Annotated in this window: 47 protein-coding genes (2 of these 47 running past the window's edge); 28 read left to right on the top strand and 19 right to left on the bottom strand. The window is 36.7% G+C overall.

Annotated elements, in window-relative coordinates; translation table 11 throughout:
* From MKY65_RS20090 to MKY65_RS20075, 4 genes are all read left to right on the top strand, one after another.
* On the top strand, positions 1 to 1,496 hold the 3' portion of the coding sequence (locus MKY65_RS20090; protein WP_339180016.1) for a dihydroxy-acid dehydratase. The gene continues 193 nt to the left of window position 1, outside the view; the window shows 1,496 of its 1,689 coding nt (coding positions 194–1,689); its start codon lies beyond the left edge, outside the window; the stop codon is at positions 1,494 to 1,496.
* Positions 1,497 to 2,200: 704 nt separating this feature from the next.
* Positions 2,201 to 3,526, top strand: a complete 1,326-nt coding sequence (locus MKY65_RS20085) for a gluconate:H+ symporter (RefSeq protein ID WP_339180014.1) — start codon at positions 2,201 to 2,203, stop codon at positions 3,524 to 3,526.
* 173 nt (positions 3,527 to 3,699) lie between these two features.
* Positions 3,700 to 5,028, top strand: coding sequence for a glucarate dehydratase (gene gudD / locus MKY65_RS20080; protein WP_339180012.1), 1,329 nt, complete (start codon positions 3,700 to 3,702; stop codon positions 5,026 to 5,028).
* Between the two features lie 342 nt (positions 5,029 to 5,370).
* Positions 5,371 to 6,057, top strand: coding sequence for a FadR/GntR family transcriptional regulator (locus MKY65_RS20075; RefSeq protein ID WP_339180010.1), 687 nt, complete (start codon positions 5,371 to 5,373; stop codon positions 6,055 to 6,057).
* A gap of 174 nt (positions 6,058 to 6,231) precedes the next feature.
* Here the strand turns inward: MKY65_RS20075 and MKY65_RS20070 are convergent, their stop codons facing one another.
* From MKY65_RS20070 to MKY65_RS20060, 3 genes are all read right to left on the bottom strand, one after another.
* Entirely contained in the window at positions 6,232 to 6,852 is a 621-nt protein-coding gene (locus tag MKY65_RS20070; protein ID WP_339180009.1) for a class D sortase, read from the bottom strand.
* A gap of 61 nt (positions 6,853 to 6,913) precedes the next feature.
* Complete coding sequence (locus MKY65_RS20065; protein WP_339180006.1) at positions 6,914 to 7,423, bottom strand: excalibur calcium-binding domain-containing protein; 510 nt, start codon at positions 7,421 to 7,423, stop codon at positions 6,914 to 6,916.
* 713 nt (positions 7,424 to 8,136) lie between these two features.
* Complete coding sequence (locus tag MKY65_RS20060; protein WP_339180004.1) at positions 8,137 to 10,035, bottom strand: BglG family transcription antiterminator; 1,899 nt, start codon at positions 10,033 to 10,035, stop codon at positions 8,137 to 8,139.
* Positions 10,036 to 10,371: 336 nt separating this feature from the next.
* Between MKY65_RS20060 and MKY65_RS20055 the strand changes: the two genes are divergently transcribed.
* From MKY65_RS20055 to MKY65_RS20010, 10 genes are all read left to right on the top strand, one after another.
* Positions 10,372 to 10,704 (top strand): PTS lactose/cellobiose transporter subunit IIA, encoded by a 333-nt coding sequence (locus tag MKY65_RS20055; protein WP_339180002.1) that lies wholly within the window; start codon positions 10,372 to 10,374, stop codon positions 10,702 to 10,704.
* The gene (locus MKY65_RS20050; protein ID WP_339185324.1) at positions 10,704 to 12,101 is read left to right on the top strand and encodes a glycoside hydrolase family 1 protein; all 1,398 of its coding nucleotides are present in this window, start codon (positions 10,704 to 10,706) and stop codon (positions 12,099 to 12,101) included. The genes MKY65_RS20055 and MKY65_RS20050 overlap by 1 nt, the downstream gene beginning before the upstream one ends.
* A 4-nt stretch (positions 12,102 to 12,105) precedes the next feature.
* Entirely contained in the window at positions 12,106 to 12,402 is a 297-nt protein-coding gene (locus MKY65_RS20045; RefSeq protein ID WP_339180000.1) for a PTS sugar transporter subunit IIB, read from the top strand.
* 2 nt (positions 12,403 to 12,404) lie between these two features.
* Positions 12,405 to 13,736, top strand: a complete 1,332-nt coding sequence (locus MKY65_RS20040) for a PTS transporter subunit EIIC (protein WP_339179998.1) — start codon at positions 12,405 to 12,407, stop codon at positions 13,734 to 13,736.
* Positions 13,737 to 13,837: 101 nt separating this feature from the next.
* On the top strand, positions 13,838 to 15,016 hold the full coding sequence (locus MKY65_RS20035; protein WP_339179996.1) for an MFS transporter: 1,179 nt from the start codon (positions 13,838 to 13,840) through the stop codon (positions 15,014 to 15,016).
* Positions 15,017 to 15,804: 788 nt separating this feature from the next.
* Positions 15,805 to 16,590 (top strand): hypothetical protein, encoded by a 786-nt coding sequence (locus MKY65_RS20030; RefSeq protein ID WP_339179992.1) that lies wholly within the window; start codon positions 15,805 to 15,807, stop codon positions 16,588 to 16,590.
* A gap of 257 nt (positions 16,591 to 16,847) precedes the next feature.
* Complete coding sequence (locus MKY65_RS20025) at positions 16,848 to 18,260, top strand: glycoside hydrolase family 1 protein (protein ID WP_339179989.1); 1,413 nt, start codon at positions 16,848 to 16,850, stop codon at positions 18,258 to 18,260.
* A 538-nt stretch (positions 18,261 to 18,798) separates the two neighbouring features.
* Complete coding sequence (locus MKY65_RS20020) at positions 18,799 to 20,196, top strand: PTS transporter subunit EIIC (RefSeq protein ID WP_339179987.1); 1,398 nt, start codon at positions 18,799 to 18,801, stop codon at positions 20,194 to 20,196.
* 108 nt (positions 20,197 to 20,304) lie between these two features.
* Complete coding sequence (locus MKY65_RS20015; protein WP_339179985.1) at positions 20,305 to 21,753, top strand: M81 family metallopeptidase; 1,449 nt, start codon at positions 20,305 to 20,307, stop codon at positions 21,751 to 21,753.
* Positions 21,754 to 21,879: 126 nt separating this feature from the next.
* Complete coding sequence (locus MKY65_RS20010; RefSeq protein WP_339179982.1) at positions 21,880 to 23,289, top strand: aminopeptidase P family protein; 1,410 nt, start codon at positions 21,880 to 21,882, stop codon at positions 23,287 to 23,289.
* Positions 23,290 to 23,810: 521 nt separating this feature from the next.
* Here MKY65_RS20010 and MKY65_RS20005 read toward each other — a convergent pair.
* Positions 23,811 to 25,595: a DNA ligase D gene (locus tag MKY65_RS20005; RefSeq protein ID WP_339179980.1), complete on the bottom strand. Its 1,785-nt coding sequence runs from the start codon at positions 25,593 to 25,595 to the stop codon at positions 23,811 to 23,813.
* Positions 25,596 to 25,685: 90 nt separating this feature from the next.
* Between MKY65_RS20005 and MKY65_RS20000 the strand changes: the two genes are divergently transcribed.
* Together MKY65_RS20000 and MKY65_RS19995 are read left to right on the top strand one after the other, a co-directional pair.
* Positions 25,686 to 26,561, top strand: coding sequence for a Ku protein (locus MKY65_RS20000; protein ID WP_339179979.1), 876 nt, complete (start codon positions 25,686 to 25,688; stop codon positions 26,559 to 26,561).
* A gap of 246 nt (positions 26,562 to 26,807) precedes the next feature.
* Entirely contained in the window at positions 26,808 to 28,106 is a 1,299-nt protein-coding gene (locus MKY65_RS19995) for a S8 family peptidase (protein WP_339179978.1), read from the top strand.
* Positions 28,107 to 28,366: 260 nt separating this feature from the next.
* Here the strand turns inward: MKY65_RS19995 and MKY65_RS19990 are convergent, their stop codons facing one another.
* Both MKY65_RS19990 and MKY65_RS19985 read right to left on the bottom strand, forming a co-directional pair.
* Positions 28,367 to 29,827, bottom strand: coding sequence for an APC family permease (locus tag MKY65_RS19990; protein ID WP_212928990.1), 1,461 nt, complete (start codon positions 29,825 to 29,827; stop codon positions 28,367 to 28,369).
* A 280-nt stretch (positions 29,828 to 30,107) separates the two neighbouring features.
* The gene (locus MKY65_RS19985; RefSeq protein WP_339179977.1) at positions 30,108 to 30,830 is read right to left on the bottom strand and encodes a GntR family transcriptional regulator; all 723 of its coding nucleotides are present in this window, start codon (positions 30,828 to 30,830) and stop codon (positions 30,108 to 30,110) included.
* A 221-nt stretch (positions 30,831 to 31,051) separates the two neighbouring features.
* On the opposite strand from MKY65_RS19985, the gene MKY65_RS19980 reads away from it, so the two are divergent.
* The 3 genes from MKY65_RS19980 to MKY65_RS19970 all read left to right on the top strand — a co-directional run bounded on the left by MKY65_RS19980 (position 31,052) and on the right by MKY65_RS19970 (position 34,698).
* The gene (locus MKY65_RS19980; RefSeq protein WP_339179975.1) at positions 31,052 to 31,615 is read left to right on the top strand and encodes an HAD hydrolase-like protein; all 564 of its coding nucleotides are present in this window, start codon (positions 31,052 to 31,054) and stop codon (positions 31,613 to 31,615) included.
* A gap of 485 nt (positions 31,616 to 32,100) precedes the next feature.
* Complete coding sequence (locus tag MKY65_RS19975) at positions 32,101 to 33,462, top strand: GntP family permease (protein WP_339179974.1); 1,362 nt, start codon at positions 32,101 to 32,103, stop codon at positions 33,460 to 33,462.
* Positions 33,463 to 33,912: 450 nt separating this feature from the next.
* Positions 33,913 to 34,698 (top strand): excalibur calcium-binding domain-containing protein, encoded by a 786-nt coding sequence (locus MKY65_RS19970; protein WP_339179972.1) that lies wholly within the window; start codon positions 33,913 to 33,915, stop codon positions 34,696 to 34,698.
* 100 nt (positions 34,699 to 34,798) lie between these two features.
* On the opposite strand, the gene MKY65_RS19965 is transcribed toward MKY65_RS19970, so the two are convergent.
* From MKY65_RS19965 to MKY65_RS19935, 7 genes are all read right to left on the bottom strand, one after another.
* Positions 34,799 to 35,470, bottom strand: a complete 672-nt coding sequence (locus MKY65_RS19965; RefSeq protein WP_339179970.1) for an N-acetylmannosamine-6-phosphate 2-epimerase — start codon at positions 35,468 to 35,470, stop codon at positions 34,799 to 34,801.
* Between the two features lie 978 nt (positions 35,471 to 36,448).
* On the bottom strand, positions 36,449 to 39,214 hold the full coding sequence (locus MKY65_RS19960; RefSeq protein WP_339179968.1) for a sigma 54-interacting transcriptional regulator: 2,766 nt from the start codon (positions 39,212 to 39,214) through the stop codon (positions 36,449 to 36,451).
* A gap of 70 nt (positions 39,215 to 39,284) precedes the next feature.
* Positions 39,285 to 40,358, bottom strand: coding sequence for an SIS domain-containing protein (locus MKY65_RS19955; protein ID WP_339179966.1), 1,074 nt, complete (start codon positions 40,356 to 40,358; stop codon positions 39,285 to 39,287).
* A gap of 14 nt (positions 40,359 to 40,372) precedes the next feature.
* Complete coding sequence (locus MKY65_RS19950) at positions 40,373 to 41,194, bottom strand: PTS system mannose/fructose/sorbose family transporter subunit IID (protein WP_339179963.1); 822 nt, start codon at positions 41,192 to 41,194, stop codon at positions 40,373 to 40,375.
* Positions 41,194 to 41,940 (bottom strand): PTS sugar transporter subunit IIC, encoded by a 747-nt coding sequence (locus MKY65_RS19945; protein WP_212928949.1) that lies wholly within the window; start codon positions 41,938 to 41,940, stop codon positions 41,194 to 41,196. Before MKY65_RS19945 ends, MKY65_RS19950 begins: the two co-directional genes overlap by 1 nt.
* 24 nt (positions 41,941 to 41,964) lie before the next feature.
* Positions 41,965 to 42,432 (bottom strand): PTS sugar transporter subunit IIB, encoded by a 468-nt coding sequence (locus MKY65_RS19940; protein ID WP_339179959.1) that lies wholly within the window; start codon positions 42,430 to 42,432, stop codon positions 41,965 to 41,967.
* The gene (locus tag MKY65_RS19935; protein WP_339179957.1) at positions 42,432 to 42,854 is read right to left on the bottom strand and encodes a PTS sugar transporter subunit IIA; all 423 of its coding nucleotides are present in this window, start codon (positions 42,852 to 42,854) and stop codon (positions 42,432 to 42,434) included. Before MKY65_RS19935 ends, MKY65_RS19940 begins: the two co-directional genes overlap by 1 nt.
* A gap of 317 nt (positions 42,855 to 43,171) precedes the next feature.
* On the opposite strand from MKY65_RS19935, the gene MKY65_RS19930 reads away from it, so the two are divergent.
* The 5 genes from MKY65_RS19930 (at position 43,172) to MKY65_RS19910 (ending at position 49,026) form a co-directional block, all read left to right on the top strand.
* On the top strand, positions 43,172 to 43,480 hold the full coding sequence (locus MKY65_RS19930) for a PTS sugar transporter subunit IIB (RefSeq protein ID WP_339179955.1): 309 nt from the start codon (positions 43,172 to 43,174) through the stop codon (positions 43,478 to 43,480).
* Positions 43,481 to 43,501: 21 nt separating this feature from the next.
* Positions 43,502 to 44,785 carry a PTS cellobiose transporter subunit IIC gene (gene celB, locus MKY65_RS19925; RefSeq protein WP_193064632.1) on the top strand — a complete coding sequence of 428 codons (1,284 nt, stop codon included), beginning with the start codon at positions 43,502 to 43,504 and terminating at the stop codon, positions 44,783 to 44,785.
* Positions 44,786 to 45,099: 314 nt separating this feature from the next.
* Positions 45,100 to 45,408, top strand: a complete 309-nt coding sequence (locus MKY65_RS19920; RefSeq protein WP_339179953.1) for a PTS lactose/cellobiose transporter subunit IIA — start codon at positions 45,100 to 45,102, stop codon at positions 45,406 to 45,408.
* A gap of 10 nt (positions 45,409 to 45,418) precedes the next feature.
* Positions 45,419 to 46,807 carry a glycoside hydrolase family 1 protein gene (locus tag MKY65_RS19915; RefSeq protein ID WP_339179952.1) on the top strand — a complete coding sequence of 463 codons (1,389 nt, stop codon included), beginning with the start codon at positions 45,419 to 45,421 and terminating at the stop codon, positions 46,805 to 46,807.
* A gap of 296 nt (positions 46,808 to 47,103) precedes the next feature.
* Positions 47,104 to 49,026, top strand: coding sequence for a BglG family transcription antiterminator (locus MKY65_RS19910; protein ID WP_339179950.1), 1,923 nt, complete (start codon positions 47,104 to 47,106; stop codon positions 49,024 to 49,026).
* 171 nt (positions 49,027 to 49,197) lie between these two features.
* Here MKY65_RS19910 and MKY65_RS19905 read toward each other — a convergent pair whose 3' ends face one another.
* The gene (locus MKY65_RS19905; RefSeq protein ID WP_339179948.1) at positions 49,198 to 49,677 is read right to left on the bottom strand and encodes a GyrI-like domain-containing protein; all 480 of its coding nucleotides are present in this window, start codon (positions 49,675 to 49,677) and stop codon (positions 49,198 to 49,200) included.
* Between the two features lie 111 nt (positions 49,678 to 49,788).
* Between MKY65_RS19905 and MKY65_RS19900 the strand changes: the two genes are divergently transcribed.
* Positions 49,789 to 50,745, top strand: coding sequence for an HTH domain-containing protein (locus MKY65_RS19900; RefSeq protein ID WP_339179946.1), 957 nt, complete (start codon positions 49,789 to 49,791; stop codon positions 50,743 to 50,745).
* Between the two features lie 163 nt (positions 50,746 to 50,908).
* Here the strand turns inward: MKY65_RS19900 and MKY65_RS19895 are convergent, their stop codons facing one another.
* From MKY65_RS19895 to MKY65_RS19875, 5 genes are all read right to left on the bottom strand, one after another.
* Positions 50,909 to 51,136 (bottom strand): hypothetical protein, encoded by a 228-nt coding sequence (locus MKY65_RS19895; RefSeq protein WP_212928942.1) that lies wholly within the window; start codon positions 51,134 to 51,136, stop codon positions 50,909 to 50,911.
* 3 nt (positions 51,137 to 51,139) lie between these two features.
* Positions 51,140 to 52,489: a TRAP transporter large permease subunit gene (locus MKY65_RS19890; RefSeq protein WP_339179942.1), complete on the bottom strand. Its 1,350-nt coding sequence runs from the start codon at positions 52,487 to 52,489 to the stop codon at positions 51,140 to 51,142.
* A gap of 22 nt (positions 52,490 to 52,511) precedes the next feature.
* Positions 52,512 to 53,375 carry a DUF1932 domain-containing protein gene (locus MKY65_RS19885; RefSeq protein WP_193064640.1) on the bottom strand — a complete coding sequence of 288 codons (864 nt, stop codon included), beginning with the start codon at positions 53,373 to 53,375 and terminating at the stop codon, positions 52,512 to 52,514.
* A gap of 16 nt (positions 53,376 to 53,391) precedes the next feature.
* Positions 53,392 to 54,066 (bottom strand): RraA family protein, encoded by a 675-nt coding sequence (locus tag MKY65_RS19880; protein WP_193064641.1) that lies wholly within the window; start codon positions 54,064 to 54,066, stop codon positions 53,392 to 53,394.
* 167 nt (positions 54,067 to 54,233) lie between these two features.
* Positions 54,234 to 55,085 (bottom strand): MurR/RpiR family transcriptional regulator, encoded by an 852-nt coding sequence (locus MKY65_RS19875; protein ID WP_256705074.1) that lies wholly within the window; start codon positions 55,083 to 55,085, stop codon positions 54,234 to 54,236.
* A gap of 552 nt (positions 55,086 to 55,637) precedes the next feature.
* Here MKY65_RS19875 and MKY65_RS19870 point away from each other — a divergent pair.
* The 3 genes from MKY65_RS19870 to MKY65_RS19860 all read left to right on the top strand — a co-directional run.
* Positions 55,638 to 56,123 (top strand): DUF2243 domain-containing protein, encoded by a 486-nt coding sequence (locus MKY65_RS19870; protein WP_339179939.1) that lies wholly within the window; start codon positions 55,638 to 55,640, stop codon positions 56,121 to 56,123.
* Positions 56,120 to 56,929, top strand: coding sequence for a cytochrome c oxidase assembly protein (locus MKY65_RS19865; protein WP_339179936.1), 810 nt, complete (start codon positions 56,120 to 56,122; stop codon positions 56,927 to 56,929). Before MKY65_RS19870 ends, MKY65_RS19865 begins: the two co-directional genes overlap by 4 nt.
* 323 nt (positions 56,930 to 57,252) lie before the next feature.
* Positions 57,253 to 57,671 carry the start of a ribose-phosphate diphosphokinase gene (locus MKY65_RS19860; protein WP_193064644.1) on the top strand. It continues 529 nt past the right edge of the window, so 419 of the gene's 948 nt are visible here — the first part of the coding sequence; the start codon lies at positions 57,253 to 57,255; the stop codon falls past the right edge of the window.

Genomic DNA, 57,671 nt, shown 5'->3' with positions numbered 1-57,671 from the left:
TTATGGAAGGCGGCACTCCTTTGGAATTTCCGATCATGTCAGTAGGGGAGATGTTTACAAGCCCAACAACGATGTTATATCGGAATTTAGTTGCAATGGATACGGAAGAGATGATTACCGCACAACCAATTGATGGAACTGTTTTGATTGGCGGCTGTGACAAAATGGCGCCAGCCCAATTGATGGGGGCAGCAAGCGCTGATAAGCCTGCTATTTTATTTACGGGCGGACCAATGAATAATGGAAAATATAAAGGAAAAACTTTGGGAGCCTGCTCTGACTGCCGTTTTTACTGGCAGGAATATAAAGCAGGGACGGTAGATGAAAAAGAAATCAATGAAATCAATAAACAGCTGGCTCCAACTGCTGGACATTGTATGGTGATGGGATCAGCAAGTACAATTGCTGCCTGCTCCGAAGCTTTAGGTATGATGCTTCCAGGGGGAGCGGCTGCACCTGCAACAGTTAATGAACGTATGCATATGGCAAGAGAAACTGGCCGGGAAATTGTTAGACTAGTGAAAAAAGACATGAAACCCTCAGACATTATGACGAAGGAAGCATTTGAGAATGCAATCAGAGTATTGATGGCTATTGGCGGTTCTACGAATACAGTCATTCATCTAACAGCAATGGCAAAAAGACTGGGCATTACATTGAATTTAGATCAATTTGAAAAAATAAGTAAAGAAACACCTTTTATTGCTAATATGAGACCAGCTGGTAAGTACCAAATGGAGGATTTATACTATGCTGGCGGGATACCTGCCGTTTTAAAAGAATTAGAGCCGCTGTTAAATGTGAATGAAATGACGGTGACTGGAAAAACAATAAAAGAGAACCTATCTTCTGTAACTATTGAAGAGGTGTATCGCGATATAATTAAACCATTGGATGATCCGTTGCATGCAGATGGAGGAATTGCTGTTTTAAGAGGTAATTTATCACCAAATGGATCAATCATTAAACCTAAGGCAGTCATCGATAAAACATTGATGAAGCATAAAGGAGAAGCTGTTGTATTTACTTCGTTAGAAGATATGGAAGCGAGAATAAATGATCCGGATTTAGAAGTTACAAAAGATAGTGTACTTGTTCTCCAAAATGCTGGTCCTGTTGGAGCGCCAGGAATGCCTGAAGCTGGAATGATTCCGATACCTGGAAAACTATTAAAACAAGGTGTTCGTGATATGGTTCGTTTATCAGATTGTCGAATGAGTGGTACAGCTTTTGGAACCGTTATTCTACACGTGGCACCGGAAGCAGCTGTAGGTGGACCAATTGGATTGATAGAAGATGGCGATATAATAGAGCTGGATATTGAAAATCGCATTTTGAATCTGGATGTTTCAGATGAAGTGCTTGAAAAACGTAAACAAGGTTGGCAGAAACCTGAGTTTGATGATGAAAGAGGTTATAAATGGCTCTATCGTAAACATGTCTTGCAAGCAGATGAAGGTTGTGATTTCGATTTTATGTTGCCGGTAAAATCCTGATAAAGTCCTTTTAATACCCTGCTTGAAAGGTTGAATAGGCTGATAGTTAAGATATAGCAGAACCGTTATTATAGCGATGTATGGATAACCGTTACATGTTAATTATGAATGAGTTTTTAAGTTTTACACGTTTCGAGTCAGACTGGGACAAAAGGTAATATTAGATTCAAAAGAACAATCAACAAATAAAGCAAAGTATATTTCTAAAGTGTCTAGCTATACAATATATGGCTTGAAATTACCTGGTATAAACACTTTTGTCCCCAGTCCGTATTTGTTTGAAAAGATATATGAATTCCTCCCAAAACAATACTATTGTATGTATAATAGATAAAATTTAATATCTCTTTTATGTATGCGGTTTCGAGTATTTTTAGGAGTACTGATTTTTTAAATGCCGAAGAGATTACATTTTTAATGAAAGGTTTAACTTAATACCTTTTCTGCATTTTAAGAAAGAATGAATAAAGATGTACGAATTATTACATATTTTGTTGGAGTATAAAATTTGTTTTTTAGATGTCATATTACAATCTACTAATTTGTAAATATACTAGGTGTTCAATTAATAGAATGATAACTAGAGCTTTAAAACAAACCAATTACATAGGCGATTCGTTTGAGCATCATGAGCATGAAATTAGCAAATAAATGTACTGCAACATGATATAGAATCAATTTATCTTTGTAAGGAGTGTCAAAAATTGCCTTTGTTGATTGTTGCGTTAGGTGTTGTGTTTCTTTTAATTTTAATGATTCCATTAAAGTTTAATGGGTTTATAGCATTAATCTTAGTAGCCATACTAGTTGGACTATTAGAAGGAATGCCATTAAATACTGTAATGGAATCTATTTCAGATGGAATTGGGGGACAGCTGAATGACCTTATTCTAATACTTGGGTTTGGAGCAATGCTGGGTAAAGTTATGGCAGATAGTGGTGCTGCTCAGCGGATATCCAATACTTTAATTGGTAAGCTAGGAATCAAGCGCGTGCAGGTAGCGATGCTGATTGTATCGTTTATCCTTGGTGTTACCATGTTTTACGAAGTAGCTTTTGTTTTATTAATTCCTTTAGTTTTCACTATTGTTCGTCAAACAAATTTGAACTTACTTTATGTTGGATTAACGATGTCAATCGGTTTATCAACAACACATAGTTTTTTACCGCCGCATCCTGGTCCGGCAGCAGTCGTTGGGGTATTTGATGCAAGTATGGGGTTAACCCTCCTGTATGGCCTTATTATAGCTATTCCAGTAGGAGCATTGATTGCTTTATTATGGCCAAGATTAAGTATCGTAAAAAAGATGAATCCATCGATTCCTGAAGGACTAATAAGTACAAAAGAATTTAAAGAAGAAGAAATGCCGAGTTTTAGTGCAAGTGTTATATCAGCGCTTATCCCTGTTTTTTTAATGGCAGTATTAGGGGCTGCTGAAATTGCTTTACCAGAAGGCCATCCTTTTTTGAATGTTATGATGTTCTTTGGATCAGCACCAATTGCATTATTAATTGCATTATTGCTTTCTTTTTATGTCCTGGGGATAAGAATTGGCCGTTCATTAGAAGATGTCATGCAATCATGTGTTGATAGTGTTAAACCAATGGCAATCATTATATTGGTCATTGGAGCTGGAGGAGCCTTTAAACAGATACTTGTAGATAGCGGTGTTGCTGATTATATTCAATCACTAACAGATGGTTGGGCAATTTCCCCCATATTACTTGCATGGTTGATTGCTGTTATTATGCGTACTGCTCTAGGATCAGCTACTGTAGCTGTAATGACAGCTGCTGGTATCGTACTTCCACTTGTTGAATCTTCGGGCACAAGTTTAGAAATGATGGTTCTTGCTGTTACCACTGGCAGTATTGCGTTTTCGCATGTAAATGATCCAGGTTTCTGGTTATTTAAAGAATATTTTAATCTCACAGTAGCTCAAGCAATTAAGGTTAGAACGACGTATACCACTGCATTATCCATATTGGGACTGATTGGCGTATATATTTTGAATATGGTTATAGGTTAGTCTTTTCTGAAAACAGGATTGTAAATAAATGAAACCCAAATTTTTAGGAATATGAAGGACAATCAGCTTTCTAGAAAGAAAGTCTTGCAGATTGCTTATGTATAAATGTATTTCGACATATAGCTGGCAAAGTATTTTTTTAAAATAAATAATATAAAGGGAGATTGATAATCATGAATACACCAACTGTTACACAAATGGAAGTATACCCAGTAGCTGGAAAAGATAGTATGCTATTGAATTTAAGCGGTGCACATGCGCCATACTTTACTAGAAATATAATCATTATTGAAGATTCAAGTGGTCAAAAAGGAATTGGAGAAGTGCCGGGCGGGGAAAAAATACGTCAAACATTGGAAGACTCAAAACAATTAATTATAGGAGAAACTATTGGTAATTATAAAGCTGTACTGAATAAAGTTCGAAGCACATATGCCGATCGGGATAATAGCGGCAGGGGTGCACAAACTTTTGATTTAAGAACAACAATTCATGCTGTGACAGCAGTAGAAGCTGCATTTTTAGATTTATTAGGCAAGCATTTAAATGTACCTGTTGCAGCACTTCTTGGTGACGGTCAACAGCGTGATGAAGTGGAGACACTTGGATATTTATTTTATATTGGCGATCGAAATAAAACAGATTTACCTTACGAATCTGGAGACAATGCTCAGAATGATTGGTACCGGCTGCGCCATGAAGAAGCATTGACACCTGAAGCAATTGTGCGATTAGCGGAAGCTTCTTATGAATTATATGGATTTAAAGACTTTAAATTAAAAGGTGGAGTATTATCAGGAAGCGAGGAAATAGAAGCTATTAAAGCTTTAAAAAATCGTTTCCCTGATGCTCGTATTACACTGGATCCTAATGGAGCATGGTCACTTGATGAAGCTATTTCATTGTGTAAGGATATGCATGGAATTTTAACATACGCAGAAGACCCGTGCGGCGCTGAAAATGGATATTCCGGAAGAGAAGTGATGGCAGAATTTCGAAAAGCTACAGAGCTGCCAACAGCTACAAATATGGTTGCAACAGATTGGAGACAGTTAGGACATGCATTGCAATTAGACAGTGTTTCAATCCCGTTAGCTGATCCGCATTTTTGGACAATGGAAGGATCAGTAAGAGTTGCACAGTTATGTAATGAATTTGGTTTAACATGGGGTTCACATTCAAATAACCATTTAGATATTTCTCTTGCGATGTTTACTCATGTAGCTGCTGCTGCGCCAGGGAATATTACTGCGATTGATACGCATTGGATTTGGCAGGAAGGGATTGAACGTTTAACGAAAGATCCTTTCAAAATAGAGGGAGGTAAAATTGCTGTTCCGAATAAACCAGGACTTGGAGTAGAAATTGATATGGAGCAAGTGTGGAAAGCTAATGAAATTTATCATAAAGAAGCGTTGGGTGCAAGAGATGACGCAAAAGCGATGAAGTACTTAGTTTCTGGGTGGGAATTTGATAACAAGCGTCCATGCCTTGTGCGATAAGTGTATCCTGAAAATTTAAAAAAATTTTTTATAGGTGCATTGGAATAAAAATTTAACAAAATGCAGGTTTCATTAAATACCAAAATCAGCTGTTGAATATTGCTGATTTTGGTATTTTTGTATGCTTACAAATGTTTAAGCCATAGCCGGTAGAAAACTTATTTCAATATAGTGTATAATGGCATTCAATAGTTCTATATAAAAGATATGCATTTTTATAGTAATAAATTTCAACAGAATATGGATGTTCCTTAAGAGAAGGATTATATCAGCATTCAATTTTTTGAACAATATAATGATTAGTACTGATAAATTATCTATATTAAAGAAAGGAAGATTGACTTGGTTGAATTTAATAAGAATCCGATACAAAGAAATACATTATCCAAGCAAGTTTTAGAACATATTATTTCTATGCTGATGGATGGACAACTTCACCCTGGAGATAAGCTTCCATCTGAATTAACATTAATGAATGACCTTGATGTGAGCAGACCGGTATTAAGAGAGGCGCTTAGCTCTTTGGAAACATTAGAAATTGTTAAGCGGAGGCCGCGAGGGGGGACATACATAAATGAAAAGGTTGGAAGCAGTCCCTTCAAAGCAATGTTAGCATTGTCAATCAATAATATTCCAGCTATTATCGAAGCTAGAATGACGTTAGAATTAGGGCTAGTAACAATTGCAGCAGAGAAAATTACAGAGGAGCAGCTAGAGGAGTTGAGGGGGACGATTGATAGCATTAAAGCAAATGTAGATAACAACTATGGACAATATGATAAAAAATTTCATAGTATAATTGCTGAAAGTGCAAATAATCCTGTAGTAGAGGGTATGATTGATTCTTTATTGATGGCTCATGAAAAAACGGATAGCCTTATACCATTTCGTGAACCAGAGATAACAATTGGTTATCATACAGCGATTTATGAAGCATTAAAGAACAGAGATCCAGTTCAATCATTTAAAGAGATGTATAAACATCTTAGTTATGTCCGCGAAAAAATCTTGTCTAGGAATGATGTATAGATTTTCTTTGTATATAGAATAGAAAAAGTTATAATGACAGTTAAATGAATTACTTATACCTTACCATAGTAACTTTTCTTTTTGACTAAGCAGATTAATTAGAATGTGTCTATTTCATTCTATTAAATTATCTCTGCCAAACACCATACTGGGGCGGATCAGTTTTCCGCCCGTTCACTCAACAAGCGTAGCTTCTATAATATAACGATCAGGCGCATACCCGATAAAATCAAACGGATAGCATGTTGTCAGCGTCAATGTCGGCTCCTCTTTCTCGACAATAACAGTACGATCCTCTGCATCGGTAATCCATGTCTTATTAATTTCATATTCAAAGGTTTCGCCGTCGTAATGGACTTCCAATATGTCCCCTTGTCCAAGCTCATCTAGACCAGTAAAGACAGTGTCACGATGTCCGGATAGTACCGTATGCCCGCCTTCGCGATTTGGAACGGTTGTCCACTCACTCACATACATCCCCACGCCTTGATCGAGGGTGCTTTCATCTGCTCCCCAATATGTTATAAAACGTTTATTCATAGCTGGAATATCCAGCATGGCTATCTCTGAACCGGCGTCTATCTCATAATTGAGTGTGGATGGATTAACTGTCTCTTCCTCATCAATTTTTTCTGGTATATTTTTTTCCGGTATATTAATAGCTGCTGCCTCAACCGCTTCTGACTTCTCTGGTATTTCCTGAATCGATTGCGTTGCTTGAAAGTAATTCCAGCCGCTGTAAACAACAACAAGAAAGCCAACCGCAATCAAGAGCAGCGATAATTTACGAATCATTTGTTTATCCCCCTTACATGAGAGAAAGGCAGACGATTGAATCGCCTGCCTATCTAACATTTTATTGACGCTTGCGCAAACCAAGTCCGCCAAGAATCATAGCACCTAATCCACCTAGGATACCAAGTGGTAAAGCTGTTGCGGTATTCGGCAGCTCGCCGCCTTCTTCATCAGAGGAAGCAGATTCATCTTTTGTAGTTTCATCATCGGATGATGCAGCTTCTTCTGTAGACGTAGTATCTTCAGATGATGTTTCTTCTTCAGATGCAGCAGCATCTTCAGAGGAAGTAGATTCATCAGCAGATGTGTCCTCAGAAACTTCTTCTGATTCGTTTGCATCGTCATTGCTGGCAGTAGAGTCGCCTTGAGGCAAGTTCTCACAAGCAATTCCATCTTTATCTCGGTCCAATCCATCCGGATCACTCGGATCGGCATCTAAATGTGCCTGAGCTTCTGGCTGCGTATCAAAATCAGAACAATTCAGATTGTCTGCAGCAAAAACCGATGGTGTTGTACCGAACATAAAAAGAACCGCAAGAAAAGCAACTAGCGTTAAACGTTTCCCTTTCATTTTGTTACCCCCTATATGTATTTTTTTAACAGTAGTTATAAAATGATTCTATTTTTATAATAGTTTCTATCAAAAAATAACTACTATAACTAATGTAACATAATAGTAACACTTTTGTAAAATATTCTTAATTTAATGAAATAATAAACTATCAGTTTATTAATAAAGTAATAACTTGGAGCTTGCAAAAATATGTCGTTAATTTTTTTGAGCAATCGGTGACTATTTTTACAAATAAAAAACAACATCTCACTTTGTGTGGTACAGAAAGGTATATAGATCAAATTAGGGGCATCACCAGCTAGTCTACGCTGGAATATTGAAAAAGTATATCGTTTTTTTTCGAGTGTTATAAAGGCATTTATAAACAGGAATACAATTTATCAGATATGCTCTAATTGAGATAGAGAAAGAGGGAACAAGCGGAGAGGGGCAGTTTTTCTTAGTTTACTTCAGATATTCCACAATGCATCAATTAATCCAGTTTATCTTCTTAAAAGTAAGTAAAGAGTTTTTATCATAAATATAAAGATAGCAAGCATGACAGCAATGATAATGAATCTGAATCGACATTTAGACATCCGTATTTTATTGATAAAACTGTAAATAAGATTCCAGGTTAGAAAAATACGAAGGCAACGAACTTAAGAAGTTCGTTGCCATTAAATAAAAATCTGTATCATGTTTTAAATCATTTTTTTATGCAACTCATATCATCCAAGCAATTCTATGAAAGATTTATAATCCTTAGCCTGAAGGATTTGTTTGACTTTTTTAGGGCTGTCTAACATATCAATAATTTCTCTGAATAAGCTATCCATCAGTTCACTTTTATCATTTGCAAGAGCAAATAATAAGACCAACTGCACTTTTTGATTATTCCATTGAATTGGTTGATTTAATGTGCAAACTGCAATCATTGTTTTGCTAGCTACTTTTTCAATAGGGTGTGGTAAAGCGATTAAATTTCCAAAAGCAGTAGATGAGATTGCTTCACGTGCCCAAATTAATTTATTATAATTTGGCGGGACAATATCTAACTTTTCTAATTCATTTGAGAGAAAATCAATCACTTCATTCGGTGTCTGAGCTTTCATGTCAGGGAAAAACAAATGCTTATTAAAATAGGAGGCAATCTCCTGATTAATCTTTGTTTTTTCTTTTGGCTGAATATAGGTATCTAACTTTTCAATTTCATTTTCAGATAGAAAAGGTGTTACTTCGATGGTGAGAAAAGGAAAGTCCTTAGGTACCCGTGAAGTCGTAAGGACCAGGTCGGGATGAAATTGGTGAATTGCTTCCCAGCTATCAGAAAGTGAAAATAGCTCTAATTGGTCAATTTTATCCTCATAGATATTTTCTAATTTTGCTTTCAATAAGCGGCTGGTTGTAAAGCCTGTCGGGCAAAGAATGGCGATCCGTTTCTTTGCTTGTCTTTCTTTTGCAAGACGTTCAAAAGCAATACATAGGTGGAGTGTCAGCAGACCAATTTCATCTTCATTTAATTTTTGCTTCGTTTTTAACTCATATTGCAGTCCCATAAATATGCCCATATCATAAATTAATGGAAATTTCCTTTGTGTTTCCATTAAAACAGGGTTATGAATTTCGACCCCGCGTTGATTGCGATTATAAAGTGATTTCAAATGGATAGAAAGATCAATGTGCAATTTTTCGTCTTCACTTAAATCGATTAAAAATTTATTGCTGATAGATTGAATTAACTCTTCCGCAAGTTTTGAAAAGCGGTTGTCTCCTATTTTTTGGGGTTGTTTTAAAGTATCGTTATAATAGCTTTTCTTCCCCCCAATTAATATAGCAATATATTTAATTTCCGGCAGAGGGATGGTTATATCGTACAAATCCCCCAATTTATTACAGATTTTTTCAGAGGCAGCCAGTTCGTCTGAAGAACTGGTATAATCAACTTCAGTAGTAGGAATCGTCCTTTCCTTTCTTATTATGGTATCAAGTATGATTGCAACATGAATGACCATATTAATCATAGATAGGTCATTTAAACGAATTTTATGTTCAGAAAGCACTTCAAAGAGAATATGCTTAATATCTTTTAGGTTTATTTCGTTAAAATGATTTTCCAGCTCATAAATATCAAACAGATCTTCTTTTATTTCATTGAAGATTAGTTTCGACCACAATGTTCTTTTAGCCCGCATACTTCCTTCAAGTAAAATGGCATTTTCTACTCTTTCCAGTTTTACCTTACTCTCTGTATTAGTGATAAAATCCTTCATTCGGTATAAGTCTTTTTCAATGGTTGATTCACTTACAAATAATTCATCCGCTAAATCAAATATATTTTGCTGCTGGGAAACATGAAGAAGCCTTTTTAGAATATATACCATGCGATCATATGCACTTTCAGGAAATTCACTCTTTTTTTCTAAATATCGTGCTGTTTCAGATAATTCCTCTATACGGTACCCATAAGTTTTAGAAGAGCTTATTTTAAACCCTGACAACTGCAGATTTTGAATATCATTACGTATCGTACGAGCGCTTACGTTTAAATAGACTGCTAATTGATTCCCTTTTACCCAATCATTTTGACTGACAAGATACTGTACGAGCTTCGTTTGCCGCTTGTTCATAATATCCTCCCTTATCATTAAAAATTGATTTATTAACCAATTATTTTGTAGAGAATATTGATTATAGAGAGAGGAGTCATTTACAGATAATGATTACTTATATTTAATCATAATCACTCTTATTTTGAAAAGCAATAGAATTAATCATTCAAATTAATCACCATTCCGATAAATGCCCGAGCATGAGAAACTCATCTTTAGTACTCTGATAAGCAGTTATTTAATACTGGTGTTTCTTGATTTTCCTAATTAGATAGGCAAATAATTATTTCACTTCGCAATTCTATTAAAGTTATGATTAATTACGTAGAGAACAGATAGAGAGGTGTCAATACAATGAGTTTAAATGAAGAAACAGAAGCAGTTTCATTTGGACTGATTCTGCATAGTGGAAATGCTCGCAGTCATGGAATGGAAGCGATTTCTTTTGCGAAGTCTGGAGATTGGGAAAAGGCAAGGGAAAGCATTGAACTGGGAAAAGAAGAATTACTTCTTGCTCAAAAAACACATACAGACATGATTCAAAAGGAAGCAGGAGGAGACAAAACAGAGATGTCCCTATTATTAATGCATAGCGAAGATCATTTTATCATGGGACAGCTTACCATTGATTTGGCTAATGAAGTGATGGATATTTATAAAAAATTTGAAAGCGGGGTAAAAAAATGATAGATAAAAACTTTTTATGGGGAACAGCGACAGCATCCTACCAATGTGAAGGAGGATGGAATGAAGGAGGAAGAGTGCCTTCCTTATGGGACGTCTACCTGCATGAAAATAATTTGGAAAACGGCAATGATGCCTCCGATCATTATCATAAATACAAAGAAGATATTCGCTTAATGAAGGAAGGCGGACATAAAGCTTACCGTTTTTCCATCGCCTGGCCCAGAATAATCAAAAATGATAAGGGTGAAGTGAATCCAGAGGGAGTCCAGTTTTATCATAATCTCATCGATGAATGCTTAAAAAATGGGATCGAGCCATTTGTTACCCTATTCCACTGGGACCTGCCTCAATATCTCGAAGACAAAGGCGGCTGGGCTGAACGTGAAATTTGTGATGCCTATGTAGACTATGCAAAGGTCTGCTTCAAGGAATATGGAGATAAAGTAACCTACTGGTCTACCTTTAACGAGCCGAGATACTATGTCTTCAGCGGCTATAAAATAGGAAATTATCCACCTGGATTAGATGACACACAAAAAACGATTCAAGCTTCTTTTTATATGATGCTTGCCAATGCTTTAACCGTAGAATTATTTCGGGAAATGAAAATGAAGGGCCAAATAGGAATTGTTCATAGTTATGCTCCTATTTTTGGCGTGGATGACAGCCTGGAAACAAAAATTGCGATGCGAAAAGCAGATAACTATTTTAATAACTGGATTTTAGACACTGCCATTAAAGGCGAGATTCCGATTGATATGCTGTCTATGCTGCATGAAAAATATGATTTAAGCTTTATGAAGGAAGCTGATTTTGAAGCAATCAAGCACAATACGGTCGATTTTGTCGGGTTGAACTATTATGCAAGAGCACTGATTAAGCCGTATACCGGCGGAGAAACCATTTTACGCATCAATAATAAAGGATCCGAAGCAAAAGGCTCCAGTAAAGTGGTCGTAAAAGGCTGGTTTGAACAGGTATTTGACAATCCGGATTCCACTTATACCGAATGGGATACGGAGATTTACCCGCAGGGGTTATACCATGGAATTATGCGCGCCTATGAAAAATACAAGCTGCCAATCTATATAACAGAAAACGGCGTAGCTTTTTATGAAGCTGTGCCAAATGAGCAATCCGTTGATGATCAAGGCCGCATCCATTTCTTAAATGAACATATTAATGCGATTCTAAACGCAATTGACGACGGAGCAGAGGTATTAGGCTATTTTATCTGGTCAACCATGGATCTTTATTCTTGGAAGAATGGTCATGAAAAACGTTATGGATTAGTCGGCGTAGATTTTGAAAATAACTTTGAAAGAAAACCAAAATCATCTTACTACTGGTATAAAAAAGTTTGTGAGTCCAATGGGGCTACGATCGAGAGGAGTTAATACAATGTTAAACATATTAATTGTTTGTAATGCGGGGATGTCATCAGGAATATTGGCACGTAAAATGGAAGATGCATCAAATGGAGAAGCAAAAGTACGGGCAGTGGGAGTAAGTGAATATCAGGATAAATTAGAAAATGTGGATGTTATTTTGGTCGGACCGCAAATTCGATTTCAATTAAACGAAATACAAGCGAATGCTGGAATCCCGGCAATAACAATTGATTTATCAAAATATGGCATCATGGATGCGGAAGGAATACTGAACGACACATTCCAGTTTTACGAAGGAGCGAAATAGCCATGAGTAAATTCAACTCGGTAACGGCGCTGATGGAAAATAAAGTGATGCCGATTGCTAATAAATTCGGACAGCAGCGTCACCTTGCCGCAATTCGTGATGCCTTTATCAGTCTGTTACCTATTACATTAGCAGGAGGGCTTGTAGCAATTATAAGCTCTCCTCCTGTAACAGAGGAGACAACAAATGGTTTTTTACTTGCATGGGAAAGCTTTGCATTAAATAATGCAGATATATTGAACTGGGTATTTGCATTTACACTGGGTGCCATGGGTTTGTATGTTTGTATTGGAATTACGCACTTTTTATGCCGCTTCTATAAAGTAAATTCTTTTATTCCAATTTTATTTTCACTGATGGGTTTTTTCTTACTTGTGACACAGCCGCAAGAATTGGGATTTGATTCTAAAACATTAGAATTCAGTTTTATTGATGGGAAAGGGCTGTTGCCTGCCATTCTAATAGCCATTGGGACTACAGAGTTATATCGAATTATGCAGCAAAAGGAATTTGGTAAAATCAAAATGCCTCCAAGTGTTCCGGCCAGTTTAAGCGATGTATTTGCTTCTTTGATTCCTGGTATCATTATCATCGCAGGATATACCATTGTTTATGCTGTTTTTCACTCTTTTGGTACAAACCTGGCACAGGGAATGTTTGATTTATTATCTCCAACCTTCCAATCGGCAGATAGTTTAGCTTTTGTTATTTTTATTACTGTCTTAACGCATGTATTTTGGTTCTTCGGTATTCATGATGCTGCGCTTGGGGGAGTAATGGGACCAATCCGTGATGGGAATTTATCAATCAACGCAGCCGCTCAAATGGCAGGAGAACAATTGCCGCATGTATTTACTACTTCATTTTGGACGTATTTCACAGCCATTGGCGGTGCTGGGTCTGTTATTGGATTAGCGATTTTATTAATATTTGTAGCTAACTCAAAACAATTAAAGAATGTCGGGAAAGTTGGTTTCGTACCTGCATTATTCAACATCTCGGAGCCATTAATATTTGGTATTCCTTTAATGTTGAATCCGATGTTCCTGATTCCATTTTTATTGACATCAACACTGAATGCTACGATTAGTTATATTTTAATGTCCATCGGGCTGGTAGGTAAAACTTTTTCGATGTTATCCTGGCAAATGCCGCCTTTTATAGGGGCTTTCTTTTCAACATTGGATTGGAAAGCATTTGTCCTGGTCCTTTTATTAATGGTTTTAGATGCAATTATATACTATCCATTTGTGAAGGCGTATGATCGCCAACTTTCCAAAAGAGAGGCTGAGAGTATGGCCAAAATGGAGACAGGGGAAGAGCGTACAGATTAATTAAACATCGATAATGAAAAGTCAGCTATTAATCGCCAGCATGTTTAATGGCTGACTATCAATTAATAATGGTACGGGATATATGAAGAAAGGTGCGGTTTATGGATAAGCGCATATATATTTTAATGATTGTCTCGTTTGTAGTGGGGTTAGTTGAGCTTATTATCGGAGGAATAATAGATTTAATAGCAGTAGATTTACAAGTCAGTCTTGGAAAAGTTGGTTTCCTGATAACGATTTATTCGTTAATCTTGGGAATTTTAGGTCCAGTTCTATTGGTTTTAACTGCAAAAATGGAACGGAAAAAATTGACGTTATTATTTTTATTCATGTTTTTGATTGGAAATATTGTCACTGCTATTTCTTCCTCTTATATGGTTCTTCTTTTAGGAAGAATTATATCTGCTGTCAGTGCATCTCTTCTTATTAACTTGTGTCTGATTCTTGCCCCAAGCATTGTAGAGGTTAAATACCGCAGTAGAGCATTGGGGATTGTCTCTATGGGAATCAGTGGATCGATTGTATTAGGTCTGCCTATAGGATTACTGCTGGGAAATACTTTTAGTTGGAGAGCGCCGTTTCTCCTGATTATTTTTCTGACAGTGCTGTCCATAGCAGGGGTATACTTTTTTATGAAAAAAGTAGAACCGAAACCGTTCCTCCCGCTCCGTAAGCAATTGGAAACGTTAAAGAATAGAAAGATTTTCTTTGCCCAAGCAACAACATTTCTCTTCTTGGGCGGGCATACCGTTTTATATGCTTATTTTACTCCATTTTTAAAAGAGGCAGCAGGATTCGGAGAAACAATGGTCAGTATTGCTTACTTAATATTTGGAATTGCTGCTGTTGCAGGCGGTGGGCTAGGCGGTATAATGGGAGATTGGATTGGAACAAGGAAAAGCATTTTTATTGTAGCGGTCGTATTTAGCTTGACTATTTTTAGCATTCCCCACACGACATTCTCTTATATTTTATTTATAGCAGTGATGGTGATTTGGGGAGCAATGAGCTGGGCAATGTCTCCGTCTATGCAAAGTTATCTGATTGAGACATCTCCAGAAACATCAGATATTCAGCAGAGCATAAATAATTCGTCTCTTCATTTTGGGATTGCATTTGGATCGTTTATTGGAGGTATTGTAATAGAACAATCTACTGTTAATTACAATGCAATTGTTGCGGGTATTATTGTCCTGTTCTCGATTGGAACAGCTTATATTTCCATGCGCGGAGGAGTTTCCAGTGAAGATGAAGAAGAAAAAGTGCAGAGAGAAGGATGATTTGCTGATAATAAGCATTAATCAAGGTCTTTATAAAAAAGATGGGATTGCTATGAAAAGAAAAAGTTTGAAATGAAGCATTTCAGGTTCTTTCATGAAAGTAATTAAAAAGGTACATCTGGCTTTTTTATTTCGTTAACAGCTGTATAAGCAGAAATTGTATGCTTATACAGCTGTTAACTTTAGGACAACCAAATAGATTCTTTTATTTATCATATACTCCCCATTTAGCAGTCTTATTTTGGCAGTTTGTCTATGCTTGAACAGACTGCGCTTTTTTGCGTTCCACTGTTTGAACAGTTTTTCATTTCTCAACCTCTTAATTAAGTGCTGTTTCTGATACGTTATTTTCCATCGTTTTTGGCAATTAAAAACTACTACGATAAGAGGTTAGGCTGAGCGCAAGCCCATGGAAAGCGTAGTGTTTTTCCGCAGCGGTTGCATTAACCTGACAACATTGTAGGCTGAATTCCCTCCACTACACTACGAAAATCGAAACAGAAATCCAATATAATCATTCATGTGGTTTTAAATTTAATCACAAAATCTCTTTTTATTTTCAAATTTCGGATTCCACACCGTATAATAGAATTTATAGAAATAAAAACATATCCTAAACAGAGTTTTTTACCAATAATTAATGGGCCCAAATCTTCTTTTTATGAACAAGAGAAGTTTTCACTCAAGCTCCTTCTTTGGGTACGTTAATAACTATATTAAACTCCAGTATGTTATTTTCAATAACAAAATCAGCAACATTATTATATGGTAAGTGACGGTGAGTAAAAATGAAAATAAATAATTTAGGTTTATTAAATTCCTTGTCTTTCATCATTAACTCAGAAAATCCAGAAAACACCGATTATACATTGGCTCATTTTATTTTGAATAACTTATATCGTATTTCTTCCGTCAGCATATGGGAAATGACGGAGGAATGTTTTACATCCAGATCTGCCGTGAGAAGGTTTTGTTTAAGGTTAGGATATGATAATTTCAGTGCATTGAAAAACTCCATTTCCAAGCTGGTTTTTCCCAGTGATTTAAGACATCGGGATATAAAAGCAGAGCCTGACTATCGCATCCATATAAAAAATCTAGTTGATGAAATGATTACTGACATTGACGAACAAATAACAGACGAGGATATCAATTATCTTTGTGAGTTAATCAATCAGGATGTAAATGTAGTGATTCTGTGCGCAAACAATACGAGTGGAAATGCATTAAGATTTCAACAAGAATTGATGTTTGCCTCGAAAGTGATTCATGTTATTTCTGGCTCATTCACCACGAATGAAATTCTGAAATTACTTCATGAAGAAGATGTCATTATTACCATCTCTGCATCTGGTAAATTTGCGGAGCTGTCATTAGAATTTGTTCAGAGTTTAAAAGGACATAAATTTCTAATAACGGGAAATAAAGCGGAGAAATTGAAGAATAGCTATGATAAAACTTTTTATATTAGCAAGGATGGTTTCTCAGCTGATTATTTAGGGATTTATGGAAAGTACGGAATTACTTATCTTCTTGATTTATTATCGATGCAGTATTTGTCATTGTATACATGACTATGCTGTTTGTTTTCATAAGCCTTCATAAAAATAACTTTGTAAATCCGTTTAGCACATTTACAGCTTGTTTAAATTGCTGGATAAAAAGGATATCATGTCAAAGCCTTGCTCTATGGAGCGGGCTTTTTGTTTTCCATATCGGTAACCATGGCAATTTTACAATGGTTCAAATTCTGAACTACTCCGTTTTTTTGAAAGTGCTAACATTGGATTTAGATGAAGGTTATTCATCATTATTGCAGGGAGGTATTTAAATGAATCAAGTACATGACAAGTTTCTATGGGGTTCTGCTACAGCAGCATATCAATGTGAAGGAGCCTGGGATGAAGATGGAAAAGGTCTGGGTGAATGGGATGTCTTTAACCACAACAGTTCTTTAAATATTAATCAGGTAGATGGGGATATCGCTTCTGATTTTTACCACAAATATAAAGAAGATATCGACCTGATGGCAGCGGGTAACCAAAACACCTATCGATTTTCTATCTCATGGGCGAGAATTATTCCACAAGGTGTTGGCGAAGTAAATCAAAAAGGAATTGATTTTTATAATCATGTCATTGATTATTGTCTGGAAAAAGGGATTACTCCGAATGCGACGTTGTTTCACTATGATTTGCCATATGAATTGTCTCAAATTGGCGGTTGGGAAAATAGAGAAATTATCGATGCTTTTGATGCGTACGCGAAAGTTTGTTTTGAAAATTTCGGAGATCGGGTGAAGATTTGGTCTACGGTAAATGAACCAAGGTATTATGCTTATTGCAGTTATGTGGTCGGTAACTACCCGCCAAACTACAAGCTGGATTTTAATCGTTTCTGGAATGTTCTCTACAATCTGATGTTAGGCAGTGCTAAGGCCGTTGATACTTACCGGAAATTAGGCATGGATGGCCGAATCGGTATTGTTCATGATAACGGGAATGTTGAATTGGATCCTGCAACAAAAGAAAAAGATGCAGTAAGGTTAAGAGCGGACGTCTTTTATAATCGCATGGTTCTGGATACAAGTGTATTTGGGAAGCTTCCAGAAGAGTTAGGTGAAGTGCTTCAGGATTGGGGAGTTGACCCAAGCTTCGTCTATCAAGAGGACGTTCCTGATTTTGCGAAAGGTAAAGTAGATTATATTGGCTTGAACGTCTATAACCGTCAATATGTAACCGATTATTCTGAAGGTGAAACAGAAGTGTTCCATAATAACAGAGGGAAAGGATCTAATTCAAAAGAAGGGATACGCATTAAACATGTCTTTGAAAGCTCCTTTGATCCTCATGTTAAAAGAAACCTCTGGGGAAGAGAAGTTTATCCTAAATGTATGTATAATGCTTTGATGGAAATCAAAGAAAAGTACGGGGATATTTTAGTATATATTGCGGAAAATGGACACGGACAATATGAAACACCTGATGAGAATGGATATGTAAATGATGATAACCGAATCGAGCTATGTGGAGATTTTATTCATTACATGTTAAAAGCACGCGAGGAAGGCGTGAATGTACAGGGTTACTATATGTGGTCCACGATGGATTTATACAGCTGGATCAATGGCTATGAAAAAAGATATGGGCTTGTCCGGATCGATTTTGAGAATGATACGAAGCGGATACCGAAAGCAAGCTACTATTGGTATAAAAATCTAATTGCGGAAAACAGAGATATCTAAAAACAGTTATTTGTTTGCTGATGGATGATGGAAAGAAATAGAGTTTGGCGGGCATGAAAGTGAAGGGGTAAAACCTGTCCATTTGTTTCTAGTGTGATGATTCGTGTCCGCTTAAGCTCTTTTCCAAACGGAATGGTATAGTCTATATAGTGAAATAAATGAAAATAACAGAAATAAAATTGTTGTCCTTGATAAATCGCATGGTGATTATAAAGCCGACTTAGATGTGCTTAACTATGTAAGCGGTATTTTATAGACAGGTAAAAGTAAACAAGGGAATCGATGTTATGGGTTTGGCTGCTCCGCTGTCGAATTCCCATCTTAACCTAAAATAGCTGCACACCCAGAAGAATCGATTTTATTTATAAAAGGTTTGATTGTGAAAATGTTAACATATTAATTTGTTCAGACGTCAATAGAACTCAAATTTTGTTTTAGTACCACATTGTTGGATTTATCTCGGAGAATCGTCCGTAAAACTCCCGCTGAGTGAAATTTTGTTTTATTAATAAGCAGGCAGAAATGGAGGGAATAAAAAATGAAATATGTTGAGATGTCAAAACAAGTATTGGAGCACGTTGGCGGCGTGGATAACTTAAATTATGTTGAACACTGCGCCACTAGACTTCGTTTACATTATAATAACGAGAAACTGATAAACGAGGAAGCATTAAAAGGGATTGAAAATACGTTAGGTGTCATTAAGAAAGCCGGCCAAGTGCAGATTATCATCGGACCTAATGTTAATGAAGCATACAACGATTTTTTAGAGGTGTCGGGGTGGAAAGAGGGGCAAAATAACGAAGCAGGCTCTGCAAAAGAAGCGGAAGAACTGCAAAAAATGAGTTTTATGAACTATTTAAATAAATTTGGTAATTTTATGGCTGCTGTATTTATGCCTATTGTTCCAGCACTGATTGCTGGCGGAATCATTCTTGCCGTTAAAAATCTATTAATCAACTATTTTGGTTTAGACATGGAATCTGGCACTGCAGTCATTATCGATGCTATTTTCAATGCAGCATTTACCTTCTTACCAGTTTATCTAGGATTTACAATGGCGAGACGTTTAAAAATGGAACCTATTTTGGGAGCAGTATTGGGAGCGTTGCTTGTCAGCTCGAATATTAGCGGTCAAGAAGGGCTAAGTTTTTTAGGAATCGGAATTCCAGCGGTGGACTATAGCACCAGCGTATTACCAGTTATGCTTGGTGTTGGGCTTATGTATTTCGTGGACAAATTCTTTAAGAAGGTTATTCCTGAAATCGTCATCTATTTTTTGAAACCGCTATTAACGATGATTATTGTTGTACCAATAACATTAATCGTGTTAGGACCTATCGGAACCCTTTTAAGTGACTATGTGGGTTCAGGGATTACAACGTTAATGAGCACAATCGGCGGACTGGCGATGCCGGTATTCGCTGTGGCTTATCCTTATATGGTTATATTTGGATTAGATAAAGCGATTATGCCAATCGGGTTTAACAGTGTTGCAACGATTGGATATGACCCTGCCATTATGGTTATGGGGTTCATCTCCAACCTGTGCATTGGCGGAAGTGCTTTAGCAGCAGCTACTTCCATAAAAAATGATAAAGCGAAGAAGGGTATGATTGTTTCTTCTGGTGTAACCGCACTTTGCGGGGTTACAGAACCCGCTTTCTATGGTGCTTTGATTACGCGGCCTAAAATATTAATAGGCACTGCAATTGGAGCTGCAAGTGCTGGTTTGGTTGCTGGTATATTTGGATTGAAAAGCTATATTATGGGTGGAACCCCAGGGTTATTTACTGCGATGTTCTTCATTGATAATCAAGGAGGATTAGGGAATTTATTTTTAGCGGCAATCGTAGGAATTGTTGGGGTGGTTGTCTCCTATATTTCCTGCAGGATTATTATTTCAAGAACGAAATCAACAGAGAAGGCTGAATAAAATAAAGATTTTTCATTGGAGATAAAAAGATTTACTGAATATATCCGGGCCTTGAAAGGCTGGAAGGAACGGATATATTTCTTAAAAAAAGTTGATGAGGTGAAATCGATGAAAGTTTTGATCGCACGATTTATTCTTGAATCGAATGCCAATATTCCGTATAAAAGTAATTTAGAGGATTTTGATCTCTTATTTGGAGAGGATTGCATTCGGGAAATGAAATGTAAAGATGTGTTTGCTAAAAAAGGTGTGGAGATAATTCCTTCCATTTATGCCGATGCATCAGCTGGCGGCGTTTTAGAAAAAACGGCATTTGATTATATTGAAAAGAGAATCTTGGAAGATATTAAAAAGCATATTCATGAAATTGATGGGATTTTTCTTCATTTACACGGGGCGAGTGAAGTAGAAGATTTGGAAGGCGGATCTGGGGATCATCATATTATGAAGATGATTCGCAAGCTGACAGGCCCTTATTTGCCAATTGCGGTAGTAAGTGATCCGCATGGTAACCTGTCTAAAGCGTATGTAGAAAGTACCACACTGATTCGCAGTTATCGCGAATCTCCACATACAGATATTAAAGAAACAATTGAATTTATTTGTGAAAAGCTCGTTGATTTGTTGGAGCAACGTCAAAATATTACCCCAGTATATCGTAAATTATCAATGATTTTAGGCGGAGAACAAAGCGTCTCCGCAGATGAACCAGTAAAATCGATTAATCAATATATGGATGAATTAGAAGCGGATTCAAGAATATTAAGCTGTTCCTGGCATGTTGGGTATATTCGTCATGACTGTGATGTTGCAGGGTGTGGAATTGTTGTTATTCCTTCAACAGAGGCTGATCAGGAATATGCAGATCAAATTGCGGATCAGTTGGCGGAATATGTATGGAATAAACGTTATGAATTCCATTATACTGGCTTAACTGCACAGCCGGAGGAAGCAATGAAAATGGCATTAGCGTGCGAAGGAAAGCCAGTGTTCATTACGGATTCAGGAGATAATGTAACATCGGGATCGGTAGGGAGCAATACCTTTATTTTACGTCAGGTATTACATCTTGATGAAGGTCATAACAAACGGTTTTTATTTGCAAGTATTCATGACGCAGAAACCTTAGATAAGCTGAAAAGCTATGAAGCGGGAGAGGAAACAAGCATTTCTTTGGGAATGGATATAGACGAATTATCCGCAAATGTAAATTTAGATGTTGTTATTAAAGCGAAGGGATATTTAGCCGGCTATGCTTATGTGAGAGAGGGGAACTTTGGTGATTGTATAACCATCAGCGTCAAGGATAAACCGATAGATATCGTTGTTTCAGGAAATAACCATCCGTTTGTTGAAATTGAGCAGTTTCATGCGGCTGGTCTCGATTATAGAGACTATGATATTATCATTGTTAAACAGGGATATATTTTCCCAGAATTAAAAAAAGAGGGGAAATTAAATATCATGTCATTAACGCAAGGGGCGACGCTGCAGGACACAGCAAAACTTCCATTCAAGCGCATTATGCGTCCCATGTTTCCTATTGATGACATTTAGAAAGCGCAAGAATGATAGTACACATTGCTCAGAAACAAGGTAATGCACAGGATTAGAATAAATGCATGTTCCTCTGATTAATAAACCCAATCAAATAAAAACATGCATACATTGGAGGCAAGTTAAATGGAAAAACAATATAATTCTAAAAATGCACAATTAATAGAAATGGATGCTCCCGCTCCAGATTGCACAGGGACTCCAATATTGCTGGATGATACAACGATGGAGCAACGAAGAGAAAAGGTATTAGAAGAGATGCGTCACGATGGATTGGATGCGCTGCTGGTTTACGCGGATGTGGAACATGGCGGGAACTTTGAATATTTAGTTGGTTTTATTCCCAGATTTGAAGAGGCTTTATTCGTTCTGCATGCTAATGGAGATGCTTTTCTGGTCTTGGGAAATGAAAACTATAATAAAGTGCAATATTCGAGAATTCCAGCAAAAGGAATTCATTGTCCGCATTTTTCCTTGCCTAATCAGCCGATGGAGCCTCACAGTACGATTTTAAGTATTCTTCAGGAAGCCGGAATCAAGGATGCAATGAAAATTGGCATGGCTGGATGGAAGCATTTTACCAGCCAGGTAGAGGATAACCGGACTTTATTTGATGCTCCTTCTTTTATTGTAGATACGGTTCGGGAAATGGTCGGGGAGGAAGGTTCTATCACCAACCACACAGATATCTTCATTGGCGGGGATCGCGGCGTGCGCAGGGTGAATAATGCGAATGAAATGGCTCATTATGAATTTGGGGCGTCCCTGGCAGCAGATTGTGTCTTGCGTGCGATAGACAAGCTGGAGGTTGGCATTTCTGAAATGGAATTAGGTAATGAACTCCATGCTTATGGTCAAAAAAATAATGTCGTAACGATTGCTTCAACTGGTAAACGGTTTGAAAACGGTAATTTGTATCCAACTTCTAAAAAGGTGACGTTAGGGGATGCCATCTCTTTAACCGTAGGATATAAAGGCGGGCTCTCGAGCAGAGCAGGATATGCTGTCAAGAACAGCGAGGATTTACCGGAGAGTAAAAAGCATTATATAGAGGAACTGGCAGCTCCGTACTATACTGCAATTACAGCTTGGCTGGAGAATATCCAAGTTGGAATGCCTGGCGGGGAGATGTATAAGCTGATGAATCAAGTCTTGCCGCAGGAAGAATATCACTGGGGACTATGTCCAGGGCATCTGACGGCGGATGAAGAGTGGTTAGCTTCGCCAATCTATGAGCATTCAGAGGAAGTTATCAAAAGCGGAATGATTTTTCAAACAGATATTATCCCGCGTGTTGCTGGATACGACGGTGTTTCAGCGGAAAGTACGGTAGCCATCGCGGACGACGCGTTAAAGAAGGAGATTAGAGATCATTATCCGGCACTTTGGGAGCGGATGATGAAAAGAAAAGCATATATAAAAGAGACGCTTGGCATCCAATTAAGCGAGGATGTATTACCTTTATGCAGTATGGTTGCTTATTTGCGGCCGTATCTGTTGGATAAGAAGCTTGCGTTCTATTATGATCATGACTGATGAAGTTGAATCATTGCGTCGGAATTTTTTTGTGAAATATTTACAGCAGCAACGTGGAGCGAGTTTTAAGTATTAGAAAGAAAGGTAAAAAGAAAACAAACGATGTGGAGCCTTATGCTCTGAGTATTAAGAGATATGAAAATTTATTCTTTCTCAAAAAAGAAATGAAATAAAATACTATAAAAATGAGATGTAACTATCCAGTAATAATGCAAAAGGGATTTTTGGGGAAAATATAAATTTAGGCAATAGCCTGTCACCAGTTCTTTGACAGTGTCAGGCTATTTTATTTCTCCTAGTAATGCTCTTCATTCTTCTACTAAGGATTCAAATGTATAAATATGATAAGAAAACAAAAAAGACGCCCGTTATGCAAATCGGGCATCTAATTTTATGTTACTATCTATCAAAGGAGTTGCCAAATATCCCATGGACCATTTTATGTCCGTAACGCTGCAATGGTGATTGTTACTTATAACAGATAATGTAAATAGCGTTAGAATGGAATCAGAAATAGGCTTTTAATTTTTAACCATTTTCAACACTTTATCTAACTTTTGTTTGCTACCCGTTTCGAAATATCCAGCGAAGGGACATCCGATCTCTTGTAGACGTTCTACTGCATTTCCAATTGTAAAGGCTGTTGGTTCTAATCCTTTATAGACTTCATTCCAATATAAAGGCATAGAAACTGTACCCTCTTTTGTCATCCTTGGCGAATAAGGAGCAATCAATGTTTTATCTTGACCGTGTTGAATATAGTCGATGTACAAACGTCCTTTTCTTTTTTTCTTTAATCGCTCTGTCGTAAAATCGTTTGGAAATGCTCTTTCTAATGTTTTTGCTACAGCCTCAGTAAAAAAACTTGTCTCGTCGTATGTCATGCTCCCCTCTCGAATAGGAATATATATTTGTAGCCCTTTGTTTCCAGATGTTTTCACGAAAGATACAAGATTTAAATCATCTAATATCTGCTTTAATAGCTTGGCTGCTTTTACTGCTAAAACAAAGTTCTCTCTGTCAGGCGGGTCAAGATCAAATACAATTTCCAAGGGTGTCACTTGTCCAATTCGTTGAAAAGGAACATGGTATTCGAGGGAACCATGATTTGCTAACCAAACTAAACTTTCTAACTGATTGCATACAATTAAATCATCAGTAGCATCAAATGATAAAAAGTCCGGTGCATAATTCGGTATACTTTTTTGAAAGAACGATTTTTCTTTTATCCCATCGGGACAGCGAATAATTGTTAAAGCGCGTTGTTTTAAAAATGGAAGCATCCAAGGTGATATTTCTCTGATATAAACTAAGAGGTCTTTCTTTTTAAAAACATCTGGCCATAAGTATTTATCCGTGTTAGAAGTCTCGATTGGAATTTGAGCCATGTCTAACTGTAATTTATCCAATGTGCATTCAGTATATGAAGTGTTGGGGTTAATACTCTTAAAATTAGGTTCTCTCAACTCTCCCTTATATAAATCCAGTGTATTGATCATGCTGGCTATTGCAGGAGGTAGATGATAACTACCCTCGACTAATTTCCCTTGCTCTTTAAAAAGTTTTTGTACTGTTTCAGACGATTCTTTAGATAAGCCATGTTTACATGTACCGATACGTATTAAATTATCGTTATCTAATACGTTTACAGCAAAATAACCATTACTTGGGTTATACTCTGTTAAAATGCCTTGAATCACTCTCCAACTTTTAATCTTAAACCAATCATGATGGTATTTACCTTTTTGATAAGTGCTGTCTTTTCGTTTTGCAACAATACCTTCGCACTTTGATGCTGAAATGACTTTCTGGATTTCTTTAACAGAAGAAAATATTTCTACACATTTTAAAACTTCATTATCGGAAACCGGCTCTAATAATTGATGAAGAATTTCTTTCCGTAAAGATAAATTATTGTTGGTAAGATTCTTGCCTCTTATTTCCTTGATGTCAAATGCCATCAATGCTGCAGGTCTATTACTTGCCTGTTTTTTTATACGGTCAATGCTTTTCGTCCTGCCACGTGCTTGGATTTTTGCAAAATTAGCTTGGTAGCGATGATTTAATATGACAAGTTCGCCATCTATTTTTAGTGGTAATTTGCTATTAAAGTAATCGTAATTATCATTGCACCAGTTAATAATTTCAGGAAACTTATTAGAGATATTCAGGTTATTCTTACTAGTTAAAATAATATTTTTATCAGTCCAGCTTAGTTCACAGCGAAACCCATCATATTTAACCTCATACAACCATTCATCCCCCTCTGGTATATCTGTTCTTTCTATTGGTTTCATCCAGTCCATATATAATCACCTCTTTTTAAATAGGATGCCTCATATCTTTGTATAAAAAACATACAAATCAGCAAAATAAATCAAAAAGGAGTGAACGGAATGCATACGATGTGGAAAGGAACAATCAGTTTTGGTCTGGTCAATATCCCTGTCAAAATGCATGCCGCTACTGAAAATAAGGATATAAAACTGCGGCAGTTGCATAAGAAATGTAAGACGCCTATTAAATATGAAAAGACTTGTCCAAATTGCGATGAAGATGTAAAAAGTGAGGATATTGTAAAAGCGTATGAATACGCAAAAAATAAATTTGTTGTATTGGATGACGAAGAATTAGAAGCACTAAAGAAAGAGCAAGAAGACAAAGCTGTAGAGATTGTTGATTTTGTTCAATTGGAAGAAATTGATCCTGTTTATTTTGAGAAGAGCTATTACCTATCACCTAGTGAGGGCGGCTCAAAAGCATATGCATTGCTGAGAGAAGCGCTAACAGATACTGGTAAGATTGGAATTGCAAAAATGATGATACGCTCTAAAGAACAGCTTGCTGTAATCAGAGTGTATAAAACTGCGATAGTAGTTGAAACAATACATTACCCGGATGAGGTTCGGGAAGTTGGAGATGTACCCAATGTTCCTAGTCAAGAATCAGTTGGTAAAAAAGAGCTGGATACTGCCAAGCTTCTTATAGAACAATTGACCACTGAGTTTGAACCAAAAAAATATAAAGATAATTATCGAACAGCACTCATGGAATTAATCGAAGCCAAGAAAAACAATGAAGAAGTTGAAATTGGTAAAGACACCAAAGAAAAGCCGGATAATGTGGTTAATTTAATGGATGCATTGCAGGAATCGTTGGATCGTGCTAAAAGTGATAATCCTAAAACAACGAAGCCGAAAAAGAAAACGACTGCCAAGAAGAAAACGACTACTGCCAAAACAGGTACAAAGACGAAAAAGGCTACTTCATAAAAGGATACCAGTTCTCAATATCGGGGACTGGTATTTGTTATCCTGTTATTTTAGAAAAAGATGATATACAGTCGATGTTAGACAATAAATCCGTTTTGTTTTAACAAATTTAAATGGTAGTTTCCACCAAAACTACTGTATATTTATTTAAAATCTTCTAAAAATAGTAAACCTGTCCGATTGTTTTCTATATTTTTCAGTGGTAATCTATGTATGCAAAATAAATATTTTACGAGGAGGAGTAAGATGAGCAATCGGAAAAAAGTATGGTTCGAAGATGCCGGACGTAAACTTGACCCTGGCTTAGTGGAACAATTACGAAATTCTCGGAAAGTAACTAATCAAGAAACCAACAACAATGAAATCCCCATTATCGTTTATTTGAGAAAGAATTGTGAGCAAGGAAAAAAAGACGACCTCTTAAAAGTATGCAACGTTGACTCCCATAATAAACTAGGAAGAGAACTCCACAGTATAAATGCTATAAAAGGACATCTAACACCGGATAGAATCAAACAAATTAAAGACCATGAAGCAGTAGATCGGATTTTTTACGATCGGATTGTAACCTCCTTTTTGGATATTGCCAGTGAGCAAACAGGCGCTGCCAAAGTAAGAGAACAGCTTGGATTAACTGGAAAAGGCGTTACGATGGCAATAATCGATACAGGTATTTACCCGCATGAAGACTTGACTAGCCCTGCGAATCGAATTATAGCTTTTCAAGATTTTATAAATGGGGAAAGTGATCCGTATGATGATAATGGACATGGGACACATTGCGCCGGTGATGCTGCAGGAAATGGAAGTGCCTCCAATGGAAAGTATACAGGCCCTGCACCAGAAGCTTCTATCATTGGAATAAAGGTTTTAGATGAACAAGGAAGCGGAAGGTTATCCACCATAATTGAAGGATTGGAATGGTGTATCGACCATAAAGAAGCGCATAATATCCAGATTATCTCGCTTTCGCTTGGGGCTCCGGCGTATGAATCATTCCGGGACGATCCTTTATCGCTAGCTGCTCAAGCTGCGTGGCATGAAGGAATAGTTGTAGTTGCTGCTGCTGGAAATAGCGGACCTAGTCCAGCAACTATCAGTACACCAGCAATCGATCCATTTATTATTACAGTAGGTTCGACAGATGATCAGAACACATTAGAGCGTGCGGATGACGTAATTGCAGAGTATTCTAGCAGAGGCCCTACGATTGATACGCTCGTTAAACCGGATGTTTATGCCCCTGGCACCAACATTATTTCTTTGCTGGCTTCAGGTTCGGCAATTGAATCGGAATTACCAGAGATGGTTATCGATGAAAGTTATATTCAATTGTCAGGTACCTCCATGGCAACACCAATTTGTGCAGGGATTATTGCTCTTATGCTGGAAGCTAATCCGAATCTCAGCCCGAATGATATTAAGAGTATCTTAAAAGCAACCTCTCATCCAACGCTTGATGACGTATGGGGATATATTGAAGCAGAGAGTGCTACCCGTATGGCAAAGAATTACCAGATTTCCGCTCCATCTGAAGCTTTGTAGGAAAGTTAGATCAAGCAATAGAACTGGGAAAAGCTGATATAAAAAACAAGGTATTTTATTCTGCTGAAGATGCTGTATTTCATGATTTGTCTCTAGGTATATGCCGGAGTACGCATCTGTCACCGATACAAATCGATAACATCGGTGTTGATCCATTCTTAGTATAATATAGAAGTAAATAATTTAATTAATCACACAAGAACGGAAAAAGGATTTTCAAACCTTCATGATTTGAAAATCTTTTTTCCGTTCCTATCTATTTACTCATCCTTCTCAATCTCAATTTCTTCCTTCCCAAGAATATAATAGTTCAATTCTTTCTCCGGAATCTTCTTGAAATCTTTACGCTTAATCAAGTAAAAGATAATCCCCAAAATAATCCACGCAACTAAAGCAATTCTGGACTCTACCCCTAAGAATGCCGGCGAGCCTGGAATCAGCAGCAGTCCAAGGAAGATAATGCTGGCAATCATCCCTAGGATGGCAATAATTTTCTTCCGGGGTGCTTCAATATGTTTTTTCTCGTTAAAGGTGTGATCCTTTTTCATTTTAAATAAGGTAGAAGCTGCATAGCATGTATAAAAATAAGCAATGGTTACACCGATGGAGGACATGTCTACTACCCACATCAATGCTTCTCTTCCGAACCATGGTGACAGCATCGCAACAATTACTGCGAAAATGATGCCCCAGTAGGGCGTGTTATATTTTGGATGAAGCTTGGAGAAGCCTTCCGGAATAATCTTTGCCCGGGACATAGCGAACAATAGGCGGCTGGATGAGATGATAAAGCCGTTCAATCCAGTAAAAATTCCCATCGCCAATGCGACTGCAAGGATGGCTAACCCTAAAGGTCCGAGCAGCTCTTCAACAATATATCCGGTTCCCCAGATATGATTTTCCTCAACAACGCCTTCCCAAGGGCGAACCATGGAGGTTGCTATAATCATTAAACTGTATAATGCAGCTGCAGCTAAAATAGCAAAGACGATTAAACGAAATGCTTTATGGGATGGGAAATCAAATTCCTCTGCAGCTTGCGGAACATTGTCAAAGCCGACATAAGCCCACGGTGCAATGGCAACAATGGAAATAATCGCAGCGATTGCTGTTGTCTCTGGCGGGAACATTGGTGTGATATTAGAAAATCCTGCACTTGGCTGGATACCGACGAGAAGCAGCAGAATAAAAATGGCTGCAATCATAACGATACAAAAAACAAATTGCATGCTTCCTGACAGAGTTGTTCCTCTAATATTAAAAAATCCGAATAAAGCGAGTAAAATAGCTGCTACAAAAATCTCGGTTAAATAAACATCCCAGCCGGCAATTTGATAAAGCGGGATATTTTCAATCAATCTTGGAAAGATAAATTTAATCATCAAAGCAAATGCAGATGCATTCAGCGCCACGATGCAGATATACCCTAAGGTTAAAAACCATCCGGAAATAAAAGCATGTGTCCTGCCGAGACTGACATAGGCATAAGCGAATTCTCCCCCGGAAACGGGAAAGCTTTTAATCAGGAACCCATAGCTGACAGCAATCAGAATCATAAGCAATGCACCGATAAAGAAGCCGATAATTACCCCAAGCGGCCCGGCGGTGGACATCCAATTGATTGGCTGCACGAAGGCTCCCCAGCCAATGGCTGATCCTAACGCGATCGCCCAGACCCAATGAGGCTTGAGTGTTTTGGTCAGTGTCTCTCTCTTTTTCACTTCTTTCATAAAGTTAAACTCCTTCAGTAATGGAATGGTATGAATTTTTTCTGAATGATAGACAGTGTTATTTTGAAAAAATTGTCTGTTTTTGACAGACTAAAACGTATAAAACCCTGCTATCTGTATAAAGGCAACGAAGGCATTCAGCCAACAGATTGGTGAATGCCAATTTTGCTAATATACATAGGTATACCCCATATTTTATACGATATAACATCGTCTTCTCAAGATGGTTAGAATGTCCGTACCAGTTAACGCAAAGGAGAGGATAATTTCTTTATTTGCTATTTCTCGACAATTTTATTTTGAAGGAATACATATCTGCCCGATAAAAAGCTCTCTCAAATTCGACAAAACCGCCGTTTTTATCAGTAATTTTTCTTTCCGCAATCATGATGCTTGATCCCTCCGGAATGTGCAATAACTCCGAATCACTTGCCATGGAAATGCCCGCTCTGATTTCCTGCTCTGCTTGAAAGGTTTTGACTTTTAACTCCCTTTCCAGCAGCTCATAGAATGCTTCCTGATCCAGGTTGAATTGTGCTAATTTCTTTCCTAACGAAACGGGGTAATAGTGCCTTTCGATCCCCATAGGAATATCATTGGCGAATCTTATTCTTTTAAAATGATGGGCTTTTTCCAGTCCGGTAACTTCTTTTAACCTTCCGAATAATTCAATTTCTTGGGATGTAATCAGTTTTGCTCCTGGAGTCATTCCCATCTTCTCCATATTTTCAGAGGTACTGCTGAGACTTCCAAGCCAGTCATTAATGGTGCTTACCGCAACGAAGGTTCCTTTTCCCGGCTTTTTCATTAAGATGCCTTCCAAAACAAGCTGCTGGATGCTTTGTCTGACAGTACTTCTGCTGACGTAATATTCGCCCATTAATTCTCGTTCGCTGGGGATTTTATATGTATAACGGTCATTATAAATATTTTGCTCTATTTTTTGCTTTAATTGGACATGAAGCGGAATGGAATTGGTATAGTCTAAGCTCATTGTTGCACCTCCATTGGTTTTCTCATAAAAGCCTTCGATGTTGATTGTTTAGCTAATCATAGCATGTTTTGGTGCAGGGAGGGTGATTTCGAAGGGGAGTTTGGAGAATTTTATTTGAAAGCATCCTCTTCTAATGATTAGGAAAGATGATATTTTCACGATATACTGTACATGAATTAATAGAAGGATGAAGCTTAAATAAAAAGGAAAGGATGAATTGGATGGTATCTCACATCATATGGGATTTGGGAGAAACATTAACAACCCCGCCAAACGGGAGAATGGATGAAAAGCCGCTTACAGAATATCCGGAAATAAAATTAAGGGAACATGTATTGGAAGTGCTGGAATCCATAAATAATATGGGTTTAAAGCATGCGATTCTCAGCAATACAGCAACCAGTGACAGCGACGTTGTTCGAAATCTATTAAAAAGATTAAATATTTTAGATAGATTTGAATATGTCTATGCGACGAAATCAGAGCTGGATCCTGCTATTCCGGAAAAACCGGATGGCATCGTATATCATAACGTATTGGATGCACTGGAAATCAAGCCTCATGAAGCTATTATGGTAGGTAATACATGGGATACGGATATCATTGGAGCTAATAGAGTTGGGATGCATTCGATTTGGCTTCAAAATCCGGAGGTTTCTGTAAGAAAGGATTTTGATGAGAAGGTTAATACTCCTCCATGGATTGTGCCTGTTTGGGATATGAAGCAGGTGCCGACAGCGATTGAGTTGATTGTTGGATATGGTGGGGAAGGAGATATGGAATAACTATTTTCTTATCTATTCATAGAATGGATGTTAGATAGGGTTTTTTAGGAAAATCACAGGCAGTTGTATAGCAATCGAGGCAGCTATGCACTTGCCTGCGATTTCTGAGTATATACTGTCACATGATATAATGAACCGTTTGCATAAAATAAGTTCTTATCACTTTTATAGCTGCAATGAATACCTCTTGTTATCAAAGCAATTCTTTCCCCCTTCACAGAATTATTCCCTTCGTTTTCAATTAATTTAAATTATAATCATATGTCGCTGGTAGAAATAGTGAAATACCAATGCACTTCATAATAAATTTATTTGCCTTAATAAATGATTTAATCTCTTTTCCTATGTTTCCTTATTCTGAATTTCTTTGTAATCAGCAATATCATTGCCATGTTCGCAGAAAGGTAATAAGGAAAGCGCAGTATGAAACTACAGGACAAAACATAGTATGAATTAAATCTATAAAAATGAAGGAGGGAATTATTATGGAGGGGTTTGCTCTCATTTTATTAATTATTGCTGGTGTTATTTTTATTGTTTTTTCTACAGTTAAGTTAAAACTGCACCCGTTTCTTTCTCTATTAATTGCTGCTTTTGGTATTGGGATTATTGCTGGACTGCCGTTAGCTGAAGTCGTAGAAGCAGTAAATGGTGGATTTGGAGGTTTAATGGGCAGTATCGGGCTGGTTATTGTATTTGGTACGATTATTGGTGTTATTTTAGAAAAATCAGGAGCTGCGCTTCGTATGGCAGAGGTTGTCTTACGAATAGTGGGGGAAAAACGTCCTCAAATGGCAATGAGTTTAATTGGTGCTATTGTAAGTATCCCTGTATTTTGTGATTCGGGCTACGTCATTTTATCTTCATTGAAAAAAGCTTTAGCAAAAAAAGCTAAGGTAGCAGTTGCATCAATGGCAGTGGCTTTAGCAACAGGTTTATTTGCGACGCATACATTAGTTCCACCAACTCCAGGACCGATTGCAGCGGCAGGTAATATCGGTGCTGAAATGTATTTGGGGACTATCATTTTAGTTGGCTTGCTCGTTTCTATTCCAGCAGTTATTACAGGTTATATATGGGCTGTTAAAGTCGGTGCAAAAATGAAAGTCGAGGGAGAAGACAATAAGGAATCAGCCTATGATTATGATGCAATTATAAAGGAATTTGGGGAGATGCCTTCCGCGGTTAAATCCTTTACACCGATTGTTGTTCCAATCCTTTTAATTGGATTTAGTTCTGTTATTGCATTTGCTGGCTGGACTGGAACTTTCTTTGAAATTTTTGAGTTCCTTGGTTCTCCAGTAGCAGCTTTGCTAATCGGTGTACTATTTGCTTTTTTACTTTTACCAAAATATGATGAAGAAACACTCTCAGAATGGATTGGGATCGGCTTGAAAGAAGCTGCCCCTATTCTATTAATTACCGGGGCTGGCGGGGCTTTCGGAACAGTAATAAGCACGACGCCCGTTGCTGATTATATTCAAAGATTCGGAGACAATGCATTTTTTACAGGAGCACTGTTCCTGTTTATTCCATTCTTCATTGCTGCAGCTTTAAAATCTGCACAAGGATCATCAACCGCAGCTTTAGTTATTACGTCTACTTTAGTAGCACCACTCCTTCTTGAACTGGGCATTGATGGTGCCATACCGCTAGCGTTAGTTGTGATGGCGATTGGTTCTGGAGCGATGATGGTTTCCCATGTAAATGACAGCTATTTCTGGGTTGTGAAAGAGTTCAGTGGCATGACTGTTACACAAGCTTATAAAGCACAAACGATGGCAACTTTATTACAGGGGATTGTCTCCTTTGTTTTCACATTTTTATTATGGCTTATTTTTGTTTAATACTAGAGAGCGATTAACGCAGATTTTCCGCTGATGGCGGGAGGATAATAAGGGATGAAAGGTGAGGCAGAGCGGTATCTGTCTCACCTTTTTAGATATGAAAATCATTCATTAAAAATAATATAAAGCTGTAAAAATTAAAATTTCAAAAATTATAAAGATAGTTATTCAATTTTTATCAAAACTAGCAAATAATACTTCATTTTTCCTTGTTATTTAAGGTATAATTAACTATGATTATAGTATTGTATCTTTATATCCTGTTGCAGACGTCGAATACTTTATAAACGGTATAAACAAAAACATAAATAACGAACTTTATACATTATTACATAATAAGACAAGCAATCATTCAAGCAGGTAAATAGGATATAGATGCAAAAAATAGACAAAGCTGCAACTTCAGTTATTTTGAGCTGCAGTAATTTATTAAAAGGGGAGAAAAGAATAGTGGTTTATGCGTTACAGTCTCTAGGAGGTTTAGTATTATTTTTTGCATTTATTTACATCATTGTCCATCTTGTTCAGAAGAAAATTTTCAAGCGGGAAAAAGTGTTAAATAAACGAGTGTTCTACAATACTGTAATAAGTGGATTTGTTTTGAGTGCTTTTGGAATGGGCTTAGAACAATCAGATGAAAATGCAGTGAAGGTAACAGAGTTAACAGAAGAAAATACAGAACTCAACAGTGAATTAGAAAGCATCCATGCTGATCATGAACAAGCACTTACGGAGCTGGAAGAGCAGCATACATCTGAGATTGCAGAGCTGGAAAGCAAGCATGAGGATGCAATAGCTGATTTAACTGCAGAGGCAGAGGAAGCATCTGGCGACATAGAGGAGTATGAAGAGCTGGTAGCATCCTTGGAAGAGGAAAACGAGCAAATTGATTCTCTAAATGATGAAGTTGATGCATTATCTGAAGAAAATGAATCCTTAAAGGGCGATATTAGCAACCTGGAGTCACAGCTGGCAAGTGCAGAATCCAGTTCGGCTACTGCAAGCTCCAGCGACAGTTCTTCAAGCTCTGAATCCGGATCTGGCTCTAGCTCTAGCTCCAGCTCCAGCTCAGAATCTGATTCTAGTTCGGGTTCGAGTGAACCATCGTCCAGTTCCAATGTGCAGTACCAGAACTGTACGGAAGCAAGAGAAGCTGGTGCAGCACCAGTACGTGAAGGTGATCCTGGATATGGGCCTCATCTAGATCGGGATAGAGACGGGGTTGGATGTGAGTAAGCTATCCGCTGATACATCTCTTGAAGAATAATTTAATAATAGAAGAGAATGAAAACAGCTGTGGAGGGGCTCCACAGCTGTTTTCATTAAGCAGAAATAATTAATCTTCCAAAAATCGCTTCGTAATCTCTTTCGGTCTTGTGATTGCTCCGCCGACAACACTCGCATAAGCGCCCAAATCCAGACAACGCTTAAACATCTCTGGAGTGATGACATTTCCTTCCGCAATAACAGGAATTTGAACTGCCTCCAATACGTCCTTTAAAAATTGAAAATCATGATGATAGAGTTTTTCTCCGGCTGTTTCTTCTGTATACCCGTGAAGGGTGGTGGAAATACAATCAAATCCTAAACGCTCAGCGATTTTTGCGTCCTCTAATGTAGCGATATCCGCCATGATTTCAACATTATTATTCTGACTGCGAATATAATCTACTAATTCGCTAAGTTCTATCTTATTTGGCCGTTTCCTGGCAGTTGCATCGAGAGCGATCATTTCACAGCCGCTTTCTAAAAGTTCATCTATTTCTTTATATGTGGCCGTAATAAAGACAGGGCTGCCTGGATAATCTCTCTTAACAATACCTACAATTGGCAGGCCCACTTCTTTTTTTATTTCCAAAATATCTTCCTTTGTGTTGGCGCGGATGCCGGCAGCCCCGCCTTCTTTTGCTGCTAACGCCATTTTAGACATAATAAAAGAACTGTGCAGCGGTTCATCAGGTAATGCCTGACAGGAAACGATTAAAGACTTTTCCACTTTTTCTAGCATGTTATCAATCCTCCTTAAAGAATGGGAATACTGCTCCGTATAAAGTAGCATCGTTATAGAGTTGCGCTATTTTCAATTCGGTATTTAAAAAATGAGCTGGCAGGAAAATAGTAAGCTGTTTTTTAATGAGATTCAGCAGATAGTCCTGTGGAAAGATGATTTAAGTGATGGTATCTATAGCAGCTATATTATCAGATTTGTTTGATAGTATCTATTTTGTATGAGTGGGTGTTCGAATATAATGATTGATAAATATAGGAATACAAGTTGTATAAGCAAAGGAGGTATCATTTTTATTATGTCAAGGTGTATACGCTAAATACTGTATTTCTTTATATTATGTAAGGAAGGAGAATATAAAATATGAAGTGGCAAGAAGCGAGAGAATTGTTTCCTAATCAGTTTATATTAGTTTTCATACTGAATTATCGCGTAGAAGGAGAAAAAAATTGTTGATGAAGTAGCACCAATTCGATCAGTTTCCGAGAAGAATGCTAATAAGGAATTCTTTCATGCTAAAGAAGGTACAATGGTGTATTATATTTCTAATCGAGATTTTATTATTCATTTGCGAAGAGATTCTATTATGAAAGTGAGGAGGTGTGTGTGAAATGAACCTATGATGGGCAACTTTTAATAATACCTCTTTTAACCTTTTATTGAGATAAGTTACTAAAAATTAGAGATGCCATTTTGTGATTGATTAAAAAAATAAAGAACACATTCTCAATGGTAAATCGAGTTTTTGATAAATTGTTTTACACAAATTTGATGTTCTTTTGCAGGGCTACTGTTATATACACTATTATCTATCTTTAACCCTCTAAATGAAACCTTCAGAAAATAGAATAACATCAAATACCTCGATTGTGTATAGGCGGGATATTTGATGTTATTCAAAGGGAAATTCAAAGCGCTTTATTTGTTTCATCAGATAATGTAAAGCATTATCTTGTTATTCATTGCTTTATTGTACTTCTAATACGCAAAATCCAGATGATTGTGCTTTATAATATCGTGGATATAACCGATTTCACTCGTCGGCAGAGTGATGTTATAAACATTTTCCAATTGAATGAACGCCTTTTTAATACCGCTTATAAATTCTCGATGCTTATGCTCAAAATTATCTAATTCTGTATAAACCTCTATTGGCTGCTGTTTAACGAGTCTTTCTATCAAACAGCTGATATGAATGTATAAACTGATTTTGGAAGAATTAGATAATTTAACCTGAAATATTTCCTGTAACAAGGTTAATGCTCTTTCAACATGATTAATGATTTTTTCAGGATTTAGAATAGTGATATGATCAAGTACACTTTGCATTGAAAACTGCTTGAGAAGCTTATCGTTAAGTACGGTTATCTCGCTTTCTGTCAATACGGTTCCAAGAATCTCATACCATTTAAATTGATTTTCTCCGTTGATTATGTCTTCAATAGCTACAAAGGGTATTCCTTCTATTTCAGGATCCAATGTTCCCACAATACCCAAAATGTTGTACGAGTCAAATAAAGCGCTTTCTGACTCGTTATGTTCCAAGGTGGAATAATCAAATGCGATAACATCAATATTTTTTATGTTTTTAAATATCCTGTCCAATAACTCTTTAAATTTCATAGCCGTTCCTATACCAGTATCACAGGTAGTAATAATAACATTTTCTTTTTTGTTTGCAGGAGGTTCAATGATTTGATACTTTGGTATCTGTTTCTTCATTTTCGCTAATATTTGCTTGATTGGTTTGTTTTGAAGGATACTTTCTCCTGCTTCTATGACCATGGAAGTCGTCACATTATTGACTAAACCAATCGTTCCTTTAAAGCTATTTTCTAATCGATCAGATAATTGTGTAAGGGAACCCATGTCTACAAAAATAATAATATCATTATGGTTATCGATGGTTTTAAGGAATAATTTCATTTTCTCGATAACATCTGAAACAGAGACTTCTATAGGCATGTCAAACCCTTGAAAGAGATACTTTCCCAATAATCTATTGGCTACATTTGCAATGCTTGAAGCGGTATTCTCCCCGTGGCAGACAATGATTGATTTGATTCCTTTACTATCTGTCAGCTTCTCGAAACTTCTTAAAAACAAAATAATGATATTCAAATCTAGTAAATTAATTGTTAATCCTAATACATTTTCCATTTCCTCTTTAATCAGATTTGCCTGATTGAATTCTCTTGGATAAACATGTTTTAAGCCTTCTAAAAGCTTTCTAAAAACACCTTCTTCATCTGTTAACGCTGAAAATGATTCATTTCGGTAAATAATATACTTCGTTATTTTTGAAATAGTCTGCTGTGAATAGAAGGTATAATCATAAACTTTTAGAACATTGAACAATAATTTTTCGATGGTATTAACTTTCTGTTCAGAGCTTTCTAAAAGAGAAAAAGACTGCAGTTCGTCTAAATATTTTTTTACATCTTCTACTAGAGCCGAAAAAGGTATATCTTGATGATTTTTTACTTTTGTCTGTATATCTTTAAATAAATGATGGATTATGCTTTCTGTTTTTGTAATATGTTTGTCAGCTAATGTAGGTTCATCTTCGTAATCAATCACCATTTCATCCAAAAAGATATGTTTGAATTGATAGTTTAAATAATACTTATTGTCTGCATATAGTTTTATTAAATGCTCAGGCAAATGTCTGATGTTAATGGAAATATTGTCATCAGCCATGGAATTTTCCTGTAAAGCACTGGCGCAGGAAAAAACAATAACGTTTTTAAGTTCACCTATATTGCCAGGAGGGTCATATTTAAAGAGTGTGTAGATTACATTTTTAGAAATATCCAAGGTTTTGTTTATTCGTTTGCTTTCATCTTTATAAAATTTTTTAATCAATGTCTGTCTTTTTTTTAGAGACATTTGATTAAGAGATGGTAAATCGATAATTACTGGTATTCTTCTTGTAAAAGTAGGTAAAAAAGCTTCGCCAGGGTTCTCTGTGGTAGCAAGAATAACCCTGACATTTGTCTTCTTCTCTATATCATTGCTACCTAAGGGATTATAGACTCCTTTATCCATTAGCAGAAATAACTTTTCCTGACTCTCAAAAGATAATCGATGTGCTTCATCTAAAAATAATACCCCGTTATTCGCGGCTTCTACAATACCCATTTTGTGATTATCTGCTCCGGTAAAAGCTCCCTTTACATGACCAAATAGTTTCGCAGTAATTAAATCAGGATTATCTGCATATTCAGCACAATTTAAAGTAATGAATTTCCCATTGTTTGAAATAATCTCTTCATTGGAAGCATAATCATAAACCAATTTTGCTAAGTAACTCTTTCCCACACCTGAACTTCCTGTAAGCAGAATTGGCAGCCCGCTCGGAGGGTAACTGATTGCTGTCTTGCATTGTTCAATCATATTTTTTGTATCCATGGATTCACCAATAAACTCTTGGAAAGGATCTGAAATATTTTCATTGATAGAAAAATAGCTCTTTAAATCAGAAATACTTTTAAAGACAAATGTATCCACTCTTTTATGATAGAAGTTTTCCAATGTTTTTCTCTCATAGAATAGAACGGGACGCGAATTCACTTTTATTAATTCTTGCCGGTGAAATAAGTCATTTAACAGGCGACTTGCTACACTTCGGTTCATTTGAAATGTATCGCTTAACAAAGTTGCCGTAGCCCCTTTTCCCAGCTGCTGCGTTTTCCTATTTATGGATTGTTGACTTAGAAATTGAATTAGTTGATCTATATCCATCTATCTCATCCTTTTAAAATAAATAGTTATTGCAGCGTATCCGTGGCGGAAGATACGCTGCAATGCCCTATTATGATTTGCTCTTCATCAGCTGATGGAAATTTTGGAATTTAGAAACTGCAGGATCAATTCCTTTTTCATTTGCTAATACAGCAGATAGAAGCTGTAGAGGAATAATATATTCAAAGACACTAAATATTGAATCTTCATCTCTGGAAATAATCAAATCTTTCTGAGAAGCATTTGTTTTTTCACTTCCTATCAAATAACAATGGTTTGTAACTTTACTCAGAAATTCTTCCAATACTAGTAATCTTTCCCGATTCTCGTGTTGGGATGCTAGAAAAATAAAGTTACTATCTTCACTGACGCAATTATACACACCATGCATATACTCTTCCATCTCATACCCGATGACTGGAACCCTTACCGTTTCTAGAAGTTTTAATGCCCCCTCTAATACGGTGGCATAATGGGATCCGTACCCTATAACCATGATTTCGCTGGCGTTTGTCAAATCATCTTTGATGTGATAAACCCATTCTTCCGAAGCATCAACAATGTCATCCAGCTTTTCGAAAGTTTTCTTCATTCTTGCCAGGTAGTTATTGTACTTCTCGTCACTTAGTAACTGATTATACTCGCTAAATTCTAATGAGAATAACATTAAGGTAAGGATGGATGCTACATATCCTTTCGTTTTTGCTCCAGCCTTTTCCTGATCTCCTACCTCAATAGGTAAATAATAATCAGATGTATCGGCCAGATTACTATCTTTATATTCTGAAACTCCAATTGTCGGGATATTCATTTTCTGTGCGCGTTTTATCCCGTTTATCGTAGACAGACTGCTGCCTCCCTGTGAAATACCTAAAACAAGACTGTTTTTACTGTCCGATACTTTTTCTTGCATAAAGTGGGTGGGATAAGTTGGATGGACCTCCCAATTAGTTACTTCTTCTATCAGTGGCTTAGCAGCTAACGCCGCATGATAAGAAGTCCCTGAACCGATAATATATACATTTCTCACTTCTTTATTTACAGATGGAATCACAGATCCTACAATCTTTTTTCTGTTTTCGAGTAAATGGAGCAGTACTTCCTTTTCTTCCAAAATATATTGATGCATTAAATTAACAGTCATTTTCAATTCCTCCTTTAGAAAATACCTAAAACTGAACTCACAATTCCTATTACAATAATTCCTAACATAATATAGTTCACTTTGACGCTTTTCTTTAATAGATAAAGTATAAATAAGGTTAGACCAAGCGGTATCATTTTTGGCATAATCTCATCCAGTGTATCTTGCAGGTTCACTTCACTGCCTTGCATACTGAAAGAGAGAGGAGTGGACAGATCAATCAACGTTCCTGTCATTGCTCCTATCACTATCAAACCTAATACCGACGCACTTAAAGATATTTTTTCAAATTGCCCTTTTTCCTGAATCTTGTCTAACAAATCTGTTCCTTTATTAAACCCTACGAAAGTTCCATAGTATCTGGCTAAAAAATGCGGAACATTATATAATACCAGGAATAAAATAGGACCTAACATATTTCCATCGCTGGCCAGAGAAATGCCTATACCGGCAGCGATGACTCTAAATGTTCCCCAAAAAAATGAATCACCTATACCAGCAAGCGGCCCCATTAATGCTACTTTAATATTGTTTATTGTGGTTTTATCAAAATTCTCTTTTTCTTTTGCGTTCTTTTGCTCCATGGCTCCGGATATACCCATAATGAAGCTGGATACAGCTGGGGTCGTATTAAAAAATGCCAAATGCCGTTGATATGCTTCAGCTCGTTCTTTGCTATTAGGATACAATTTAATTAATAGCGGAATTAATGAATAAAGGTAGCCTAGAGCCTGCATCCGTTCATAAGTAAAGGAACCCTGAAGCGTGAAAGAACGCCAGAACACTTTTCTTAAATCTTTTTTAGTAATCTCGCCCGGTTTGTTTTGTTCTTCCATTACAAAGAAACCTCCTCTTCATCAGACTTATCTAACTGATAAAGTATTACTGCAATGATTGCTCCGATAATAGCGACCCCGGTGATATCTACGCCAAAGTAAATAGCAATGACAAATCCCAAAAAGAAATAGGGAGAAAGCTTCATACTGAACGTCATTTGAAGTAATAAAGCAAAACCTAACGCCGGAAACATCGAAGCCGCTACCTCTAATCCATTCGTAATAAAAGCAGGGATGTTATTAACAAAAGCCTCAACTGTTTCTGAACCCAACATAATCCCTAAAAAATTCGGCACAAATCCATTTAAGAAGAATAAAGAGATACCCAGCCAATGCATAAGGGTTATCTTTCCTGTTTCTCCTTGTTTGGCGTAACGGTCAGCGCGGTGAATGAAAAAAGTATTTACCGTCCGAACCAGAATTCCTAAAGACTGTGCTAAAATAGCAATTGGTACAGCTAGGGCCAGGGCAACTTCTGGACCGCTATCGGTCATAATGGCAAATGCTGTTCCTAACACTCCGCCAGTAGTGACATCAGGGGGAGTAGCTGAACCAATGCCTACTATCCCCATCCAAACTAATTCCAGTGTTGCGCCTACAATAATTCCTGTTTGCAGGTCCCCCAGAATCAGACCTACCACTGGACCAAGTACTAATGGACGCTCAATCATGGTCTGTCCAAAAATTCTGCCATCCAGGATTCCAACTGCTCCAACAAGTCCTATCAATATCGCTTCCAGCAGCATTTTCTTCCTCCTTCCAAAGCGTTTTTAAACAAGGTTTTTAAATAATTTTTTTGTATCGTTGGGAACTTGGCGAACCTCTACTTCGATTTTTTCTTCAATGGTCTTTAAATTTTTAATGTCCTCGTCATCTACTGCCACCGCTCTGGAAATTAATTTCTTTCCTTCTGCCATTCGAATCCCTCCAATATTAATACTTTTGATATTATTAGAGGCATCTACAAGGCTTTTTGCGTCTTTAGTAGAATCAATGATGACTAACGCTTTCATTTTTGGGTTGTCCAATTTTGGTAAATCTTTGATAGCGTCTTCAACTGATTTAATATAAAGCTTGGCACTTGGTGGCTTAGCCATTTTTAAAGCCATTTGTTTCGTTTTATCCTGAGCAGCATTATCGTTCGCCACCAAGATGATATTGATGTCATAGTGCTTTGACCAGGCAAAAGCTACCTGCCCATGTAATAACCGATCATCGATTCTTACCAGTTTAATCATCAGAATTCCATCCTTTCCTGTTCCTGCCTTTCGACAACATCATTAACGTAGACAATCCCTTCTTTTCCTTGATAGATGCTTTTGTGAATAAGTTGTTTGAGACTAATATCTTCGTTGTTACTGATTAATTCAATAGCCACTGGGAGATTGGTTCCGGTTAGAACATGAATATTTTCCTTCGTCATCCATTCGGCCATTAAATTAGTAATGCTTCCGCCTAAAATATCTGTGAGCACTACATATTCCGTATCAGATTCTTGCTTAGCAACTATTTGTTGTAATTGTTCTTGAATGGATGCTGTACTTGTATTTGGATTCATTTTAATAGAGTGCATATTTTCTTGCTGACCCAATATCATCTCTATGGAATATACAAATGCTTCCGATAGATAGCCGTGTGTTGCGAATATAAAACACCTCATTCGTTCACCTCCTTTGCTTTTACCTAGCAAAAAACATGCCAAGATAGTGTGTATTAAAGGGTTTAGTGTTGGTTATGTTCGTTGGATGTTGTAGAATCAATGTTTGAGAAGCTGAAGAATTTTTATATATGGCAGAGCGTAGGCAGATGTAGCAAGATTTGTGCAACACTGGAGAGTGTAGATGTTTTTTGTGCATCTTAATGTATTTCCCCTTCAAAGAGGAAAAACAATGTGTTTAGTTGTAAGCGTTTTAGAATTACTATAAGGATAGTTTCACAAAACATTATTTTAATAAAACACTTTAGGAGGAATTATAGATGAAAAAAATATTATTAGCATGTTCAGCAGGTATGTCAACAAGTCTATTAGTTAAAAAAATGGAGGAAGCAGCAGAAGCTAAAGGAATTGAAGTAACTGTCTGGGCTGTTGCACAAGATAAAGCACCAACTGAAATGGAAAAGGCAGATGTTCTTTTGATTGGCCCGCAAATGAGATTCATGAAGAAGAAGTATACTCCTGTGGCAGAAGAAGTTGGAATTCCATTAGATGTTATTGATCCAATGACATATGGACGTGTAGATGGGGAAGCTGTTTTAAATCAAGCATTAGAATTGATTGAAAAATAACCGTCAAAGGAGGGGTAATAAATGAATAAGTTTATGGAGTTTTTGGAAAATATTCTGTTGCCGATTGCGGATAAATTAAACAACAATAGATATTTAACAGCTTTACGTGATGGGTTCATGGTTGCGTTACCATTTATTATTTTCGGTTCCATTTTCGTTGTTTTGGCAAATCTTCCATTCTTAGATAGGTTAATTGGAGAAGAAGCGTTTGCAACTTACCAAAATGCATTAGCACCAGCATCAGAATCAACGTTAAGCCTCATGGGATTATTTGTTATCGTAGGTATTGGTTATAAGTTAACGCAGCGATACGGTTTGGAAGCTATTTATGGTGGTACAGTTGCCATCGCATCATTCTTAATATTAACACCACAAGTTCTTGAAGGAGTGGCTGGTGCTATCCCGGCTGTAAGCTTAGGTGCGGAAGGCATGTTTTTGGGAATTGTTACCGCATTCGTTTCCGCTGAGTTATATAGATTTTTCACTCAAAAAAATTGGACAATTAAAATGCCGGCTGGAGTACCAGATCAGGTTTCTAAATCATTTAGTGCATTGATTCCGGTTGCTTTGACATTATCCATCTTTTTAGTTCTCAGAATTGTATTCAGCTTTACTCCGTTCGATACGATACAGAATTTTATTTATACGCTTATTCAAGAGCCACTGACTGCACTAGGCAGCGGTTTACCAGCAACAATTATTGCTGTTCTTTTAATTCAAGTATTTTGGTTCTTTGGATTGCACGGTCAGATTATTATAAACTCTGTATTTGACCCAATCTGGTACGCTTTAAATAATGAAAATCTACAAGCATTCCAAGCTGGTCAAGAAATACCAAACGTTGTAACCAAACAGTTTATTGATACCTTCTTAGTTGGTATGGGCGGAACTGGTATGACGTTAGCAGTTATCATTTTAATCTTAATAATAGGTCGAAGCAGGCAGATGAAAGAACTTGGCAAACTAGGTGCACCAGCAAGTATATTCAATGTAAATGAACCAATCATTTTTGGGTTGCCAATTGTTATGAATCCATTATCTCTCATCCCTTGGATTCTTGCCCCAGTTGTGGTAACGATTATAACGTACTTTGCGATGTCAACGGGTATCGTACCAAAACCAGCAGGAATTATTGTGCCATGGACTACGCCGCCGCTTCTTAGTGGATTCTTGGCGACAGGAAATGCGTGGCAGGGGGCAGTACTGCAAGCATTTAACTTAATAGTCGTAATGATAATCTGGTGGCCTTTCCTTAAGATTATTGATAAAAGTTATTATGAAAATGAGAAGAAAAGTAGCAAATAAAAATAAAGCGCGATTGTCTACTTATTAAAATATGAATTAAGGCAACCTTTTGGGAGATAAAGGATACACTGCGAATTATGAGCCGAAGGGATTGTCGCTATAAGAATATAAATGCTACGGAACATCCAGCGGATTGTCAATTGAGCAATCTTCTTTATCATAGTGAAAGAGGATGAAATCTGGATCTGTACGTCGCTATATATAAAATGAATATAAATTATTAATCTAACAAGAAAACGGTCCTAGCGGTAAAAACGGGATCAATCCTATTTATAAAATATAGGATGTCAGCTATTGAAAAGAGGGGAAAGTGCATGAAAAATATTACAGGAATTGCATTTCAAATTATTTTATATGCAGGAAATGGTCGCTCTAGTGCAATGGAAGCCATTCAAGAAGCGAAAGAAGGAAACTTTGAAGAGGCAGAAAGTAAATTAATTGAAGCAGGTGAAGAACTAAATAAAGCGCATGAATTCCAAACAAATCTGCTTCAAGGAGAAGCTAATGGAAAAAGTACTGAAATTAATATAATTTTAATCCATTCACAAGATCATTTAATGAACGCTATGACTGTTCGTGATTTAGCAACAGAGATCATTGAATTATATCATCATAAAAATTAGGAGGTATATCATGACTGTACAATACAAGTTCCCGGAAGGATTTTGGTGGGGAAGTGCAGCATCAGCAACACAGACGGAAGGTGCTGCAAATAAAGATGGAAAAGGAAAAAACATCTGGGATTATTGGTATGAAACAGAACCCAATCGTTTTTATGAAGGGGTAGGACCAGAAACCACCTCAGACTTTTACTGCCGTTATAAAGAAGATATCCAATTAATGAAGGAAATTGGGCATAATACATTTCGTCTGTCTATTTCTTGGTCTCGTCTAATCCCAGGTGGACGTGGGGAAGTAAACCAGGAAGCTGTGAAATTTTATAATAATGTCATTGATGAATTAATTGCTAATGGTATTGAACCTTTTGTGAATTTATACCACTTTGATATGCCATATGAGTTACAAGAAGAAGGAGGGTGGGAAAGCAGATCAGTTGTTGATGCATATACAACGTATGCCCGTGAGGCATTCCGGTTGTTCGGTGATCGTGTTTCTAAATGGTTTACATTCAATGAACCTATTGTACCAGTAGAAGGCGGTTATCTTTATGATTTCCATTATCCTAATATAGTAGATGGAAGGCGTGCAGTACAGGTTGCTTATCATACGATGATTGCTCATGCTCAAGCAGTTGAGGCTTTCCATGCTTCAAGAATGAGAGATGGAAAAATAGGTATCATTTTAAATCTAACTCCATCTTACCCGCGGAGTCAACATCCTGCTGACATAAAAGCATCACGTATTGCAGACTTATTTTTTAACCGTAGTTTTTTAGATCCGGCTGTGTTGGGAGAATATCCTGAGGAATTAATTGAAATATTAAAGGAGTATGGTCAATTACCCATCACTGAAAATGGTGATAAGGAACTTGTCAAAGCTAACACTGTTGATATTCTAGGTGTTAACTATTACCAACCACGCCGTGTGAAAGCGAAAGAACATTTACCAAATCCATATAGTCCTTTTATGCCAGACTGGTTCTTCGATAACTATGAAATGCCGGGCCGAAAAATGAACCCGTACCGTGGATGGGAAATCTACGAAAAAGGAATCTATGATATTATGATCAACTTAAAGGAGAACTATGGAAATATTGAATCCTTTGTCTCTGAAAATGGAATGGGAGTTCAAGATGAAGCACGATTCTTGGAAAATGGGGAAATTCAGGATGATTATCGTATTGAATTTATTCAGGAACATTTAAAATGGCTGCACCAATCCATTCAAGAGGGATGTAATGCCAAGGGATATCATTTATGGACCTTTATGGATAACTGGTCGTGGATGAATGGTTATAAAAACCGTTATGGTTTCTTCTCCGTTGATTTAGAAACTAAAAAACGTACACCGAAGAAAAGTGCACATTGGATTAAAGAGGTTTCCGAAAATAATGGTTTTTAGTAAGAGAACTCTATTAAAAAACGACGCGGTGGTCCGCTTTCTTTAGATTGTTTGTAAGTGTCCACTTTGAGGTGTTTTCTGTAGATTTAAATACGGAATCAAGAACGCTTTTTCTCAGATAATTGTTTGGCAATTCTAATTGAGATTGTGAAAACTTTAAAGTTTGCTGTGTGTTCTAAAAACAATATAGGTAAAGGTTCTGGTTCTATCTTTGAGTCAGGACCTTTATTGTTAAAATAATTTATATAGAAGAAATAAATATATTTACACACCCGAAAGTAAGGTGAAGTAAAAAGATGTTAGAAAATAGGATGAAAATGATATTACGAGAATTAATGGCAGCAGAAGCTCCTGTGGCAGGGAGATATCTTGCTGCCGTAAATCATGTCACAGTCAGAACAACAAGGGAAGATATGAAAGCCCTCTCTGGCTTGTTAAAAGAGCATGGTGGAACGATTGAATCGTTAAAAGGGAAGGGTTATCAGCTGAAGGTTATCGATGAACAATACTTTCGTAACTTTTTAAAAGAAATATCAAGTCATGATCAAACCGTCGGCGAGTATGTTCCGCGGACACCTGAGGAACGAATAAAATATATTATCATTCGTCTCTTACTTAATCAAGATTATATTAAGTTAGACGATCTAGCAGAAGAAATGTATATTAGCAGGTCTACCATTCAAAATGATTTAAAGCATGTGAGAGTAATACTGTCTGCATATGAAATTGACTTAGATGTACGTCCGAATTATGGTTTGAAGGTGAAAGGGGATGAAATGAAGATTCGTTTTTGTATGTCTGAATATATATTTGACCGAAAGGAAGAAATGGGTGAACAATTGGGAGATTTACATTTAACAAGCTTTGATCAAAGGTTGTTAAATGTATTTTTGCAAATAATTATGAATCAAATTAATTTTCATCAAATCACTCTTTCAGACATTGCATTGAATAATTTGCTAGTGCATATTGTTATTGCCTATAAAAGAACTAAAAGTGGACATTATGTAAAACTATATAATATGGACGTACAGGATATTTTGAAACAGAAGGAATATAAAGTAGCTCAGGAGATTGTTAAGGAAATAGAGGAAAAGTTAGAGATTACATTTCCTCAAGCTGAGGTAGCTTATATTACACTTCATTTGCTCGGGACAAAAATGCTTTCTCAAGCAAATAACGCGGTAGAAGAAGTGATTGATGAGAATATTCTCTGTTATGTTTCTAGAGCGCTGGATAAAATAGATCAAGAATTTAATTTGGGAATAAAAGACGATAAAGAATTGATTTTTGGGTTAAGCCTTCATCTAAAACCAGCAGTAAATCGATATAAGTACGGTATGAATATCCGCAATCCGATGTTGGAAGAGATAAAAAAGAATTATCCGCTGGCATTTGAAGCAGCTATTTCAGCTGGACTGACAATTAGTGAAGAGATGGGAGCAGAAATAGATGAGAATGAAGTCGGCTATATTGCACTTCATATAGGGGCGGCGATAGAAAGAAGAAAGCTGATGTCTGGACCAAAGCGTTGTTTAATTGTTTGTGCTTCGGGCTTTGGTACAGCTCAATTAATTTATTATAAATTGAAAAATCAATTCGGTAAAGAACTGGATGTTGTTGGCACGACAGAGTATTATAAATTACGTAATTATAATTTAAATGATATTGATTTTATTGTTAGTTCTATTCCGATTTCTGGTGAAATTTCGGTGCCGGTAATTCAGGTAAATGCTATTCTAGGGGAAAATGATTTAATTAAAATTGGACAATTTGTTGAGGAGAAAAGCCAATCTATAAATACCTATTTTAATGAAGATTTAATGTTTCTTCGAAAAGAGTATCAAACAATGGATGGAGTTTTAAGCTTTCTTAACAATGAATTGATTAAGAAGGACCTCGTAGACGATACATTTATAGAAGCAGTTTATGAAAGAGAAGGGGTTGCCCCTACCTCATACGGCAATTTAGTAGCTATACCACATCCAATAACTCCGAAAACGGAGAAAACTTTTTTAACTATATGTACGTTAGAAAAACCGATTAAATGGAAAGATAAACCAGTACAATTTATTTGCCTTTTATGTGTCAAAAAATATTCTCAGGAAGACCTGCAGGGTATGTATGAAATGCTTGGAGAGATAATTGATAATAGTACGATGGTTAAGAGATTGATAAAAGCCAGAAATTATAAAGAGTTTGTTGAAAATTTGAAGTAATGGGATGTTTTAATGTATCTCATTATAAACTAACATTGATAAGATTAAAGAAAAAAGATTGTAGAGATAAAATGTAAGAAGAATGCTTTTGTATAGGTAAGTAATAATTAATCAAACAACCCGTCTGTATACACAGGCAGGTTGTTTGGAATCTAATCTGTCAGAACACTATTACTTCCGCACTACAGGAATCCACATTTCACCAAATACCTTACCGCCCCGCTGTCCCATCTCAACAGAGGTATTTGGTCCGCCGACATACGCAACATCCTGTGCTGCCGGCAGAGCCTCGCCAAAAGCCATACCAGTAAGTGTCTCATGCAGGACTTCAGCTGTCTCCGCTTCTCCTTTGACAACAACATATTCCCCTTGAGGAAATTGAATCACCCTTGTCGCATCAGGTAAAGTCTCTTTTGTCAGCACACCGACATAATGCATCATTTTGTTATTTACCGCTTCATTCACAATAAAAACAGACTCATTTTCAGCAACGCTTTTTAACTTATCAAGCGTTCCATCCTCATTTACTTTATTCCAGAAATCCGCTTTTTCCTGATTGATGCCCATATAATCTGTATAATCACTCTTTAGATCTGTTCCAAAGCCTAATACAACAAAGCTGTCTTTTTCTTCTAACGTATAATTTGCCATACTTAAAACCATCCTTTTTTAGAAATTGTATCAAATGTGTTGTCTTTTCATTTGATAAGTTTATACTATCCTTAAATCATGTCAAAAAATGATACTGTTTAGGAGGATATCATGAAAAAAGTGGAGCGGGTCAATATCATCATGCGCTATATCAATAATCGTTCTCGTTTTACCATCTCAGAAATCATGCAGGAATTTAATATTTCTCGTTCTACTGCTATTCGAGATATCAAAGAGATTGAAGCGATGGGAATGCCGCTTGTTGCTGAAGTTGGAAGGGACGGAGGTTATTTCGTTATGAATAATTCTGTCTTGCCAACTGTTCGTTTTACCGATAATGAGATAAAAGCGCTTTTTCTTGCTTTTATGGCTACCAGAAATCAGCAGCTTCCCTATTTAAAAAGTCGCCACTCCTTGGCTGAAAAATTACTTGGTCTTATCTCTGAAAATCAACAGGATGATCTGATGCTTTTAAATCAAATCCTCTTATTTGAAGGTACGAACCCGAATAATCCTGATCTGCTTGACCTGTCTGATTTGCCTCATCCGATGTTGGAGCAGCTTATCCAGCATATTCTTATGGACAGTTATTTATGGATTACTGTACAGGAAGGGGAGGAGTGTAAATCCTATCCGATTTATCTTCTGCATATTTATCGGGAGAAAAGCTACTGGTTGATGGAAGGCTTTCATTTGGAGGAGGAAAAGACACAGATTATTCCTGTAGATCAGCTTACTGATATTCGCACCTATCCTGTTAAGCATAGGATGAGCAGGAAAAAGATTTTGGAAAAGCAGCGCAGCCAGAAAGAAGAGATTAATCTCATGCTTGAACTGGGGCCAAAGGCGATTGCTCAATTTAAAAAGTACCATCCGCTGACTGTTTCTATTTCTTATACTAATCCTTACCAGACTCGGGCGCGTTTAAACACGTTTGTTGATGTGAGAAAAGAGGAGGAGGTTAATGAGATGGTGAATTGGCTGCTTTTTCTTGGGGTGGATGTTGAGGTTAAGGAAATTCCGGGGGAAGTTTTGGAGAGAGTGCGGGAGAGAACGATGATGTGGTAATGATAAAGAGAATAATACAAAATGTAAGAGTATAAGCTGATTCATCATCGAGTTTTTTTTAACATGGCAGGTTCTCCTTCCCTCGTTAAAATATACGATTTCAAGGATAACCTGCCCCATTTTTAGGTATCAAATTATCTATTTGTATCCTCTTTTGATGTTATCAATCCGATTTCCCTTTATATTTCGGAAAGTAACCCAATATAAATGCAATACCTGAAAATACTGCAGCTAATATAATTGCGGTTCTTAGTAATAAATCGCTGACATTTATCATTAATTCTCCATTACCAATTATTAATCCAAACAATTGTGTTAAAACCATAATTAATGCAGTCAAAATGGATAGTATTAGACTTACTGTAAAAGCTTTTTCTAGAAATTTTTGCAATTTTTACCCTCCCCAAATTGGTAAAATTCCCATTCCTATTAACCATCCTATTATTACAACAGGAACGGCATAATAAAGAATTAACATACCAAATGTTTTTTCAGGCTTCGCACCTACTATGCCAGATGCAATATAAATTGATCCCGAAGCTGGCGGCATTTGTGCTGATGTTGAAGCAAATGTAATCACCGCAACAGCAGCAATTAAAGGTGAGAATCCGCTTGCAATTAATATCTCATATGAAACTAAACCTACAGCTGTTAAAGTACCCGTTGATGTTAAAGGCCCTGCTATAATCGTAATTCCTATGCCCAATAGTAATAATGTTAACCATGCAGGAGAATTTAGAGCATCAATAAATTGTGCGATATTATCAGAGAGTCCGAGTTCGGTTAAAACTTCGCTTGCTGCTACAGCAAAGAAAATAAGTGCACCAATTACTGTAAATCGAGGTATTGCTTTTTGGATAAATTCCATGAACTCTTGGCTGGAATTTGGTAACGCTTTCCTTCCTAATAAAAAAGAAATAGCAATCATTAGGGTTGGTATCCAAACAACAATATCAATACTATCGATTGCTTCTTCCCCTATAGAAGGGTTACTAATCAAGTAGTCTGATAAAGGACCAATCGTAAGTATTAATGGAATGATTGCACCTAAATAGATAAATATGGATGACCAGCCTTTTTTTAAAGAAACACTTAAAGGTTCAAGCGATTCAGAAGGGAAAGCCTTTATGTTTTGTTTTTTAACAAAGAATCCTATCATAATGATTCTATGAATAAATTGATAAGCCCCTGCTATAAAGAGTGCAATATAATATTCACCAACAGAAACAGCTGCTGCCACTGGGGCAAATCCTAAAACAATAAACATCGATGTAGTAGGAGGCAGAACAGAAGCCATTCCCCCGTTACCAACCATGACTGTCGCTGCTATTTCTTTGTTCCATTTATTTTTAATCATCCATGGTCCTGTAATTGATCCAGTTGCAGCGGTATTCCCTGAATCTCCTCCAGACAGGGTTCCTAGAGCGGAGGAACCAATAGCATCCATAAAAGCAGGTGCACCTGGCAGCCTTCCTACAAGTGAATTCAATATACCAAGTAATTTATCTACAATTCCTAATTTGTCTATTACATAAGCCATGAATACAAATGCAATGGCAGCATATAATACTGAAAATGTCGAAGCAAAAGTAATTCCCTGTACAAATAAGTTAAAGGCTTCAGTGCCGCCTAATAATGCTATTGCCAAAAAACCTATTAGAGCAGCTTCCCCTAAATTTCTCTTTAATTTAACACTCCATAATATAAGTATTACAACAAATATCACTAATGCTAATATCCCCATTTTAAACCTCCTTCGATTAAGGTTAACTATTTAATGCATGGATAACTTTCTTCCAATCCAATTTTTCTTCAGACTTTAATTTTTCATCTAATTTTGCTCGTGTAATATATTCAAGTTTAGATTTCGTACCATTTGTCATATAAGGCTCTACGCCATTCCTTTTCATAAATTCTATTACATTCTCCATTTCTTTTTCTCTTCGTTTAGAATGCGGTACATTGCTTTTTATATATCTCTCTACAATTTCTTCAAACGGATCTCTGTCCATTGTTGAAGTAATTGAATCAAGTATTTCGTCTTCCAGTTCCAGTTTTTCAGCTGTCTCCATTACTTCATACAATAATGTGGAAAGGCCTTTGGTAAAAATACTGCGGATAAATTTAAAGTTTGTTGCATCTCCGACTTTTTCGCTAATGCAGGTTAAATTCATATCGAATTTTTGCCCCCAATTAACAAATTCGTTCCCATTAGTTCCGCTAACTAACATAGGTACTTTATGTCCGTATACCTTTAAAGCGCCCATAATAGCTGCATCAATTAAATTTAATCCTTTTTTATCCAGCTTTTCAGCTATCGTCTTTTTTTCTTCGGCACTCGCTGTTGTCAAATCAACATATAAAGTGGATGTGTCTAAAGAATCTATTATAGAATTCCAGACTTCTACTGCATTGTTAGCTGGAACTGCCACAAATAAAATATCAATAGATTTTCTGACTAACTCTTTAGGCGTATTAATAAAGCTTAACGTTGTAACTTCTGAAATATCCTTTGATTCTGATCCATGAAATAAAGGGTCAAAAGCATAAATAGTATCCACGTTATATTCACTGATACTTTTCGTGATTTCACGACCGACTTCACCGTATCCAATAAATCCTATATTCAAATCCAACACTCCATCTCTATTGACTATTATTTTTTATTGCGTCTCTTAACCAAGCAGGCTCTAGCGCAGAAGTATCATTATGTTGTTCGTTTAAATTAAATTCCATAATCTTTTGTAATCGTTTGTTTTCATACGCCAGCTTTTTTTCAGCTGATATTATAGATTCTTCTATTTTTTCGTGAGGAATAATGACAACGCCATCTTCATCACCTATTACAAAATCACCTGAGTGAACTTGGATGCCCCCGCAGCTGATTGTGTCATCGAAGGTTCCAGGTCCATTTTTACGCGGACCAGTCGGCACAAATCCTTTAGAATATATTTGTATATCCATATCCGATAAATCTTGTTTATCTCTAACTAGTCCATCAACAATTATTCCTTTTATTCCCATTTTTTCAGCTGCTGCAGCCATTAAATTACCTAGGCATGCTGCATAAGTAGAACCCTTACAATCCACGACCAGTATATCGCCGGGATTAGACTCATAAATCGCATAGTGTAAATATAAATTATCTCCTGGATAAACGGACACGGTTCTTACTTGACCAACCAGCGGTTCTTTATAATTTACAGGCTTGATATGATAATCCATTACATTCTCATAATTCATACTGTCAGCAAGTAATGTAGAACTTAATTCTCTCAATTTAGTGAGTATCGTTTCTTTCTCATTATACTGTTTAGACATAATCAAAACCCCTTAGTAAAATTTATTACATTTTTAATATAAAGTGTAATATTTATTACAATATAGCATGTCTGATTATTTGTGTAAACCCTTTCAGTAATTTAAAAATAAAAAAAGCTTTTCACACCACATAAAAAATAGTGTGAAAAGCTTTAGAATATGAATTGCTAATCCTTAGCATGGTAATGGATACTTTTAAGAATTTCATCGACTTTATCTAAGCGATCTGAATCTCTATTAGATGCTTGAATAGCTAATGCGTTTATGATGTAGTCTACAGCTACAGCTGCTGCAATCGGTGAATTATGAAATGCTAAACTATTTGCATCACATGTTATGACCACATCAGCATAGTCAACAATTGGAGAAGAATAATTATCTGTAATTGTAACTATTTTAACACCTCTTGCTTTAGCCGTTTTTATAAAATCATTAATCCGTTTTGCGTATCTCGGAAAACTTATTGCAATAAGTAAATCATCTTCGTCCATAGAAACTACTTCATCTACCCAATCTGACGTATCCGCTACCATAAGCCTGCAATTTCCTTTAATTCGATTTACGTTCTGAGTTAAAAACTGGCCGACAGGAAGCCCGCTGCGCACGCAGGTACAATAGACATGTCTGGCTTGCGTTATCAATTGAACAATATCATCCAATAAGGCCTTATCAACGTGGCTGCTAAGCGTTCTTAACTGATTAATATAATAATCAATTGTTTGTGCCCAGAGTTCTCCTTCTTCTACATTTTTTAGATTAGATTCTAATCGGGCGTGAGGAGATGCCTTATCTCTTAAATTATCTTGCAAATCATGTTGAAATTCTGAATATCCCACATATCCCAATTTACTCGTGAATCTCATTATTGTAGTTGTACTCGTTCCGACCTTTTTTGCTAATTGATTGATTGTATCAAAAGAAACTTCTGATGAATTTTTAATTATGTAGTCAGCAACTTTTCTTTCCGAATTCGTGAGATTTACAATGTTCTTCTTTAATTTATTTATCACGTTTTCCATCATATCACCATCAATATTTGTAGTTATTCACATGTATTACTAAATCAAGTATTCATGAATATTACGCTACTTTCTTAATTATCCGTGCCCCCGCGTCAAGCTAGTATATATTAGCATACCAATTTTACGATAAAACAACAAGATGACACAGATGAAAAGAGCTTAGAAAAAATTTTATAAACACACATTGGAATAAAAGGGGGATATAAAAATCGGTAAATCTGATGAATAGTATTATCAAAATGGTTGTTAAATCCGTCTAGGCTTTCTTTTCTTGAGATCCCAGCTGTCTCTACAGAAAAACAAAACATTATAAACGTACATCAAATAAAGAATTACCACCCCCATCCAATTATAAAAATCTGTTTACCAAAAAAAAGAAATGGGAATGACTATTTAAAAGAAAGAAGGACTTCAGGAAAGTCTGTACGTTATATTTCTATTTTAATAAGAAACTTCATGGGAAGAGTGAAAATTAATTTGAAAATGTTGTCATAAATCTTGTGGATTCACATTGTTTCAGCTTTTTATCCAATAGAGGAGGTTTCTATAATGAAAAAAGAACTGACGCAAGAACAGTTCAGCTATTCAGGCAGAAACGTTTTATCTGGTTTTTTATTTGGGCTTGGGATGGTTGCTTTTATTGACGAAGCTATTTTTCACCAATTGCTTCACTGGCATCATTTTTATGATCGTTCGACTACAGAAATTGGTCTTATTTCCGATGGGCTGTTTCACGCATTTAGCTGGTTTGCAACTGTCGGCGCGCTTTTTATGCTGGCTGATTTAAGACGGCGGGGAGCTTGGTGGAAAAAGCGGTGGCTAGGCGGTATGACGCTGGGGGCTGGTGTGTTTAATTTGTATGATGGTATCGTTCAGCATAAACTGATGCAGCTGCACCAGATTCGTTATGGCGTAAACCTGCTTCCCTATGATTTAACATGGAATATTCTTGCTGGAATAATGGTAATCGCCGGAGGAACCGTCGTTTATCAAACACAGAAACAGCTAAAGCTGCACAAGGGTGAGCCGGGATGATGGGGCATCAGCATGAAAATATGGCGCATACTGCTCACTCGATTGATGCTGTTACACAAATATTTTTAAGCGTCCCTTTTATCATTGGCCTATTGCTTTACATTACTGCAGTTATTTTTTCAAAAAGACAGAATAAGGCATGGCCTATATACCGCACAGTTTTATGGACAGCAGGAAGTGTTTTGTGCATTATCACCGTTGTAAATCCGTTAGCTTCTATCGCGCATCAGAATTTTACCATGCATATGTTTGGCCACTTGCTTTTAGGCATGCTCGGCCCGTTATTCATGGTACTGGCTGCACCAATGACACTGCTTCTGCGAACACTGCCGACACGTTATGCTAAAAAAGTAACTGCTGTACTAAGAAGTCCGTTTTTCCATTTCCTCTCCAATCCAATTGTTCCTGCAGTATTAAATATAGGCGGACTTTGGCTGCTTTATATGACGGGTTTGTACAGTATGATGGAGACAATCATGTGGGTTCATGTGCTTGTCCACCTGCATGTTTTTCTAGCTGGATACTTTTTTGCGGCTACACTGTTATATATTGACCCGATTCCGTATCGATACAGTTATATCTATCGTTCTTTGGTATTGATACTTGCTTTAGCAGGACATAAGATTCTTTCCAAAGTCATTTATGCTTATCCTCCAGAAGGGGTACCCAGAGCGGAGGCTGAAGCCGGGGGCATGTTGATGTATTATGGCGGGGACGCTGTTGATATCGTAATTATTATTATTTTGTGCTATCAATGGTATCAGTCAAAAAGAACAAGAGAAGTTCGTTATCCTGTGACGGGGTAAATAATGAACGGAAATGACAGGGTCTATGCTCTCTATTCCTATATATTGAATATAATCGGAAAATTATCTGGTTTATTCAATATATAGTTTTTTTGTTTGGAAATGGAGTATTGTTATTCTCTCCTGCTAAACTTTTTCACTATCCAAACCTATAAATAAATCAAAATTTAAAGATAATTAAGAAGAAGCGTGTCAGAAATCCTTGATAGAGCGAGCAAAAGGATTTAATATAAATATAACTTATTATAATCGTACACGTAAGCTGGTTGAAAAGAAGCAATTATCCCAGTGGACGGAGATGGATTATTCAGGAGGCTGAAAAAATGAAATGTAGTCCCAAATTAAGGTTATTTTCATTGAACTCCCATTATACCTTAGCAAAAGAGATCGCTGATATTTTAAATGTTCCTCTTGGGAAAAGCTCTGTGAAACACTTTAGTGATGGTGAAATCCAAATCAATATTGAAGAAAGTGTCAGAGGATGTGAAGTATATCTGATTCAATCTACTTCTGAACCGGCAAATGAGCATATCATGGAACTATTGATTATGATTGATGCGATGAAAAGAGCTTCAGCTGAATCCATCAATGTGATCATTCCGTATTACGGTTATGCACGACAGGATCGGAAGGCACGGGCCAGAGAGCCGATTACTGCCAAATTGATTGCTGATTTAATCGAAACAGCAGGGGCCTCCAGAATAATCACATTAGATCTGCACGCGCGGCAAATTCAAGGTTT

It is taken from the genome of Oceanobacillus sp. FSL W7-1293 (assembly GCF_037969815.1).
GTDB lineage: Bacteria > Bacillota > Bacilli > Bacillales > Amphibacillaceae > Oceanobacillus > Oceanobacillus oncorhynchi.
This window is presented reverse-complemented; position numbering and strand designations above follow the sequence as displayed.

Excerpts from the sequence above, each read along its gene's own strand:
- MKY65_RS19935 (WP_339179957.1), bottom strand. The coding sequence starts at position 42,854 with ATGAGGTGTTTTATATTCGCAACACACGGCTATCTATCGGAAGCATTT.
- MKY65_RS20045 (WP_339180000.1), top strand. The coding sequence starts at position 12,106 with ATGTTAAACATATTAATTGTTTGTAATGCGGGGATGTCATCAGGAATA.
- MKY65_RS20040 (WP_339179998.1), top strand. The coding sequence starts at position 12,405 with ATGAGTAAATTCAACTCGGTAACGGCGCTGATGGAAAATAAAGTGATG.
- MKY65_RS19945 (WP_212928949.1), bottom strand. The coding sequence starts at position 41,940 with ATGCTGCTGGAAGCGATATTGATAGGACTTGTTGGAGCAGTTGGAATC.
- MKY65_RS20025 (WP_339179989.1), top strand. The coding sequence starts at position 16,848 with ATGAATCAAGTACATGACAAGTTTCTATGGGGTTCTGCTACAGCAGCA.
- MKY65_RS20060 (WP_339180004.1), bottom strand. The coding sequence starts at position 10,035 with ATGAACAAGCGGCAAACGAAGCTCGTACAGTATCTTGTCAGTCAAAAT.
- MKY65_RS19910 (WP_339179950.1), top strand. The coding sequence starts at position 47,104 with ATGTTAGAAAATAGGATGAAAATGATATTACGAGAATTAATGGCAGCA.
- MKY65_RS19985 (WP_339179977.1), bottom strand. The coding sequence starts at position 30,830 with ATGAGCTTAGACTATACCAATTCCATTCCGCTTCATGTCCAATTAAAG.
- MKY65_RS19965 (WP_339179970.1), bottom strand. The coding sequence starts at position 35,470 with ATGCTAGAAAAAGTGGAAAAGTCTTTAATCGTTTCCTGTCAGGCATTA.
- MKY65_RS19995 (WP_339179978.1), top strand. The coding sequence starts at position 26,808 with ATGAGCAATCGGAAAAAAGTATGGTTCGAAGATGCCGGACGTAAACTT.
- MKY65_RS19960 (WP_339179968.1), bottom strand. The coding sequence starts at position 39,214 with ATGGATATAGATCAACTAATTCAATTTCTAAGTCAACAATCCATAAAT.
- MKY65_RS20030 (WP_339179992.1), top strand. The coding sequence starts at position 15,805 with ATGAAAATAAATAATTTAGGTTTATTAAATTCCTTGTCTTTCATCATT.
- MKY65_RS19875 (WP_256705074.1), bottom strand. The coding sequence starts at position 55,085 with ATGGAAAACGTGATAAATAAATTAAAGAAGAACATTGTAAATCTCACG.
- MKY65_RS19975 (WP_339179974.1), top strand. The coding sequence starts at position 32,101 with ATGGAGGGGTTTGCTCTCATTTTATTAATTATTGCTGGTGTTATTTTT.
- MKY65_RS20055 (WP_339180002.1), top strand. The coding sequence starts at position 10,372 with ATGAGTTTAAATGAAGAAACAGAAGCAGTTTCATTTGGACTGATTCTG.
- MKY65_RS19950 (WP_339179963.1), bottom strand. The coding sequence starts at position 41,194 with ATGGAAGAACAAAACAAACCGGGCGAGATTACTAAAAAAGATTTAAGA.
- MKY65_RS19930 (WP_339179955.1), top strand. The coding sequence starts at position 43,172 with ATGAAAAAAATATTATTAGCATGTTCAGCAGGTATGTCAACAAGTCTA.
- MKY65_RS19920 (WP_339179953.1), top strand. The coding sequence starts at position 45,100 with ATGAAAAATATTACAGGAATTGCATTTCAAATTATTTTATATGCAGGA.
- MKY65_RS19870 (WP_339179939.1), top strand. The coding sequence starts at position 55,638 with ATGAAAAAAGAACTGACGCAAGAACAGTTCAGCTATTCAGGCAGAAAC.
- MKY65_RS19890 (WP_339179942.1), bottom strand. The coding sequence starts at position 52,489 with ATGGGGATATTAGCATTAGTGATATTTGTTGTAATACTTATATTATGG.
- MKY65_RS19955 (WP_339179966.1), bottom strand. The coding sequence starts at position 40,358 with ATGACTGTTAATTTAATGCATCAATATATTTTGGAAGAAAAGGAAGTA.
- MKY65_RS19865 (WP_339179936.1), top strand. The coding sequence starts at position 56,120 with ATGATGGGGCATCAGCATGAAAATATGGCGCATACTGCTCACTCGATT.
- celB (WP_193064632.1), top strand. The coding sequence starts at position 43,502 with ATGAATAAGTTTATGGAGTTTTTGGAAAATATTCTGTTGCCGATTGCG.
- MKY65_RS19940 (WP_339179959.1), bottom strand. The coding sequence starts at position 42,432 with ATGATTAAACTGGTAAGAATCGATGATCGGTTATTACATGGGCAGGTA.
- MKY65_RS20000 (WP_339179979.1), top strand. The coding sequence starts at position 25,686 with ATGCATACGATGTGGAAAGGAACAATCAGTTTTGGTCTGGTCAATATC.
- MKY65_RS19900 (WP_339179946.1), top strand. The coding sequence starts at position 49,789 with ATGAAAAAAGTGGAGCGGGTCAATATCATCATGCGCTATATCAATAAT.
- MKY65_RS19915 (WP_339179952.1), top strand. The coding sequence starts at position 45,419 with ATGACTGTACAATACAAGTTCCCGGAAGGATTTTGGTGGGGAAGTGCA.
- MKY65_RS20015 (WP_339179985.1), top strand. The coding sequence starts at position 20,305 with ATGAAAGTTTTGATCGCACGATTTATTCTTGAATCGAATGCCAATATT.
- MKY65_RS20035 (WP_339179996.1), top strand. The coding sequence starts at position 13,838 with ATGGATAAGCGCATATATATTTTAATGATTGTCTCGTTTGTAGTGGGG.
- MKY65_RS20070 (WP_339180009.1), bottom strand. The coding sequence starts at position 6,852 with ATGATTCGTAAATTATCGCTGCTCTTGATTGCGGTTGGCTTTCTTGTT.
- MKY65_RS20005 (WP_339179980.1), bottom strand. The coding sequence starts at position 25,595 with ATGGACTGGATGAAACCAATAGAAAGAACAGATATACCAGAGGGGGAT.
- MKY65_RS19980 (WP_339179975.1), top strand. The coding sequence starts at position 31,052 with ATGGTATCTCACATCATATGGGATTTGGGAGAAACATTAACAACCCCG.
- MKY65_RS19905 (WP_339179948.1), bottom strand. The coding sequence starts at position 49,677 with ATGGCAAATTATACGTTAGAAGAAAAAGACAGCTTTGTTGTATTAGGC.
- MKY65_RS19880 (WP_193064641.1), bottom strand. The coding sequence starts at position 54,066 with ATGTCTAAACAGTATAATGAGAAAGAAACGATACTCACTAAATTGAGA.
- MKY65_RS20065 (WP_339180006.1), bottom strand. The coding sequence starts at position 7,423 with ATGAAAGGGAAACGTTTAACGCTAGTTGCTTTTCTTGCGGTTCTTTTT.
- gudD (WP_339180012.1), top strand. The coding sequence starts at position 3,700 with ATGAATACACCAACTGTTACACAAATGGAAGTATACCCAGTAGCTGGA.
- MKY65_RS20020 (WP_339179987.1), top strand. The coding sequence starts at position 18,799 with ATGAAATATGTTGAGATGTCAAAACAAGTATTGGAGCACGTTGGCGGC.
- MKY65_RS20010 (WP_339179982.1), top strand. The coding sequence starts at position 21,880 with ATGGAAAAACAATATAATTCTAAAAATGCACAATTAATAGAAATGGAT.